This window comes from Fibrobacter sp. UWH4 (assembly GCF_900142475.1).
In the GTDB taxonomy this organism is placed as follows: domain Bacteria; phylum Fibrobacterota; class Fibrobacteria; order Fibrobacterales; family Fibrobacteraceae; genus Fibrobacter.
In genome coordinates, this window is the sequence record NZ_FRAY01000001.1 from 575985 (window position 1) to 633655 (window position 57671).

General features: G+C 49.6%; 48 protein-coding genes (2 of these 48 cut by a window edge). 22 read left to right on the forward strand and 26 right to left on the reverse strand.

All coding sequences use genetic code 11. The features are described from left to right. From BUA93_RS02270 to BUA93_RS02315, 10 genes are all read left to right on the forward strand, one after another. On the forward strand, positions 1-956 hold the 3' portion of the coding sequence (locus BUA93_RS02270) for a sodium:solute symporter (protein ID WP_072977039.1). It extends 532 nt beyond the left edge of the window; 956 of the gene's 1488 nt are visible here — the last part of the coding sequence; the start codon falls outside the window, past its left edge; it ends in the stop codon at positions 954-956. 8 nt (positions 957-964) lie between these two features. Further along, the gene (locus BUA93_RS02275) at positions 965-1729 is read left to right on the forward strand and encodes an SIMPL domain-containing protein (RefSeq protein WP_072977041.1); all 765 of its coding nucleotides are present in this window, start codon (positions 965-967) and stop codon (positions 1727-1729) included. Between the two features lie 378 nt (positions 1730-2107). Then, a complete protein-coding gene (locus tag BUA93_RS02280; protein ID WP_072977042.1) occupies positions 2108-4438 on the forward strand; it encodes an anaerobic ribonucleoside triphosphate reductase in 2331 nt (776 codons plus the stop codon). A 158-nt stretch (positions 4439-4596) separates the two neighbouring features. Continuing rightward, positions 4597-4743, forward strand: a complete 147-nt coding sequence (gene nrdD, locus BUA93_RS15820; RefSeq protein WP_072977044.1) for an anaerobic ribonucleoside-triphosphate reductase — start codon at positions 4597-4599, stop codon at positions 4741-4743. A 1-nt stretch (position 4744) separates the two neighbouring features. Continuing rightward, complete coding sequence (gene nrdG / locus BUA93_RS02290) at positions 4745-5299, forward strand: anaerobic ribonucleoside-triphosphate reductase activating protein (RefSeq protein ID WP_072977046.1); 555 nt, start codon at positions 4745-4747, stop codon at positions 5297-5299. Positions 5300-5320: 21 nt separating this feature from the next. After that, complete coding sequence (locus BUA93_RS02295) at positions 5321-6877, forward strand: hypothetical protein (RefSeq protein ID WP_072977048.1); 1557 nt, start codon at positions 5321-5323, stop codon at positions 6875-6877. A 27-nt stretch (positions 6878-6904) separates the two neighbouring features. Next, the gene (locus BUA93_RS02300; RefSeq protein WP_072977049.1) at positions 6905-7498 is read left to right on the forward strand and encodes a DUF1007 family protein; all 594 of its coding nucleotides are present in this window, start codon (positions 6905-6907) and stop codon (positions 7496-7498) included. 69 nt (positions 7499-7567) lie between these two features. Beyond that, entirely contained in the window at positions 7568-7891 is a 324-nt protein-coding gene (gene trxA / locus BUA93_RS02305) for a thioredoxin (RefSeq protein ID WP_072977057.1), read from the forward strand. A gap of 5 nt (positions 7892-7896) precedes the next feature. Continuing rightward, positions 7897-8673 carry an imidazole glycerol phosphate synthase subunit HisF gene (gene hisF, locus BUA93_RS02310; protein WP_072977059.1) on the forward strand — a complete coding sequence of 259 codons (777 nt, stop codon included), beginning with the start codon at positions 7897-7899 and terminating at the stop codon, positions 8671-8673. 50 nt (positions 8674-8723) lie between these two features. After that, positions 8724-10106 (forward strand): TldD/PmbA family protein, encoded by a 1383-nt coding sequence (locus BUA93_RS02315; protein ID WP_072977061.1) that lies wholly within the window; start codon positions 8724-8726, stop codon positions 10104-10106. Between the two features lie 55 nt (positions 10107-10161). Here the strand turns inward: BUA93_RS02315 and fabV are convergent, their stop codons facing one another. The 9 genes from fabV to BUA93_RS02370 all read right to left on the reverse strand — a co-directional run bounded on the left by fabV (position 10162) and on the right by BUA93_RS02370 (position 19590). Beyond that, entirely contained in the window at positions 10162-11367 is a 1206-nt protein-coding gene (fabV, locus tag BUA93_RS02320) for an enoyl-ACP reductase FabV (RefSeq protein ID WP_072977063.1), read from the reverse strand. Positions 11368-11529: 162 nt separating this feature from the next. Then, positions 11530-12720, reverse strand: a complete 1191-nt coding sequence (locus BUA93_RS02325) for a hypothetical protein (RefSeq protein ID WP_072977065.1) — start codon at positions 12718-12720, stop codon at positions 11530-11532. Between the two features lie 89 nt (positions 12721-12809). After that, positions 12810-13253, reverse strand: a complete 444-nt coding sequence (locus BUA93_RS02330; protein ID WP_139257680.1) for a hypothetical protein — start codon at positions 13251-13253, stop codon at positions 12810-12812. Positions 13254-13276: 23 nt separating this feature from the next. After that, positions 13277-13930, reverse strand: a complete 654-nt coding sequence (locus tag BUA93_RS02335) for a DUF805 domain-containing protein (protein WP_072977069.1) — start codon at positions 13928-13930, stop codon at positions 13277-13279. Positions 13931-13950: 20 nt separating this feature from the next. Beyond that, positions 13951-15204: an SEL1-like repeat protein gene (locus BUA93_RS02340; protein WP_072977070.1), complete on the reverse strand. Its 1254-nt coding sequence runs from the start codon at positions 15202-15204 to the stop codon at positions 13951-13953. A 382-nt stretch (positions 15205-15586) separates the two neighbouring features. Then, positions 15587-16285, reverse strand: coding sequence for a hypothetical protein (locus BUA93_RS02350; protein ID WP_072977074.1), 699 nt, complete (start codon positions 16283-16285; stop codon positions 15587-15589). Positions 16286-16308: 23 nt separating this feature from the next. Further along, positions 16309-17808, reverse strand: a complete 1500-nt coding sequence (locus BUA93_RS02355) for a hypothetical protein (protein ID WP_175547358.1) — start codon at positions 17806-17808, stop codon at positions 16309-16311. Between the two features lie 41 nt (positions 17809-17849). Then, positions 17850-18668, reverse strand: a complete 819-nt coding sequence (locus BUA93_RS02360) for a hypothetical protein (RefSeq protein WP_072977077.1) — start codon at positions 18666-18668, stop codon at positions 17850-17852. A 685-nt stretch (positions 18669-19353) separates the two neighbouring features. Next, positions 19354-19590, reverse strand: a complete 237-nt coding sequence (locus BUA93_RS02370; RefSeq protein ID WP_072977079.1) for a hypothetical protein — start codon at positions 19588-19590, stop codon at positions 19354-19356. Between the two features lie 239 nt (positions 19591-19829). On the opposite strand from BUA93_RS02370, the gene radA reads away from it, so the two are divergent. Continuing rightward, positions 19830-21224, forward strand: a complete 1395-nt coding sequence (gene radA / locus BUA93_RS02375; protein ID WP_072977264.1) for a DNA repair protein RadA — start codon at positions 19830-19832, stop codon at positions 21222-21224. Between the two features lie 326 nt (positions 21225-21550). Here radA and BUA93_RS02380 read toward each other — a convergent pair whose 3' ends face one another. Next, positions 21551-22972 carry a pentapeptide repeat-containing protein gene (locus tag BUA93_RS02380; protein WP_083597098.1) on the reverse strand — a complete coding sequence of 474 codons (1422 nt, stop codon included), beginning with the start codon at positions 22970-22972 and terminating at the stop codon, positions 21551-21553. 120 nt (positions 22973-23092) lie between these two features. On the opposite strand from BUA93_RS02380, the gene BUA93_RS02385 reads away from it, so the two are divergent. Genes BUA93_RS02385 through BUA93_RS02395 form a run of 3 tightly spaced genes read left to right on the forward strand, consistent with a single transcriptional unit; the run spans position 23093 to position 25373 of the window. Continuing rightward, positions 23093-24292, forward strand: coding sequence for an NAD(P)/FAD-dependent oxidoreductase (locus tag BUA93_RS02385; RefSeq protein WP_072977266.1), 1200 nt, complete (start codon positions 23093-23095; stop codon positions 24290-24292). Between the two features lie 22 nt (positions 24293-24314). Further along, positions 24315-24749: a SufE family protein gene (locus BUA93_RS02390; RefSeq protein WP_254793810.1), complete on the forward strand. Its 435-nt coding sequence runs from the start codon at positions 24315-24317 to the stop codon at positions 24747-24749. Between the two features lie 21 nt (positions 24750-24770). Continuing rightward, on the forward strand, positions 24771-25373 hold the full coding sequence (locus BUA93_RS02395; protein ID WP_072977083.1) for a hypothetical protein: 603 nt from the start codon (positions 24771-24773) through the stop codon (positions 25371-25373). 469 nt (positions 25374-25842) lie between these two features. Here the strand turns inward: BUA93_RS02395 and tsaE are convergent, their stop codons facing one another. Together tsaE and nspC are read right to left on the reverse strand one after the other, a co-directional pair. Further along, positions 25843-26250, reverse strand: a complete 408-nt coding sequence (tsaE, locus tag BUA93_RS02400; RefSeq protein ID WP_072977085.1) for a tRNA (adenosine(37)-N6)-threonylcarbamoyltransferase complex ATPase subunit type 1 TsaE — start codon at positions 26248-26250, stop codon at positions 25843-25845. A gap of 98 nt (positions 26251-26348) precedes the next feature. Continuing rightward, the gene (gene nspC, locus BUA93_RS02405) at positions 26349-27488 is read right to left on the reverse strand and encodes a carboxynorspermidine decarboxylase (protein WP_072977087.1); all 1140 of its coding nucleotides are present in this window, start codon (positions 27486-27488) and stop codon (positions 26349-26351) included. Between the two features lie 69 nt (positions 27489-27557). On the opposite strand from nspC, the gene BUA93_RS02410 reads away from it, so the two are divergent. From BUA93_RS02410 to BUA93_RS02420, 3 genes are read left to right on the forward strand one after another with little or no spacing between them, the layout of a single operon-like run. Next, positions 27558-28475 carry a hypothetical protein gene (locus BUA93_RS02410; RefSeq protein ID WP_139257682.1) on the forward strand — a complete coding sequence of 306 codons (918 nt, stop codon included), beginning with the start codon at positions 27558-27560 and terminating at the stop codon, positions 28473-28475. A 52-nt stretch (positions 28476-28527) separates the two neighbouring features. Then, positions 28528-29457 carry a FecCD family ABC transporter permease gene (locus tag BUA93_RS02415; RefSeq protein ID WP_254793811.1) on the forward strand — a complete coding sequence of 310 codons (930 nt, stop codon included), beginning with the start codon at positions 28528-28530 and terminating at the stop codon, positions 29455-29457. Further along, the gene (locus BUA93_RS02420) at positions 29454-30188 is read left to right on the forward strand and encodes an ABC transporter ATP-binding protein (RefSeq protein ID WP_139257684.1); all 735 of its coding nucleotides are present in this window, start codon (positions 29454-29456) and stop codon (positions 30186-30188) included. Before BUA93_RS02415 ends, BUA93_RS02420 begins: the two co-directional genes overlap by 4 nt. 19 nt (positions 30189-30207) lie before the next feature. On the opposite strand, the gene BUA93_RS02425 is transcribed toward BUA93_RS02420, so the two are convergent. The 3 genes from BUA93_RS02425 to rho all read right to left on the reverse strand — a co-directional run bounded on the left by BUA93_RS02425 (position 30208) and on the right by rho (position 34451). Then, entirely contained in the window at positions 30208-31563 is a 1356-nt protein-coding gene (locus BUA93_RS02425; protein WP_072977090.1) for a sigma-54 interaction domain-containing protein, read from the reverse strand. Between the two features lie 74 nt (positions 31564-31637). After that, a complete protein-coding gene (gene proC, locus BUA93_RS02430; protein ID WP_072977092.1) occupies positions 31638-32444 on the reverse strand; it encodes a pyrroline-5-carboxylate reductase in 807 nt (268 codons plus the stop codon). A gap of 15 nt (positions 32445-32459) precedes the next feature. Continuing rightward, positions 32460-34451 (reverse strand): transcription termination factor Rho, encoded by a 1992-nt coding sequence (rho, locus tag BUA93_RS02435; protein WP_254793812.1) that lies wholly within the window; start codon positions 34449-34451, stop codon positions 32460-32462. A gap of 291 nt (positions 34452-34742) precedes the next feature. Here rho and folK point away from each other — a divergent pair, with 291 nt between their 5' ends. Genes folK through panC form a run of 3 tightly spaced genes read left to right on the forward strand, consistent with a single transcriptional unit; the run spans position 34743 to position 36755 of the window. Continuing rightward, on the forward strand, positions 34743-35252 hold the full coding sequence (gene folK, locus BUA93_RS02440; protein WP_072977273.1) for a 2-amino-4-hydroxy-6-hydroxymethyldihydropteridine diphosphokinase: 510 nt from the start codon (positions 34743-34745) through the stop codon (positions 35250-35252). A gap of 1 nt (position 35253) precedes the next feature. Beyond that, positions 35254-35904 (forward strand): deoxynucleoside kinase, encoded by a 651-nt coding sequence (locus BUA93_RS02445; RefSeq protein ID WP_072977093.1) that lies wholly within the window; start codon positions 35254-35256, stop codon positions 35902-35904. Further along, positions 35904-36755: a pantoate--beta-alanine ligase gene (gene panC, locus BUA93_RS02450; RefSeq protein ID WP_072977095.1), complete on the forward strand. Its 852-nt coding sequence runs from the start codon at positions 35904-35906 to the stop codon at positions 36753-36755. Before BUA93_RS02445 ends, panC begins: the two co-directional genes overlap by 1 nt. A 60-nt stretch (positions 36756-36815) precedes the next feature. Here the strand turns inward: panC and BUA93_RS02455 are convergent, their stop codons facing one another. Continuing rightward, positions 36816-39944 carry a CHASE2 domain-containing protein gene (locus BUA93_RS02455; protein ID WP_072977097.1) on the reverse strand — a complete coding sequence of 1043 codons (3129 nt, stop codon included), beginning with the start codon at positions 39942-39944 and terminating at the stop codon, positions 36816-36818. A gap of 426 nt (positions 39945-40370) precedes the next feature. On the opposite strand from BUA93_RS02455, the gene BUA93_RS02460 reads away from it, so the two are divergent. After that, positions 40371-43199, forward strand: a complete 2829-nt coding sequence (locus BUA93_RS02460; protein ID WP_254793813.1) for a DNA translocase FtsK — start codon at positions 40371-40373, stop codon at positions 43197-43199. Between the two features lie 14 nt (positions 43200-43213). Here BUA93_RS02460 and BUA93_RS02465 read toward each other — a convergent pair whose 3' ends face one another. Genes BUA93_RS02465 through BUA93_RS02510 form a run of 10 tightly spaced genes read right to left on the reverse strand, consistent with a single transcriptional unit; the run spans position 43214 to position 56743 of the window. Beyond that, the gene (locus BUA93_RS02465; protein WP_072977100.1) at positions 43214-44674 is read right to left on the reverse strand and encodes a PP2C family protein-serine/threonine phosphatase; all 1461 of its coding nucleotides are present in this window, start codon (positions 44672-44674) and stop codon (positions 43214-43216) included. Between the two features lie 2 nt (positions 44675-44676). Beyond that, entirely contained in the window at positions 44677-46398 is a 1722-nt protein-coding gene (locus BUA93_RS02470; RefSeq protein WP_072977102.1) for an MATE family efflux transporter, read from the reverse strand. 41 nt (positions 46399-46439) lie between these two features. After that, a complete protein-coding gene (locus BUA93_RS02475; protein ID WP_072977103.1) occupies positions 46440-49451 on the reverse strand; it encodes an amino acid adenylation domain-containing protein in 3012 nt (1003 codons plus the stop codon). Beyond that, positions 49451-50584: a PLP-dependent aminotransferase family protein gene (locus BUA93_RS02480; protein ID WP_072977105.1), complete on the reverse strand. Its 1134-nt coding sequence runs from the start codon at positions 50582-50584 to the stop codon at positions 49451-49453. The genes BUA93_RS02475 and BUA93_RS02480 overlap by 1 nt, the downstream gene beginning before the upstream one ends. Then, positions 50585-50884 (reverse strand): STAS domain-containing protein, encoded by a 300-nt coding sequence (locus tag BUA93_RS02485; RefSeq protein WP_072977107.1) that lies wholly within the window; start codon positions 50882-50884, stop codon positions 50585-50587. A gap of 50 nt (positions 50885-50934) precedes the next feature. Further along, positions 50935-51915 carry a hypothetical protein gene (locus BUA93_RS02490; protein WP_072977108.1) on the reverse strand — a complete coding sequence of 327 codons (981 nt, stop codon included), beginning with the start codon at positions 51913-51915 and terminating at the stop codon, positions 50935-50937. Positions 51916-51942: 27 nt separating this feature from the next. Beyond that, positions 51943-53289 (reverse strand): DUF1302 family protein, encoded by a 1347-nt coding sequence (locus BUA93_RS02495; protein WP_072977110.1) that lies wholly within the window; start codon positions 53287-53289, stop codon positions 51943-51945. Further along, the gene (locus BUA93_RS02500; RefSeq protein ID WP_072977112.1) at positions 53286-55685 is read right to left on the reverse strand and encodes an efflux RND transporter permease subunit; all 2400 of its coding nucleotides are present in this window, start codon (positions 55683-55685) and stop codon (positions 53286-53288) included. Before BUA93_RS02500 ends, BUA93_RS02495 begins: the two co-directional genes overlap by 4 nt. Positions 55686-55705: 20 nt before the next feature. Beyond that, entirely contained in the window at positions 55706-56494 is a 789-nt protein-coding gene (locus BUA93_RS02505) for an outer membrane lipoprotein-sorting protein (RefSeq protein WP_072977113.1), read from the reverse strand. Between the two features lie 12 nt (positions 56495-56506). Further along, positions 56507-56743 carry a hypothetical protein gene (locus BUA93_RS02510; protein WP_072977115.1) on the reverse strand — a complete coding sequence of 79 codons (237 nt, stop codon included), beginning with the start codon at positions 56741-56743 and terminating at the stop codon, positions 56507-56509. A 148-nt stretch (positions 56744-56891) separates the two neighbouring features. On the opposite strand from BUA93_RS02510, the gene ispE reads away from it, so the two are divergent. Next, on the forward strand, positions 56892-57671 hold the 5' portion of the coding sequence (gene ispE, locus BUA93_RS02515) for a 4-(cytidine 5'-diphospho)-2-C-methyl-D-erythritol kinase (RefSeq protein WP_072977116.1). Its footprint extends 90 nt past the window's final position; 780 of the gene's 870 nt are visible here — the first part of the coding sequence; it begins with the start codon at positions 56892-56894; the stop codon falls past the right edge of the window.

Genomic DNA, 57671 nt, shown 5'->3' on the forward strand with positions numbered 1-57671 from the left:
ACGTGATGCAGTTCTGCGTTTTCTTTGGTGGCGGCGTGCTGGTGCTCCTGGTAATTGCGAACTCCGTCGGTGGCTTCGGTGAAATGGCGGCTCTCGCTTCCGAGGCGGGCAAGACCAAGTGGTGGGACGCCTCGATGGATATTTCGAATGCCCGTACGCTTGTTTCGGCGGGCTTTGCATACGCCATTCTTGAAATTGCAATCCGCGGCTGTGACCAGCAGTTCGTGCAGCGTTACCTGAGCTGCAAGGATGTCAAGGCGGCAAACCGTTCGAGTATCCTTTCGATGGTGCTGGGCTGTGCGGTCTCGATCCTTTTCTACTGGGTAGGTGCTGCGCTCTACGTTTACTACCAGAAAGCTCATGCTGCTCCGCTTCCAGAAGGTCTGGGACAGAACGACGTTTTTCCATACTTTATCGTCCATGGACTTCCCGCGGGAATCACGGGGCTCATTGTGGCGGCGATCTGTGCGGCGGCCATGAGCAGTCTCTCGAGTGCCATCAATTCGCTCGGCAATACGTCTGAACGAGATTTCCTGGGCTGGGACGAAAACGAAGGAATTGGCGGCCTCAAGCGTGCCAAGATCTGGACGGTCGTGTGGGGCGTTTTAGGAATTTTCTTTGCCCTGTTTGCGGCGACGCAGCAGGGGAGCCTGCTCAAGAACGCCCTGTTCTTTACGGGACTTTTCACGGGACCGCTCTTGGGAATGTTCCTGCTGGCTTTCTTTGCCGACAGGTTGTTTGGAACGGGTGCGAAAAGGCTTCGCGGCTGGGTCGTAATCGTGGCCGTGCTCTGTGGCATGGCAAGCCTTGTCCTGGTGCAGGGAATTCCGGCCTTTGGCGTTTCCGCGGTGCTTGGAGGAATCTTCAGTTGGCCGTGGATGCCCTTTATCAGCATGACGACGACGGTGGCCGTGGCGCTCCTAGTCAATGCCTTTGTTAATTTATTTAAAAAGTAGGAGAAAAAATGTCTAACAAGCTTTTTGTTTTGGTCATAGTCCTTTTGGTTTTTGTCGCCTTCATCGTCGTGTCGGTGGATAAGGACGAAACTCCCGGCGAAAAATTGTCGCAGATGCTGCCTCTTGGCGACAAGACAACGCCTACGGTAGAAGTTTCCGCTTCGGAAAGCCGCAAGTACGAGGCCAACGAATTCGTTACGGTTGCCTGCCTTGAATTGCACGGCAAGGACAAGGAACTTCTTTTCAAGCAGTTGACGAGCCGTCGTGCTTCTATCTTTGAGCAAATGAAGAACATCGACGTGACGGAAAGTGATATTGAACAGAACAGTGTCGAAATGCGCAAGGAATGGTCCTACGACAAGGGAACGCGCAGTCTTACAGGTTACGTGGTCAGCCAGTTCTTTGCGATCAAGTCTTCGAACAGGGCTACGGCTGCGGCGGTGATTGCGGCCCTTTCTGCCGAACTGGATGTGGAAATCAGCCATACGTCGGCAACGCTCAAGAATGAGGCCGAACTCAAGAAGGGGATTATTAAGGCGGCTGGGGAAAAGGCTCTCGAAACGGCGTCCAGCTACGCGGAAAGCGTGGGCGGCAAACTGGGCAAGGTTATCTCGGTGACGGGAAATGGGGAGGGACTCTCTTTTAGAAATCATGTCCTTGGCGCAAGAAAGGCCGCTTTCTATGACGGGGCGACGGCGGATAATCTTTCCGCCGTGGCGGATTCGGTAGAAATTTCGGCGTCTATTCACCTGGTGGCGGAACTGCTCCAATAGCGGCTAGTCAAGACGGCTGTTTTTGTCAAGGTGTAGTTTACAAAAAACTTTTATTTTTCCGTTGATAAAGCTAACTTCTTATAAATAAAGGGGTTAGCTTTTTGCTTTTGTTAGTTTGTTTGTACCCGCGTCGAAACCCCTTAAAAGGTTGTGGATAAAACGTCTTGTTTGAAAATTAAAATTTACACAAAAAGCGAATTTTTTCTGAAAAAAGTCTTCCAACGGCGCCTACATTTATTATATTGTTTTCCATATCTTGTGCTTTTGACTTGAAGGAGAGCACAAGATATAGTAAAAATAGAAAATGAAAGAAAAATGTATGTTCGATACGGAATTTGCCCGTAGGGGGCCGATTCCGCCGGATACAAGGATTGGTAGATGATTGTTTCTGTAAGGAAGCGTGACGGCCGTGAGATGCCGTTCAACATTGAAAAAATCGCCGATGCCATTGTCAAGGCTTTCCGCGCCTCGGGTGAACTTGATGAGCAAATCAAGGCGTCCCAAAGTCAGTTGAATTTGTTGGGTAGCGATGACGTGCTTACGAGCACGGCGCTCAAGGTGTCTGCCGATGTGGTGGGCAGACTCGAAGCCGAGGGCAAGACCGTTCCCGAAATTGAAGAAATCCAGGATGCTGTAGAAAAGTCTCTTACCGAAGGTGGCTACGCCGATACCGCCAAGAGCTACATCTTGTACCGTGCCGAACGTACTCGCGTGCGCGAAGTGAATACTCGCCTCATGCATACGCTCCGCGACATCACTTTCAGTTCTGCCAAGGAATCCGACCTCAAGCGTGAAAACGCGAACATCGATGGCGACACCGCTATGGGCACCATGCTCAAGTACGGTTCCGAATCGGCCAAGCACTTCTACACGATGATGATGCTCAAGCCCGAGCACAGCCGCGCCCACATGGAAGGCGATATCCATATCCACGATTTGGATTTCTATTCCCTTACCATGACTTGCTGCCAGATCGACCTCAAGAAACTCTTCAAGAACGGTTTCAATACCGGTCACGGTCATCTGCGCGAACCGAAAGATATTCGTAGCTATGCCGCCTTGGCCGCTATCGCGATCCAGTCTAACCAGAACGACCAGCACGGTGGCCAGTCCATTCCGAACTTTGACTATGCCATGGCCGACGGCGTGCGTATTACGTACCGCAAGAGCTATTTGGCCAATATGGTCAAGGCCCTCATGCTCTTGACTTCCAAGACCGAAGAAGAAGTCCAGCCGGTCGTCAAGAAGCTCCATACCGAAATGGCGGAAATGGGAATGGTGGCGACGCTCGTGCCGAACGAAAAGTTCCAGGATACCGAAGCTCGCGAACTTTCCAAGACTTATGGCGAAGAAGTGGTGATCAACGCCCAGAAGTTTGCCGAAAAGATGGCTTACGAAGAAACCGACAAGGCGACCTTCCAGGCCATGGAAGCCTTCGTCCATAACTTGAACTCCATGCATAGCCGCGCTGGTGCCCAGACTCCGTTCAGCAGCATCAACTACGGTATGTGCACGGAGCCCGAAGCCCGTATGGTCATGAAGAACTTGCTTCTCACGACCGAAGAAGGCCTCGGCGGTGGCGAAACGGCAATCTTCCCGATTCAGATTTTCCGCGTCAAGGAAGGCATCAACCTGAACCCGGAAGATCCGAACTACGATTTGTTCAAGCTGTCTTGCCGCGTGAGCGCCAAGCGCCTGTTCCCGAACTTCAGTTTCCAGGATGCCCCGTACAACCTGCAGTACTACAAGCCGGGCCACCCTGAAACCGAAATTGCCTATATGGGCTGCCGTACCCGCGTGATCGGTAACCACTACGACCCGAGCCGCGAAATCAGCTTCGGCCGTGGCAACTTGAGTTTCACGTCGATCAACCTTCCGCGTATCGCCATCAAGATGAAGTCCGTGGACCTGTTCTTCAAGGAACTCGACCGCATGCTGCAACTGGTGAGCGACCAGCTCATGGAACGCTTTGCCGTCCAGAGCCGCCGCAAGGTCAAGAACTTCCCGTTCCTCATGGGACAGGGCGTGTGGATCGATTCCGACAAGCTCGGCTGGGAAGATACCGTGGGTGAAGTCATCAAGCACGGTACGCTTTCGATCGGCTTTATCGGACTTGCCGAAACTCTGGTGATGCTGACGGGCAAGCACCACGGCGAATCCGAGGAATCCCAGAAGCTCGGCCTCAAGATTATCGGCCACATGCGCGAATTCTGCGACAAGGAATCCGAACGTCTCGGCCTCAACTTCAGCTTGCTCGCTACGCCTGCCGAAGGCCTTTCCGGTCGTTTCGTGCGTATGGACAAGAAGAAGTTCGGTATTATCCCGGGCGTGACTGACCGCGACTACTACACAAACTCTTTCCATATTCCGGTGTACTACAAGATTTCCGCTTTCAAGAAGATTTCGCTGGAAGCCCCGTACCATGCGCTCACCAACGCAGGCCACATTAGCTATGTGGAACTCGATGGCGACCCGACGCAGAACCTGGAAGCCTTCGAAAAGATCGTGCATCACATGGCGAAGTCCGGTATCGGTTATGGATCCATCAACCACCCGGTCGACCGCGACCCGGTGTGCGGATTCGTGGGTGTCATCGGTGACTGCTGCCCGCGTTGCGGCCGTACCGAAGGTCATGCGATTGCCCCCGAAAAGATCGAGGAACTTCGTAAGCTGTACCCCGGCATGCCCGTATTCAAAGGAATCAGGTAGTAAGAATTTAGAACTTAGAATTTAGAACTTAGAACTTAGAACTTAGAACTTAGAACTTAGAACTTAGAACTTAGAACTTAGAACTTAGAACATTCTCTTTTCTCTAAGCTCTATCAACTAAGTTCTACCAACTATTTATCTAGCAAGGAGAAACAACAATGTCCGAAAAAGAACTGAACAAGTATGGTGAAGGTGTTGGATTCGAACGTATCCGCCGCATCACGGGTTACCTCGTCGGTACCGTCGATCGCTTCAACAACGCCAAGCGTGCCGAAGTGAACGATCGCGTGAAGCACGGCATTTAGTATGGACGAATACCCTCGCTTGCGGATTGCCGGAATCGAACCCGAATCGTTCGTGGACGGTCCCGGAATCCGCATGACAATCTTTACTCAAGGTTGTCACCATAATTGCCCCGGATGCCAGAACCCGCAGACCCACGATTTTAACGGGGGTCATTATATTGAAATTGAAGAAATCCTCGATATGATCGAGGAAAACCCGTTGCTTGACGGCATCACGTTTAGTGGCGGTGATCCGATGGACCAGGCGGCTGCCCTGATCCCTTTGGCGCGTAAAATCAAGGAACGGGGCATGAACCTGGTGATTTTCACCGGCTACACCTACGAACGCCTGATGGAACTGACGCACGAGCGTCCCGAAATGTTCGAACTCCTGACGTTTGCGGACATTTTGATTGACGGCCCGTTCATCTTGGCGAAGCGTTCCTTGGAACTCAAGTTCAGGGGGTCGTCGAACCAGCGCATTATCGATGTGCAGAAGAGCCTTGTAGAGGGCCATGTGGTGCTTCACCAGATTCAACTGGACGAAATGAAGGCGCACCCCGACCTTTTGGGCTAAATTTTTATTTATTTTTAGAACATGTTTAAACGAATTCTGATTTCGTCTTTTTTGGCGTTGGCGGGGGCTGCTTTTGCCCAGACGTCTTCGACCGAGCTTGTTTCTTCATCGGCCGAGGTTGTTTCGTCTTCGGCGGAGGTGGTCGCCTCATCGTCGTCTGCGACGGTGGTTGCCGACTCTTCTGCAGCGGAGGCCCCGAAGGGGCGTGAAGTTCCCGTCCGTTACTGGATTAACGGCGACTCCGTGGAACTGGAGGCTATCTTTGTCAAGATCGAGAACGATACGGTCTACCTGAAGAAGCCGACCGAGGCCGAACAGAAGCACATCGACCAGATTGCCGACGAAGAGGCCCTTGCCCTGCAAGAAAGCAACGGACAGCAGGTTGCGGATTCCCTTGAAGACGAAAATGACGATGTGGACCTGAAGAAGGATTCCTCCGACATTATCATGACCGATGCGGTCAAGGACTCCCTCGCGGCCCGTGCGGATACCTCCACGGCGGCCGAGGCCGCTCCTGTAGATGACGGTGCCGAAGATGACTTGGAAACCGCACTGGCCAAGGAAGACACGCGTCTTAAAAACGAGGAAATCGAAAGGTACGAAAAGGAACTTCGTGAACGCGAAATCCAGGACAGTATCGCAGCGGCGAAGAAGAATCCCTATATCAAGATTTTCAGGTTCGAACTCAAGCGTCTTTACAACATGGAAGACGAAGTGATGATCGACCTTTCGCTTTCGAATTATATCGTGCCCGAAATCAAGGAAGAAATCGAGAAGGATCTTTATCCTCCTGGAAAGGCCAACTTGCTGGTGGTCTCGGAACCGGAAGCCTGTTCGCTGTTCGTGAACGGAATTCCCCTGAAGATTGTCGCTCCCGATACCATCAAGAACATCAAGCCGGGCAAGTATACGATCTCGGTGATGAAGGTCCTGAAGGACGTGGAATGGTGGGGCTCTGCCGTGGTGCGCATCGACGCCGATAGCCTGAACAAGGTGACGATTCCGGTGGTGCGTCCGTCTACCAGGCTGACACTCAATACGAACCCCGAAGCGGTAGAAGTGTATGTGGGGGAGGAACCTTCCGTGAACCGAATGCCCGATTATATGACCGATATCGTGGTGGATAACGTCAAGCCGCGGGTCGGGGCTACGGTGTTCTTCAGGAAGGTCGGCTACCGTGATACTTCCGTGACGATGGAAATCAAGCCCTACATGCCGAACCTGGTCTATGTGGACATGACTCCTGTGCTTGACGACTTGGAATTCATCGAGGAACAGAAGGTCTTTGACAAGGAACGTAGCCAGAGGCGTATCGGTCGTGGACTCCTGTGGAGCTCGATTGTGCCGATTCTTGCGGGCGGTGTTCTATGGTACTTGGCGGAACGCGACTGGAGCGATGCTGCGGACAAGAAGCATGCCTACGAGAAACTCTCTGCCTTCGATAGCGACGATACCCGCAAGATGGTGAAGGACAACCATGAATTGAATGACCGGGGCGATACCAAGTGTGGCGTGGCGATTGGTCTCGGTGCTCTTGGACTGGGTCTCCTGACAGCAGGCATCATCCTTGCTTTCTAGCTTGCAATGCTAGGAAATTAATTTGTTATGAAAATTCTTTTGCGGGTGCTGTGTCTGATTCTCCTGTTTGGCCTGGCGCCCGTTTTTGCGCATCCGCACGTTTTTGCCGATTCGAAGATTAAGGTCATTTTCAACGATAAGGGCTTTGCGGGGATTCATAACCGCTGGGTCTTTGATGAAATCTATAGCACCGCCATGATGTCCTCAGGTGATGTAGACGGCGACGGTGAAATTTCGAATGCCGAAGGTGAATGGTTCCGTAGGGCGATTTTGGACCCCTTGCAGGACAAGAACTACTACAACTACGTTCTGCAGGGAACGTCTTTTGTGAAGGCCCGCAAGCTGAAAAATTTCAGGGCGAGTTTCCAAGGGGGGCGCCTGGTGCTCGATTTCGAGACGGAATTCGAAATGCCTGTGACGGCGGATTATACGATGTTCGTCGTTGTGGTTTCCGATCCGACGAACTATATCCAGATGACGACGGATATGGAAAACGCAGACGTAGATGCTCCCGATGCAATCGATGTGGAATTCTTCGATGACGGCCTGGAAGGACTGACTATGTTCAGGGCTTTTGTGTACGCTCCTCAGGGACTTTTCCTGAGATTCAAGAAAAAATAGCTCTCGCAAATTTGCTATTTTTGCTCCCGAAAATGGCGGCCCCGTGCCGCAGCAAAAGTGGAGAATCTTATGCCTGCAATTCACCTTACTGCAGAAAATTTCGACCAGGCCATTTCTTCGGGTCAGCTGGTCTTTGTGGACTTTTGGGCAACCTGGTGCCGCCCGTGCATGATGATGGGCCCGATTATCGACGAACTTGCCGATGAATACAATGGTCGTGCCGTCATTGCGAAAATTAACGTGGACGATGCCGGCGTGGGCGATATCTGTGGCCGTTTCGGCATCACGAACATTCCCAACATGAAGCTGTTCAAGAACGGTATCGAAGTGGGCAACGTGGTAGGTGCCGTTCCCAAGGCGACCGTGAAGGCTGTCATCGATCGCTACCTGTAATACCCATGCTTACAAAACGTCTTATAGTCTGCCTCGACGTCCGTGACCGCAAGGTAACGAAGGGCGTCAAGTTCAAGGGCAATATCGACATCGGCGACCCTGTGGAAATGGGCGCTCGCTATAGCGACGACGGTGTTGACGAGCTCGTTTTCTACGATATTACGGCCAGTGCCGAAAATCGTCCCTGCGATATGGAAATGATCCGTCAGATTGCGCGCCGCGTGTTTATTCCTTTTGCGGTGGGTGGCGGAATCCGTAACCTCGACGATATGCACGAGGCTCTCCTGGCGGGTGCCGAAAAGGTAAGTGTGAATAGCCTCGCCGTGCTGCATCCCGAAATTATTGCCGAGGGCGCCAAGGCCTTCGGTCGTCAGTGCATTGTGCTTGGCATGGATGCGAAGTTCGTGGGAGTTTCCGAGAAATTTCCCAGCGGTTACGAAGTGTATATCCGCGGCGGTCGTCAGGCGATGGGCCTCGATGCGGTGCAGTGGGCGAAACGCGCCGAGGAACTCGGTGTCGGTGAAATCTGCCTGAACTCGATCGATGCCGACGGCGTCAAGGGTGGCTATGAATTGAATATTACCGACCAGGTGTCGCGTGCGGTGCAGGTGCCGGTAATCGCGAGTGGCGGTGCGGGGACGCCGGACCATATCGTTGACCTTTTTGCTAAGACATCTGCGGATGCGGCCCTGGTGGCGTCGATGGTACATTTCGGCGATTACACGGTACCCGGAATCAAGGATGCCATGCGTCGTGCGGGAGTTCCCGTTCGCGAAAAGTAATCTAGTGAAGCCGAGGGGCGTTTCGGATGTCGCTCGGCGGGAGTGTCTGAATGAATCCTTCTGTCGCGGTAAAAATTTTCGAGGCGGGTAAGAGCGCCGGTGCGGATTTTGTCGAAATTTTTGAAGAAGAAACGCGTAGCTCGACTTTGGGATTGAAGTCCAGCCATATCGAATCGGCGACTGCCGGAACCGAGTACGGTATCGGCATCCGTCTTTTGTATGGAACGGAAGTGCTTTACGGTTTTACGAGCGATGATTCCGAAGAAGCCCTGCTGAAATTGGTTCAGACGCTTGCCTTTGGCCGTATCGCGGGAAAACCGTCGATGCCGTTCGAGTTCGCTCCGCAGAAACGCGTTGCCGATTACAATGTTGCCGCCTTCAAGGATCCGCGGGTACTGGGACAGGCGGTCAAGCAGGATTTTCTGTTCCGAGCAGACAAGGCTGCCCGCGCCATTTCGGATAAAGTAGTCCAGGTCGGCGCTTCCGTCACGGATTCGTGTACGTCGATTATGCTGTTGAATAGCGAAGGTCTGAATTTGGTTTTCGACCGTGCCCGCCTTCGCGTGAACGTGACGGTGACTGCAAGTGACGGAACCGAAAGGCTTACGACGCACGAGGCTCCGGGAGCCCTGGGCGGTTACGAGCTGCTGGGAAATTATTCTCCCGAGGCGTTGGCAACGGAAAGTGCCGAACGTGTGCTCCGGATGCTTTCGGCCGGCTACATTCAGGGCGGACAGATGCCCGTGGTGATGGGTAATGGCTTTGGCGGTGTCATTTTCCACGAGGCGTGCGGACATCCGCTCGAGACGGAATCGGTCCGTCGCGGCGCAAGCCCCTTCTGCGGAAAAATCGGCGAGGCAATCGGGCAACCGTGCCTCACGGCAATCGATGACGGTACCCTGGACGGCGTATGGGGAAGCCTCAAGTGCGATGACGAAGGAACTCCCACGCAACGTACGGTGCTGATCGAGAACGGCATCCTGAAAACTTACATGAGTGACCGCGTAGGCGCTGCCGAGGTGGGTATTGCCCGTACGGGTTCCGCCCGTCGCGAAAGCTACAAGTATGCGCCCGTCAGCCGCATGCGCAACACTTTTATTGCACCGGGTAAAGATTCGTTCGATTCGATGATCGCGAGTGTCGACAACGGCCTGTACGCCGCCCGCATGGCGGGCGGTTCGGTGAACCCGGCGACGGGCGAGTTCAACTTTGCCGTCGACGAAGGTTATGTTATCCGTAACGGAAAAATCTGCGAACCGGTTCGCGGCGCAACTCTTATCGGAAAGGGCCACGAGATTATGCCTCGCATCAGCATGGTCGGTTCCGACTGGGAAGTGGCGGCCGGTGTCTGCGGCGCTTCTTCGGGACATGTCCCCGTGACAGTCGGCCAACCTACCATCAAGGTGGACCAGATTCTCGTCGGTGGCCGATAATCGTAGAATAAAAAATGCCCGACTTAGTCGGGCACTTTTAATACACAGCGAAAGTTTAAATCGTTTCGACGCTCTTGACGTCGGCGCTGTAGTCGACGCCTTCGACATCGAATCCGTTCGTTGCCAAGAAGTCGTGGCGGTATCCTTCGAGGTCGCCCACCTGGGCGAAGTTTTCTTGGGTAATGGTCGCCATACGCTTGTTCACTTCTTCCTGTACCTTCGGGTCCAGTTCCCAGTCGTCAATGCGGATCAGGTGATTTTCGTCGGTCGGTACGGCCTTGCCCGTGTACAGGCGTTCGCTCATTAGGCGCTCCATCTGCTCGATGCAACCTTCATGTGAGCCCTGTTCCTTCATCACCTTGAAGAGTACCGAGAGGTACAGCGGGATAATGGGAATCACGGCACTGGAACGCGTCACCAGTCCCTTGTTCACGGAAACATAGGCTTCACCCTTCAGGTCTTTTTGCAGCGAGGAATTCAGTTCGCGGGCGGTCGCTTCGAGATGCTTCTTGGCTCCGCCAATCGTTCCGTCGCGGTAGATGGCGTGGGAAAGCTTCGGGCCGATGTAGGAGTAGGCTACGGTCTTTACGCCTTCGGCAAGCACGCCTGCGGCCTTCAGCTGGTTTACCCAGAGAGCCCAGTCTTCGCCGCCCATCACTTTCACGGTATTTGCGGCTTCTTCTTCGGTGGCGGGTTCTGCGCTGATGGTGCTGATTTTGCCCGTCATGCAGTCGATGGTGGCTCCCGAGAAGGTTTCCCCGATCGGTTTCAGCACGCTGCGGTAAAGGGTGCCGTTGTCCGGATCTACGCGCACGCTCGAGGCCACGCTGTATACCAGCAGGTCAACCTTGCGGCCCATTTTGTTCAAGGTGTCGATGACGTTCTGGCGCATTTCGTGCGAAAAGGCGTCTCCGTTGAAGGTGACGGATTCAAGGCCTGCTTCTTTTGCAAATTTGTCGAAGGCCATATTGTTGTACCAGCCCGGTGTTCCCGTTTTCTGGCGAGGTTCGTCAGTGCCTTCTTTTTCGAAAGATACGCCGATGGTGGCGGCGCCGTATCCGAAGGCGGCGGTAATGCGGCTGGCAAGCCCGTAGCCGGTGGAGCAACCCAAAACGAGGACCGTTTTCGGAGTGTCCTTGGGTTCGCCGCGCTCGGCCATTTTCTTCTGCACGTAAGCGATCTGGCGCTTTACATCCATAGCGCAGCCCTGCGGGTGGGCGTTGACGCACATATTGCTACGGATCATCGGTTCAATAACCATAAATTCCTTCTTCCTTTATCTTTTCTTTACAAACCGCGCCAAACTTAGAAAATAAGGGGGGTGTTTTGTACCCTTTTGGAGCCTTTTTGTCAAAATCCGTAAGAAAAAAGTAATTTTATAAGATTTTTAACAATTCGGGACGGATATAAAGTTAATTCGTCGTCATCTCTGTTGGGCGGATTCTGTAAAACCGAATTTCTGGCGAGCCCAAGCTTCCATATAGGGCAGAATTTCCTTGTAAGGTACCACAATCATCACGCTACCGTGGGAATGCCAGCCGATTTCGAAAGAGTAGCCATCAAAACCGATACCGTCCTTCAAAAAAGAAGGTTCTAGCTTGAAATCCATGCCGATGGCATTGGGACGTGCATCGTATTTTTCCGCATATTTGCGAAGAAGCGATACAATCTTTTCCTTTTCTTCTGGATTGAATATTGTGGAATCAACCTGCGACCCGTCTTTCTTCGAGAAGGTCCGATGATACTCGTAATTGTATCCTCCGGCAGCACCGGCATTGTACCCGGCGTTCGAAATATAATAAGTCGTCCACAGCTGTGAATTGAACGCGATATCTATACTGTCCTGTCGTTCGTAATGGAGGGTGGCGGCGACTTCCGTATGGGTGCTGTCATAGTACCAGTCATTGGGATAATTCCTGAGTTCGGACTCAATGAGCCTCTTGTATTCTTCCACCTGACGGTAAAGGGCTCTTTTATGAATTTTTTCTAAATGTCTGGCATCAAGGACCGTGTCGGCATCGGTCAAGTCCTCTCCCAACAATCCCTTGATGATTTTCCAGTGGACCCATTTAGGATAAACCTGGAACCTCGGCAACTCCCAGTGCAAGGATACCATGTAAAACCTGCTGCTGTCGCGTTCCGTTCCATAATTGGAGAATTCCATACAGCCTTTCTCTTTTGTGGGGTCGCATTCAATCAATTCGTCGTCATGTAAGGCGATCTCCGCCTTGACCCGCTCCAGATCGCTTTTTCCAATCAGGCTGTATTCAAATTTCATGTCGTCAAGCATGGAATAGACTTTATCCACCTTCTCTTCCAGAACGGACATGTCCTTGCAATCTAAAGCCTGCGATGCAACTGCCGTCTCCTTTTTGGGGGCTGTGGCAGCAAGTGAGCAAACAACTACCGCGACAACTACCGCGGCAAGGTATGCCGCCGACAAAATCGAACTCACGATTTTCTTTGCCCTGGAGCCTGTCGGGCTCGGCCTGTTCATAATAGCGAGCACGAACGCCACCACGGCAAGCGGAAGCAAGAACAGGGACATTCCTCCCCGCGATACAAGGCCAACGAAAAAACCGGCCAAGATAAAAAGTATTTCAAAAATTGCCATATTTTACTCCATAGTAGTGAAGAGAATTGCACCGAAAAAACTAGATGCACCTATTTATATCATCCACAAGAGCAAATTGACACAAGCCGTCAATCATAGCCTTCTTCCCAATCAATGGATTGGGCACGCAATTCTCCTTCCCATAATAAGTATTCTATAGTTATAGCATACATCTTCCGACCAATTTTTTTTCTATAGTGGCAAATACCCCCATCTTGCATACAATCTTCACTCCCAAGACGTGCGTCCAAACACACATCAAAACAAGTTCCTTTATTTGACATACCCAATTTTTTTTCAATGTCACTTTGCTTCATAAGGCAATCTGGCACACACTCTTCGAACGCTTCTGTTTGATTCTTTAAATTTTCCAAATCTTTCAGCGTAAAACTGTCTGCTACAACATCAGGACCATCTGCTACAACATGAGCGTTGCCTGCCGCAACATGAACGACAAGTTCTATAATTAGGGTTATCAACAAAACCACGAAGATGCCGATGGCCACATAAATCCCTTTTTGTTTTTCAGTCATCACTTTTGTCCTTGTCAAAGCCGTTAATTTTTTCTCGCCTTTTGGATTTTCAAATAGGCTTCTTTAATTTTTTTTAGTCTCTCCTTTGCAGCATCAACAATCCATTCAGGAGAATCTTTAGGTAATTTATCCGGGTGGCTCTCTTTCATTTTCGTGAAATATGCACAATCCACTTCATCATCCGAAGCGTCTTGCTCACATCCTAAAATTTCAAACGCCCACTTTAAATCATCGTCAAATTGGAAATTTTTCTCATATTCATCATAATTTCCCGGTTTCTTTTCCGAGTCATCAGAACGAGAGCTTTCGGAATTTACCCGCTCAAATGCTTTGGGGTCAGGGCCATATTTGTTTTCTCTTGACTCAGAATCCGCGAAACAAAGTTTGAAACCAATATAAAAATTTACGAAGGGAACCAGCAAAAGCCACCAATACCAGCCACTTAAACCTATATCATGAGCTCTACGCACTGTAATTGCGATTCCTGGGCAACATATAGCTAGCCCGTAAACATTCGCAAGATATGAAGATATTCCATGGTAAATGAGTAGCATGTCGACTGCTAATAGAATGATTAGAAATAAAGTAGCAAATAAGCTATACATCCAATATTCTTTTCTAGTCGCCCTCCCGTTTCCATTTGCATAATTTGCTAAAGCTTTTAAAAAATAGTCCATAAGATTTTTCCTTTAATTTGTCAATTATCACCTAAATCCAAATCGGCGAACGGGTCTCTCACTCCTGTATCCAAATCGGCGGACCGTTTTTTTGAAAGGCACACTGTATCTTCATCTGTAAATAAATGCTCTAAATCTAAATTGTCCAAGCTGAAGGCTGATGTTACTGTATTTTCAAAGATACGCTCCAGATTTTGTCGTGCAGGCTCAAAACCCTGTGCTGCCGCCTTTTGGTACCATTCAATGGCCTTGTCAGGATCCTGTTTCATATGTTCATAGGCTCTGCCCAATTCATTCTGAGCCTCAGCGAAGCCTTGCTTGGCAGATTTTTCCGTCCATTCAAAAGCCTTTTCTAAATTCTGCTCCACACCCTCACCCCTTAAATACAAACAAGCAAGATAGAACTGGGCCGGTGCATCACCAATATTGGCTGCACTTGAATAATAATGGAACGCCTTGTTGAAATCTTTTCGTATTCCATATTCTTCAACCCCACTATAATACATGGTTCCCAAACGAACCATTGCGTCTACGTCACCTTGATCCGCAGCCTTTCTGTACCAATGTTCCGCTTGTACATAATCCCGAGTTACTCCCAAGCCTTTTGCATACATAGACCCAAGTGCGCTTTGAGCTTCCGCATCATCAGCTCCTGCTGCTCGGGTCAAATAACGAAGAGCATCGTCATAATTCTGCCGAACCCCATCTCCTTCCAGATACATAAGCCCTAACCGTCCCTCAATATTAGCATACCAAGTTTCCCATCCTCGAGGAACGGGACTAATATCAAGCGCCCTTTTCCATAATTTTGCAGCTTCCGAACGATCCTTTGGCACAACATTTCCGTCATAATACATAAATCCCAAAGAAATTAAACCACAGCCATTGAATTGATTTGCAGCCATCCTGTACCAGTGTTCCGCTTTTTCAAGATCCTGGGAAACTCCCAAGCCTTCTGCGTACATATCCCCAAGTAAGCATTGAGCATCTGCAAGCCCCTTTTCGGCGATGGGCACAAAGGCATCATAGGCTTCGCCATATTCCTTCTTTTCCAGCAAGCATAAGCCTTTATTGAATTCAGCAGCCCGGTTTCCCAGCGCAGAGGCAATGCTGCTAACGAGGGAACTGTTGTGCGAATAATTGCATTCATAGTCAAGGCCGACTATTTTATCGGATGTTCTCAAGACAACTGCGGCGGTAACCACTGCGATAAAAAATAGAACCGCCGCCCCCCCCAAGATCAGAGGCACTATAAATCTGTTCCTATTGTTCATTTGTCAAACTCCTTATTGAAATAAAAGGCACCACATCGCGCCAACCACAAGGCCTTAGGGGCAACCGCCGGCATCTACGGAACCAGCCTGATTGGGCAATTGTCAACACCATCGCGGACAGCGTCATATTTATCATTCACTCCATTTTGGCTTACCCAAGGGCAGCATATTCCGTCCCCATCGGGGTCCGGATCTTTGGCGGATGAGTCTTCAGCTTTTTCGTCAGACACATTTGTTTGGAGTTCATTGGGGGCCAAATTTTTAGCAGATGTGTCTTCAGCCTTTTTACCGCACGACATACCAAGAACCGCCCAAACGACCAGTCCCGTCAAGAATAATATCTTTTTTCATCTTTACCTCACAAAAAAATTGGTTTCATTTATTACTTTTCCTCCCAGTAGTTTTCCCAAACTTCTTCAAGCAGCTTCTTGAGCTCTGCTTCACGCTGCCGTTCCTCCTCACTAAGATTACTATCGTTGTATGGCTGATCTATGGTCAACACAATCCGCACAAAAGGATTTTCTGTGTACAGCCATCTCAGCGGGAATTTCATAACATATCCTTCGTGTGTTTTTGCAACCTTTAATCGCCTTGTTTCCCCTGTTGCTCGTTGCAAAGTAGCGTTTCTCACTACTGGAGGTGTTCCTACTTTTGGTATAACTAAACTGTATGTATATTCATCTGATGTCAAGGCTAGTTTAACATCTTCGTCGTATTCCGTACCGAAGTCCAAAGGAATGATCATCTGGTCTCCGTATACTTTGGGAAGAAGTTTTCTTGCTTTGTATGGGCTTGTGTTTGTGATTTTAAAAACACTCCTCATTACATATTCTTTTTTGGTGGAATAATGCTCGAATATAACGGGTTCTCCCATACTTGAACGCAATGTTTTTTCGGCATCGCTCATAAAATCGCCACCATCGTCATGGTTTTTGGCATCCACAATTATTTTTGATATATACCAGTCAAAACCCACATAGTATTCACCATCATTTACTGAAACATAGTGAACTACTCTTATACATGAGCACAAAAGCAGAGATATCATTACAAGGGCTAGATACGTACAGATTTTCTTCATATGGCAGATTCAATGATTATCATTTACCAGAATTTGACTTTTTTCCCGTTTACGAAAAATCCGTTTCCATTCTTTTGTCCGCCATCATCGTACTTCTTGCCTCCGGCATTCCTTTCTGACTGAGTGCAATCGTCATGACACCCGATGGCACCGGGCGGACAGCAGCGTCCTGCCGGCCGGTTCGCCTTTTGTCGCGCAAAACTGTCATCTTGCTGCCTCGGGCAGCCTCGTTCGCCGCCAAATTCCGTGGGGCATTCGTCAAGATAGTCCTGGTTGCAACCGGAGCCCATGGCTCTCCAAAATCCCTTTTCTCCAACCCACTTGTCACAGAATCCATCGTGGTCCGGGTCATATTCGCCATAAGTGCTCCTAACATATTCCCTAAGATTTCGGTCAGCACATCCCATGGTGTTTCCCCTAGTGTCAGGACACGCATCGACATAGCCATTCGAGCAAACCTTTTCCTTCGCTTCGGCAATAGCGGCTTTTGTCTCGGCTTTAGAGAGGAACGGATTAAAATACATGTAATTCTTGAAAGAGACATTTTCTTTTATTCCAGAGGCTGCAGCATACTCGGCACACCCACCCCATTTATCAAACTCCTCCGAACAGAACCCGTCCGCATCGCAGTCAAATAACTGCCGTATTTGCAGTTCTATTGTCTCCTTGGCGTCCTTTTTCATCATTGCGCGGACTTCTTCCGTGCAGCCGTCGGGACTGGTCCCTGAAAGACCTGGACAGAGGTCAAGGCCTTCAAAAAGCTCTGAATGTTTCTGATATATTTCATCATCGTCACAGAAGCCGTCCCGATCGGTATCGTTATCCATTTTGATTTTCTGTTCCAATGTGCAGCCGTCGTACTTGCCGGGTGTTTTGGGGCAAAGATCGTCACCATCGCAAAGATTCCTCATGGTGGGTTGCATCTCGTAATCCCCTGTGCAGAATCCATCACCATCGGGATCGTATTGTTTCAGAAATGCTGCCTTTTTCTGGTTGTATTCCTTTTCTTTTTGGGCTTCTCTTCGCTCCTTTTCTTTTTCCCATTCTTCATGTTCTTTTTTATTCTTTTCACGCAATTTTTGCCATTCTTTGTCTAAAAAATCACGACAGTCTTCATCCCCGGAGCATACTTGTATACCCGAGGATTCAACTTTTGTCATTGAGCAGTTGCTTCCCATGCAACTATAATATTTTGTATACAATCCTTTTTCTATCTTTTCACAGAAGCCGTTACTCTTGCACTTTTTTACATATCCCGAATTTTTTTCATAAACAAGATGTCCATAGTCGTCATATCGTTTCTCCCATCCAGGTCCGGCTTGGAATATAAGTCGATCATTTTTGTATGTCTTTTTGATATTATCAAGAATCCCTCCTGTTCTCCTATATGAAATATATTCTTCATAACGGTACGGGCCTGAGGCGGTAATGGTTTTCACGACTTTTGGTTGTCCGTCTGGAAATCTTTCTATGACCTCTGCATTTGCTATTGTTGATAAGACCAAGACAAGAATGGCCAGCAACAGAAACAAATGGGTTGCCTTTATTCGGTACACAATGATGTCTAGTGGCATATTTCCATTCCCCATTTGTTCTTTTTGCAGTTTCTCGTTGTTCTGTCATTGTCCATTTGAGAATCACTGCCCGTGCACAGTTTTCCCCACCAACCTTCTTTACAATTCTTGTTTTTTTGTTTTTCGTTTTGCTCTTTCCTAGCTGCCCTTTCTTTTTCCCTTTTTTCTCGTTCTGCTTTTCTTTTTTCAGCCTGCTCTTGGTCTAATTTTGCTAGATACTCGCGACAATCATCATTCCCAGAGCAAACTATACGTCCTTCGAATTCTATGCTCTTTATCAAACAGTTGTTTCCATTACAACTAAGGGTGGATGTATAACCACCCCGTTCTTTAATTACTTCACAGTTGCCGTTGCTCTTGCACTTTTTTTTATATCCAGAACTTTTTTCATAGACAAGGTTCCCATTGTCGTCATATCGCTTCTCCCATCCAGGTCCGGTTTTGGATATGATTTTTCCCCGCTCATTGTACTGTGTGGTGACCATATCCTCTTCTATGTTAACAAATGAGCTACCAAAATCCGGCCAATATTTACAATCGCCCCCGGCTTCGGAAATAAAAAAAAGTCGTTCATTTTTGTATGTCTTCTTGACTATATGACAAGGCTGTCCTGTTTTTTCCATATATTGGGTATGGTTTTCATAACGATACTGACCTGAGGCAGTAACGGTTTCCACGATTTTTGGCTTCCCGTCTGGAAATCTTTCGATAACTTCTGCATTTGTTACCGTAGATAAGACCAAGACATGAATGGCCAGCAACAGAAACAAATGGGCAGCCTTTTTATGGGAAATAGTCTTCATCTGCATAATTTCTCGCTTTGTCTATAAATTTCTTGAAATCCACCATAAAAAATGAGCACACGTCAAAAGGGCGATTACCATGATGGAAATCGCCAACAGCGAAGTTGCTTTGTAAACTAAATTTTACGCGGGGGGGGTAACAGATTTGAATGAGTCTTTTTTTAGGCCCAATTCACGCAATTTGACGCAACCCTTCACAATCATACGTTGCAAATATATATTTTTTTTTGCAACGCATACAACAGATCATCCTTTTTTTTTGAATTTAACCGTTTATTGCTAGCCCCCAAAAGAAAGTCCCATCAAAAATGGTTCTAATGTCGTAAATTAGTAACCACACTTAACAAAATCAAGCAAAAATCGTTAAGTCTAGTTGACAATTCTGCACCCCGAAATTATATTTCAGGGTGATCACAAATGGTTTCTGGAAGGTGTTCTCCATAATATAGTCGTGATTTGCGCCTGTTTGGACAGGAACATCGTAATTGATGTTGTCTATGGTATGGTTGTCCGATGGAGATGTCTCTTCTGCCACAGGTCTATGGGACCAACAGCTGTTAGGAGACTCGGGCCGATACGGATCGAAGATGAGCTTGTAACCAACGATAAGCATAATGATAATCATGATTATGCCGAGGAAGATTTTGATTAGGTTGCCAAGACACCCCATGGTGACGCCTCCGTTGTTGGTTTATTTTCCATATTGTTCGTCATAGAGGCGTTGCAAAGCCTCCTTGTATTGAGCATCTCGTTCGGCCTCGATTTTCTGTTTCTGGATTTCTTGCGAGTGGTCCACATAGGGGTTCTTGTTGTGCCTGTTAGTTGCGAGGAAAAGCAGGACGACTGCGAGAACGATGATGATGAGCAAGACCACCTGCGCGAAAAAATTCGTTATGCGTTCTAATATGTTGCTGATGAAATCAAACATAGGTTACCCGTTGGCTGTATTTCCTATATAATTATCGTGGGTAATCCTGCCAATGTAAAGCAAATCAGTGAAAAATTGTAAAAAAGCGAAAAGCCTTGTGCTTTCCGTTCAAGACTTTGAGTGCTAAGAAGGAATGCCCTGCAAAAATCGGGTGCTGAACCTAATGTAAAAAGTGCTTTTTTGTGCATTATTTAAAGAATGTCATAAATTGTCGGTGGTAATTTGTTATATTGGTGCACATGGTAGCACTAAATAAAACGAAAGCGAAAAAAGAAATTGAGTTCCTCTGTACCGAATGTGGCAACACCACACCCAAGTGGGCGGGCAAGTGTCCATTCTGCGGGGCGTGGAGTAGCCTCAAGGAGCATGTCGTAGAAAACATCCTCGATGGGGGGCGAGCCTCCCGTGGTCTCGGCGGTCCAGTCCATAAGGTGGTTCCACTGAAGGAGGTCGCTACAGAAGAGACGAGGCGGCTGAGCACCGCCAATACCGAATTTGACAGGGTGCTAGGGGGCGGGCTTGCACCAGGTTCCCTGGTGCTCATCGGTGGCGATCCTGGAATCGGAAAGTCTACTCTGGTGCTGTCCACGCTCGCCACTATGACAGCCGCCGGAGTAAGGAGCCTCTATGTGAGCGGCGAAGAAAGTGCGGTGCAGGTCAAGCTGCGCAGCGAGCGCCTGAACGTGGCGGGTTCCGACATGCTTCTGCTTTGCGAGACTAGCCTTGAAAAAATTTTGCAGCAGGCGGCAGAGATCAAGCCGCAGGTGCTCGTCATCGATTCAATCCAGACGGTCTATAAGGAAAATTTATCGGGGACTCCGGGCTGCGCCACGCAGCTTCGCGAATGCACGCTCGACCTGATGGTGTTCGCGAAGAATACGGGCTGCATCACAATTCTTATCGGGCATGTCACCAAGGACGGTCAGATCGCGGGGCCTCGCATCTTGGAGCACATGGTCGATACGGTCGTGTATTTCGAGGGCGACCGCAACCATCAGTACCGCCTGATCCGCACCATCAAGAACCGTTTCGGTGCGACGGATGAAATCGGCGTATTCGAGATGACTTCGCACGGACTTTCTCCGGTAGAAAATCCGAGCCGGGTCTTTCTGCAAGAGAATGTTCCTCCGACGCCCGGAAGCGTGGTCTGCTGCACGATGGAAGGGACGCGGGCGATGCTTTTCGAGACGCAGGCGCTCGTAAGCCAGACCACCTTTGCGGTACCGCAGCGGGTGGCCGCAGGGATTGACCCGAAGCGGCTCACCATCATCCTGGCGCTGCTTGAAAAGTTCGGCGGGGTAATCGTTGGGGCCTCCGACGTATTTGTCTCGATTGCCGGCGGGCTGAAGGTCTCCGACACTTCGTCGGATCTCGCCCTCGCGCTCGCTGTCGCGAGCAACCACCTCGCGATTCCGCTCGGCAGGCAGTCCATCGTCATCGGCGAACTCGGACTGTCGGGCGAGGTCCGCTCCGTGAGCCTTTTGGAACAAAGGCTCAAGGAAGCCCGCCGCCTGGGCATGACCGAAGCGGTAGTCCCGGCGGGTGGCCGCCTGCCGGAGAATACCTCGGGCATGAAGGTTGTCCAGGTGCATACCCTCTCCGAAGCTGTGAACTGGCTGATGGATAAGAAGTAAGTGTGAGCAACAAACGCCTCGTATTAACGAGGCGTGGTTGCGAGAGCGAACGCTTCGGGGTCGAACTTTGATGATTAGGCGTGAGCGGTCTTTTGTGAGCAACAAAGCCCCTGTTATTAAACAGGGGCGGTTGACGCCTTTGGCGTCCGCGGCTTCACTCGGTCATAAAATGATGCAAGCATCATTTTGCGACACTCGTTTTGCACTCTTTTGCGAGAGAACTGGCTTCAGAGTAAGGATTCTGTTGAGTTTAGCCAGTTCGGTCGTGTAACTAAAAAAGCCTCGGTTCATCACCGAGGCTCTTCAATTCCGTTTTTGGTTAACGACTATTCGTCGTCATTGTCCATGGACTTTCTTTTCTTGCGCTTCTTCTTCGGCTGGTCTTCTTCGCCGTCACCGGACTTCTTCTTGCCTTCGACCTTGATGTCGGCGGCCTTTTCACCGCGCTTGGTGAAGCCGTACTGACGCGGGTCAAAGCCTGACGGGAACTGGGTCTTGTTGTCGTAGATTACCTTCTTGGCGGTGAACTTTTCGATCTTGGCGCCTTCGAGGTTTGCACCGGAGAAGTCCACGTCTTCCATCTTGGTATCGGCGTCAATCTTGATGCCCTGCATGTTGGCGTTGGTGAAGTTCACCTTTTCGAGCTTGGCACCGGCAAAGCTTACACCGGCGAGCTGGGCGAGAATGAAGTCGGAACGTTCAATGGTGGAGTTCGCGAAGTTGGCCTTGGTGAGGTCAGCTTTGTCGAAGATGTTCTTGCGGACGTAGGCGCCGTCGAACACGGCCTTCAGGAGTTCTGCGTTCTGGAAGGAGTTCTTGCTCACTTCGGTGTCGTAGAAGGATGCCTTGGAGAGCTTGGTCTTCACGAAGGAGCTCTTGGAAACGGAGCCCTTGTCGAACACCACGCCCGTGAGGTCCTGGTTGTCGAAGTTCATGTTCTTCAGGGTGGACTGGGCGAACTTGGCCTTCTGGAGCTGGGTCTTGGAAAGGTCCACGTCATTGAAGGTGGTCAGGGAAAGGTCTGCTTCCCTGAGGTTCACGTTCTTGAATTCGGCACCGCTGAAGTTGGCCTGGGAAAGACCTGCCTTGGCGAAGTTCACTTCGATGAGGTCCACGCCCTTGAAGTTGGCGGCGATCAGGTTACAGGCGGTGAAGTCCGTCTTCACGAGGGTCGTCTTGCGGAGGTCGCTGTTTGCCATCAGGGAACGCGAGAAGTTCGCGTTGGTGAGGTTTGCCTTGTTGAAGTCGGCGGCAGTCAGGTCCACGTCCATCACGGATGCCTGGGTGAGGTCAGCCTTGCTGAAGTCGGTCTGGTCGGACACCTTCATGGCGTCGAGGCGGGCGTTCTTCAGGTTTGCCTTGGGGAACTGGCTATCGAGGAGCGTTGCACGGTAAAGGTTCGCTTCCTGCATGTTGGCGCCTTCGAAGGAGGAGCCACGGATGTCGGCACCGCTAATGGTTGCCTTGACGAGGCTTGCATTTTCAAAGCTTGCGTTGCTGATCACCGCATTCTGGAAGGAAACTTCGTTGAGGTTTGCACCCGTGAAATCCGGGTTTTCACCAGTTGCACGGCGGAAGTCGGTCGTATGGGCGACAGCCTTCGCATTCTTGAAGTTGAAATTGTCGATACGCTTGTTACTGAAGGACACGTTCAGGTCCTTGCCGGCCCAGTTGTCCTGAGCAAAAACGTTGAGGGCTAGTGCGCTGACTAGGCACAAACCAAACTTTGATACTCTCTTCATATTCATATACATTCCCTTTTAAGGATAAAACCAAATAACGGATAGCCCTAAAATAACTAAAAAAATTGGCAAATAACAATAAAAAAGAAAAAAACTTTATAAATAAATGCTAATTTGTTCCCCGAAATGGCAAATTTTGCATCAAATCGGTATGATGTGGTGGTTTGCGGGGCCGGTCCAGCCGGTCTCATGGCTGCCTGCACCCTCGGTCGACTGACTGGCGGTGCTAGACGTATTTTACTTTTGGACAAGAAAGAACCGTGGAAGGAGCCGATTTTTTGCGCCGAGGCCGTCTCTAATGACAGGCTGAACGCCTTGTGGCCGGTGGATCCCTCTTTTGTCCGCGGAACACTTTCCGGCATTTACTTTACTTCCCCCAAGCGTTACCGTGCTGAATTCTACAGCAAGGACTGTGGCCTGATCCTGGATCGCAGGCTTTTCCACCATAATCTGGCGGATGGATGTAGCGCGGCGGGCGTAGAATGCCGCTACGACGCCTTGATCAAGAAACTTGAAAAGACCGCCGAAGGCTGGAATGTTTCGGTGTCCGTGGCTGGTGGCGAGGTCGAGACGCTTTCGGCCGCTGCCGTGGTTGACGCTTCGGGCCCGAGCTGCAAACTGACCCGCGGCATCGAGTGCCTGCAGGGAATTGAGTCGGGGGATGCCGACTTGGAACCGGCAATTTTTGCGGTAGCCGAAGGTATAGAGCATAGCAAGGAACATATCGAGCTTTTCTTCGGCTCCGAATTCGAATCGGGCTATGGCTGGATTTTCCCGCGCGACGGCAAGGAAGTGAATATCGGCTTTGTGCTAGGCAAGGATGTCAAGCATAAGGTTCCTCTGCGCCAGAAGTTGCTGGACTTTATCGCCCGCGACTATCCCGAGGCAAAGGTCAAGGCCGTGTACGGCGGCGCAATCGCCTGTACCGGGACCGAAATTCGCCCCTTCGCGAAGTGCGGCCTCTTTAAGGCGGGCGATGCGGCAAGCTGCGTGAATCCCATCAGTCGTTCGGGAATCGTGGAATCGCTCCTGTGCGGAAAGGTGGTCGCGGAGTCCGTGAAGGAATGGCTTGACGATTCCGGTGCAAACCGTGAGGCGATCGAGGCCAAGACGCTTGACCGCTGGATGGCCGTTCTGGGCAAGAAACACCTGCAGGTGGCGCGCGCCAAGGCGGGCTTCAACAAAATTAGCGATGCCCAGTTTGACCGTGCCGCCAAGAAGCTATCGAAGCTTCCGCGCGAAAAGCAGACGTTGTTCAGAATTTTCTTTAATGTGCTGTGGGCCGCACCTTCGCTCATCTGGAAGATGCGTTCCTTCTTGCGTTGATGGTGATTTTATGAGTGATGTGATGGATTCTCGTTTGAACGAAGTGCGTGAGACGTTTGCAAACTTTGCAGACGAAGACGGCAAGTGGAAGTACCTGCTTGACTTGGCCCGAGCCCACAAGGGGATGGACGCCGCGCTCAAGGACGAAAAATTCATTATCCAGGGGTGCGCCTCGACCATGTATCTGGTGCCTAAGTTCGACGGCGAAAAGATTCACTTCGAAATGGATGTCGAAGGCGGTACCACGAATCCGCTCATTAGCCGCGGCCTCGGCGCGCTTGCGCTCAAGGTCTATAACGACATGGCTCCGGCGGACATTCTCGCGGTCGATCCGAAGTTCTTCCAGGATATCGGCCTGAATGTAGGCCTTTCGCCGACGCGTTCGAACGGTTTTGCGAGCCTGGTCAAGCAAATTTATTTGTATGCACGGGTCTTTGCGGCCCTTGCCAAAAAGTAAGTGTAAAAAAGTAGGTAGAAAATGTTCAGTTTCTTGAATGGAAAGAGTCCCTTTGACGAAGCCGAAGAACGCCTGGAAGCAGGCGACACCGTCAACGGAAAACCGAGACTTCCCAGCGGCCCGATCATGGGCTGGCAGGATGGCGTGTTCCTCCTGGTCATTGTCGGCCTGATTGTGGGCGGTTATCAGTATTACCAGCATGTGAAACGCAGCTGCGCCGAAACGTTCGCCCAGTGCGATTCTCTGTATGTCGCCGCGACCGCAGATGCGACGAAGTTTGCCGAAGTGGAAGCCTGCTACGAGTCCACCTGGGACCTGGCTTTCGTTAGCGATACTCTGGAAGTGCTCCGCCAGAACCGCCTCGGCGAAATCGAGGATATGCGCAACGTTCAGAAGGACTTGCTCGCAAATGCAAATGATGCTCTCGACAAGGGCGATACCGCTGCTGCCGCCAAGATCGTGACGGAATACAAGGGTGCTATGCTCCTGTATACCGGCGACAAGAGCGAATGGGACGAAATCGTGAAAATCTCGGAAATCCAGGCCGCGAAGGATGCCGCTAAGGCCTCTGCGGTCGCTGCTGAACCGGCTAATTCCGCTGCCGACTCTAGCGCGGCAAAGTAGTTCTCAGAAACTTTAAAACGCAAATTTTATTGCAAATGAAGACGCAAAGCCGTTCCCTAAAGGAACGGCTTTTGTGTATAGCTCCGTTTTTGGGACGAAGACGTGCTTGTGCCTAGATTTTGTTCCGTTTTGGGGCTGTTTTTGAGTGTTTTTTGGCGAAGTGTACCTATAAAAGTGTTGCTTAGGACAATTTATAGGTAGGAAACGGCTTGCAAATTGCGCCTGTTTTGAATATATACCTATAAACAGGGGTTATTTGTTTGTTTTATAGGTGCTTAATTGTTTAATTTGTATGCAAGTACAGCGAAAGTTGAAAAAATATACCTATAAAGAGTCCGTTTTCGATTTGTTTATAGGTACGATTGCAAAGAGCGCTTTTTTTGTTACCTATAAACAAGGTGCTTTATGCCGGCTTATAGGTACACGCCGGCCTTGCTGCAGATACTTGCAGCCCCAATGGCATGGAATTTTAAAGTGTAGTGACTTCGATTTCCCTCTCGGTTTCCGAGAGGATTTTTATTTCAACCTTATGCGTGAGGCCGGGGTCGTTGTCTTCGAGGCGTTCGGGCCATTCGATCAGGCTGATCCCCTTTTCGAGGTAGTCGGGGTCGAGGCCGACCTCGTTCAGGTCGGCGCCGCCGTCTAGGCGGTAAAGGTCGAAGTGAAAAATCGGCGGGTTGTTCGGGTATTCGTGCAGGATGGTATAGGTGGGGGAGCAGACGGATCCCGTGAAACCGAGACCTTTGCAGACCCCGCGACTGATGACCGTCTTGCCTGCGCCCAGGTTCCCGTAAAGAGCCACCTTGTCGCCCGGCTTCAGGCTACGCCCGAATTCAACCGCCCAGTTATAAGTTTCTTTTTCCGACTTAAAAATCATAATGCAATTAAAAATTCATTGATCATTATTCTCGAAATCTGAATTTTCTTAGTTCTAAGCTCTAAGATTTGAATTCCGAATTCTGAAATCCGAATTAATTACAGCTTCTCCTTGAACTGCTCGTAGGTGAACTTGTGGAGCAAATGGAATTTGCCCTGTTCGTCGAACTTGCCGATGCTCGGGTGGCGTACACCGTTAAAGAATGTGGTCTTGACCATTGTATAATGGATCATGTCTTTGAAGATAATCTTGTCGCCTACCTTGAGTGGCTCGTCGAAGGAAAAGTCTCCGAGCTGGTCGCCTGCGAGGCAAGAATTGCCTGCGAGTTTGTATGTAAATTTCTTTTCTCCAGGCATTCCCGCGCCAATCACTTCTGGGCGGTATGGCATTTCCAAGCAGTCCGGCATGTGCGCGCTGATCGACACGTTCAGGATGGCAATGTCCATTTCGTTGTGAACAATGTCTCCGACTGAGGAAACCAGTTCGCCTGTCTGCCAGCCGACAGCTTCGCCCGGTTCCATGATGACGGTCAGGTGCGGGTAGCGGCTATGGAATTCTGTTAGGATGCGCACGAGCTCTTCGCGATGGTAATCCTTGCGGGTGATGTGGTGACCGCCGCCGAAGTTCACCCATTTCATTTGGGGCAGGTACTTGCCGAAATGTTGTTCGAAAGCTTTGAGCACGCCCTCCAGTGCGTCGGCGTCCTGTTCGCAGAGGGCGTGGAAGTGCAGCCCTTCGATGCCGTCCAAGAGTTCCGGTTTGAACTCTGCTTCGGTGACTCCGAGTCTCGAAAACTTGCCGCACGGGTTGTACAGGTCGGTTTCTACGGTCGAGAACTGCGGGTTCACGCGGATTCCTGCGCTTACTCCTGCGGCGAGAGTCTTGTCTTTGAATCGCTGCCACTGGCTAAAGCTGTTGAAGGTGATATGTCCCGCGCAAGACAGGATCTGGTCGATTTCGTCGTCTTCGTAGACGGGGGCGAATACGTGGACTTCCTTGCCCATTTCTTCCTTGGCGAGCCTCGCCTCGTTCAGGCTGGAGGCTGTTGCGCCAGCAAGGTATTCGCGGATGAGCGGGAAGGATCGCCAAAAGCTGTAACCTTTTAACGCACAAATTATTTTTACATTCCCTCGCTTTTGGATATCGTCCAAAATTTCCATATTACGGCGGAGTCTTGCCTCGTCCAGGACAAAACAGGGGGAGGGAACTTGGGTATAATCGAGCTTTTTTTCGAACATAGCCCAAAGATAGCCTTTTTTTATCCTTTTTCCTACTTTTTTTAATATGCTTTAACTACATTTAAGTCGATGAGAGATTTCATGTACAAGCATATCCTTATTTCGTTTTTGTCCCTGGCGTTCGTAGGAATGCCTTTCGCTCAGACTGCAGCATCTGCTGCTAAGCCTGCTCCCGCTGCTCAGACCGCGCCTGCCGCTCCGGCCAAGACCGTAGCCCCGACGCAACCGTCTGCTACTGCAGCGACTGTCTCTTCTTCGACGTCCCAGGCTCCAGCCAATGCCGCCGCGCGGCCCGCAAACCTTGCGAAGGTGGAATCTCAGGTGGTTGCCGCTCCCCGCGGTGCGACTGCAACGCTCGACGAAATGATCCAGGCGAAGCTCGATTCCATGAACAGGGTTGCCGCTCCGACGGGCCCCCGCAATAGCGACAGTGTCGCCAAGGTTCAGGCCGATAGCGTCCGCAAGCAGATCCAGAGCGGCAAGTACGTCCAGCGTGTGCGTTACGACAAGAGCAACTTCGACCACTGGAATATCGATACGGTCCTCCAGAAGAGGATGAAGGAACAGGTCTTCGGCGTGTGGCGCACTCCGATTATCGCCCACGGCCACGCCTTCCGCGATGCAGAACTTCGTTTCGGCGCAAACGACACCCTCGTGGGTATTACCCGCACCTATTCCGATTCAGGCCGCTACCAGATGACCGGTGAATACACCTTCAAGGCCCGTTACCGTTTCGATAGCGATCAGACTCTCGTGAGCCGCGAAGTGTTCAAGGACCGTCAGGTGGTTCGCTGGGACTATATCACGTTCGAAATCAGCAAGGACTCCCTGCTCTACAACTTGAACAAGCTGGAATTCCGCGACTTGAACGATAACTGGCTCAACGCCCTGCAGGGCTTTGACAATATTCCTGCCGAAATCTACCTGCGCGACCCGAAGGGCTCCGCCGAAATGAAGCAGGAAGCTGAAAAGAACAAGAAGAAATAAGGCGCTCGTGATCGGGGGACGAAATACGTTTCGAATCCTCACGGGATTTGCCTTGTTGCTTCTGCTTTCGGCAACACTCTCTTATTTGACATTGTTTTCAGGGACGGTCGGACTGTCGTGGTCCGACGTTTTTTATGGGGACGGTTCTGTCCTGAACCGTATCTTTTGGGATTTGCGCGTGCCCCGACTGGTGGCGGCGGTCCTAGCCGGTATTTCGCTTGCGGTGTCGGGACTTTCGTTGCAGACCTTATTCAGGAACCCGCTTGCGGGGCCGTTCGTGCTAGGCATCAGTAGCGGCGCAAGTCTGGGGGTCGCCCTTTCGCTGTTGGCCGGATTTAGCTTCGGACATTTCGGGGTGCTTACTTCGGCGGCGGCGGGTGCTTTTGCGGTGACGTTCCTGGTGATGCTGGTGTCGAACCGCTTCCGGAGCTCGACTGTGCTTTTGATCGTGGGACTTCTGGTCGGTTATTTTATTGACGCCCTGGTGAATCTGCTGATTGTCGGGAGCGATGCGGAAGCGCTCAAGGTATTTGTGTCTTGGGGCATGGGTAGTTTTTGCCGGTTGACCTTTGACGGCATCTGGATTTTTGCGATAGCGGTCACCGTAGGGTGCGTGCTGATTGGTGTCTCGATCCGCTACTTGAACGCGATCCGTATGGGTGAAGATTTTGCGAAGGGCTTGGGCGTGAATGTGCGTCTTTACAAGAACCTGGTCTTGTTCGGGGCCTCGCTCCTGGCAGCTTCGTCGACCGCTTTTTGTGGACCGGTTGCCTTTGTGGGAATTGCCGTTCCGCACTTGGCGTTTATGTTGTTCAAAACGGGAAACCACCGCTTGCTTTTGCCGGGTTCTGCCTTGTGCGGCGCTGTTCTTTGCCTTGCGGCTGGGCTCTTCACGATGGTTCCCTTGAATGCCATATTGAGCTTGGTCGGTGTACCTGTGGTGCTGCTGGTCATTACTCGCGGTAGAGGGGCGCGCGGATGAGCCTGCTTGCTTGTGAAAATCTGGTGTTCGGCTATGCCTCCCGATCTGAAAAGAAATCTGGGCTTGTCGACGCATTTGACTTCAACTTGGAAGCCGGTGAGGTGGTTGCCCTGATGGGGGCGAACGGATCGGGCAAAAGTACGTTCCTCAAGACGTTATCCGGGTTTATTCCGCCCCTTGCCGGTAAGGTAAGCCTGTGCGAGAAAACTCAATGGACGTCCCGCGAGCGGGCGCGATTAGTGGCGCTTGTCCGTATGGGACGCATGAACGGTGCTTTTTTTGACCGCATGACGGTGCGGGAGTTTGTTGGGCTTGGCCGCACGCCCTATGCGGGAGTCTTTGATGGGCATAGTGCCGAAGACGAACGCGTCGTTGACGAGTCCCTGGAACTACTGGACCTGAAGGATTTTGCAAACCGCTGGATGTCCGAGTTGAGCGACGGCGAATGTAGTCGCGTTTACCTGGCGATGGCGGTGGCGCAGCAGGTAAAGGTGCTGTTGCTCGATGAACCGAATGCGTTTTTGGATATTCCCCGAAGTCGAAAACTTTTTGTAATGCTGCGGACCTTGGCTAGGGAGCGCGGCATGGGAATTCTTGTGTCAACCCATTCCGTGGAGTATGCCGAACGGTATTGCGACCGGATTATGGTCATTGAAAATGGCCTCGCGCGTTGCGAGGCGGCCGGTGAGGCCCGCGTGAAGGGACTTCTGGACTGGACGGAAAAGTTTTGATTCTCCGATTCCAGGCGACTTAGTATCTGGTAATTTCTTTAATGTCCACGCCTAGGTGATTAAGGCGGTTATAGAGGGCGGTGCGGAAGAGTCCCAGCTTTTGTGCTGCCTCGCGGACAGATCCGTTACATTCGCGGATTTTCTGGATGAGAAATTTCCGTTCCTGCTCCAGTTGCATTTGGCGGAAATTTTCGTAATCGGAAAGCTCCTTGCCCGTCGAGGATTGCTCGGTGGCAGCGGATGTGGCTTGCTTGCTGGATGCTTTTGCCGTGGAATCGCCAATCTGGATGTCTTCGGGGCGGAGAGTGCCTGCGCTGGTGAAGCAGAGTGCGCGCTGGATGACATTTTCCAGTTCGCGGATATTTCCCGGCCAGTCGTATTCCTGTAGCTTGATTAGGGCTTCGGATGAAAGCGAATAATTTTCGCCTGCCGTCTGGTAAGTACGGATAAAGTAATTGGCCAGGTCTTCAATGTCTTCTTTGCGTTCGCGGAGCGGCGAAATCTGCACGGGAATCACGTTGAGGCGGTAGTACAGGTCTTCGCGGAAACGTTTTTCGGCAATTTCCTGTTGCAGGTCCCTGTTGGTTGCCGCGATGATGCGGACGTCAATATGCTTTGTCTTGTTCGCACCGAGGGGACGGATTTCCTTGCTCTGCAAAACGCGCAAGAGTTTGACCTGGGCGTGTAGCGGCATATCCCCGATTTCGTCGAGGAAGATGGCGCCGCCGTCGGCAGCCTCGAATAGGCCGATGCGCTCGTTTTGCGCTCCGGTAAAGGCTCCGCGGGTATGCCCGAAGAGCTCGCTTTCGAAAAGGTTATCCGGAATGGCGCTGCAGTTGACCGTGACGAATTTGTCGTAGACGCAGGCGACCGCCTGCGCAATCAGTTCCTTGCCGACACCCGTTTCACCTTGGATAAGTACGGGACCCGTATGTACGATTGCCCGCTCGACAGTCTTGCGGAGATTCTGCATGGCGGGACTTTTTCCGACTAGGTGACTCATGCGTTCGCGGAAAATCTTTCGGGCGTTATGAATTTCCTTGAGCTTCGCGATTCGCGACATCAGGTGGAGCTTCAGGGATTCCACCGAAAGGACGCTGTCGTAAAGCTTGTTTGAAATTTCGCTGAACCGTTCAGGGTTCTCGGCATAAACGAGAATCAGCGTGTCCGGAGACTTTTCGCGGAAGGTGGTCAGGGTTTCCAGGTTGGATTCTGGAAAGGAATCCAGATCCCAGATGATTAGAGCGACTTGCGGAATGGCGTTCGCTGCGGGAGCATCGTGGAAAAAGTCCAACTGATAGTCTACCGAAGAAAAGACGTCCTGGATGAACGAGGACGTTGCATTTTCTTTTGCGTATAGACTGATGGTCGCCATATATTCAATTCAGAATTCGGAATTATGAATTCGGAGTTGAATCAAATTCTGAATTCCGAAATCCGAATTCTGAACTATTTTCCCAGTTCCTTGCTGCGGTCGGTTCCTGCGACAACAGCCTTGATGAGCGTGCTGCGGAAGGCTCCTTCTTCGAGGGCATTGATGCCTGCAATGGTGGTACCTGCGGGGGAGCAGACCATGGCGCAGAGGTCGCTGGGGCTCTTGCCGGACTGCTTCACGAGTTCAACGCTACCTTCGATGGTGCCAAGCGCAAGCTTGAGTGCCACATCGCGGGTGAGGCCAGCCTTCACGCCACCGCGGGTGAGGCCTTCGATGAATTCGAAAACGTAAGCGGGTGCACTGCCCGAAAGACCGGTGACGGCATCCATCAGGGATTCTGCAACGCGGCAGGTCACGCCGATGTTGCCGAAAATCTTTTCGGCGATGGCGAGCGTTTCTTCGGTCACGCCGTCGGTAGCGAGGCCCACGGAACCCTTGCCGACGGTAAGCGGCAAGTTCGGCATCACGCGGAGAATCTGATTCTTTTCGCCGAGGACTTCGATGAGGGCCTTGCGGGTGACGCCGGCCATGATGCTCACGAAGGTCTTCGACGCTTTTTCGGCTGCTGCAGCGGCCTTCCATTCGGCGGAAACCAGCTTGAAAATCTGCGGCTTCACACAAAGGAAGGTGACATCGGCCTTGTTGATGCCTTCGGCAAAACTTGCCACACGCACGCAACCGAGGGCGGTGACTTCGGCGGCTGCCTTATCGGAGGGGTCAAAGAAGAAAATGGTAGAAGGATTGGTGCCGGCCTTCAAAAGTCCGCGGAGAATTGCTCCGCCCATGTTGCCGGTGCCTGCGAAAAAGATTTTTTCTGACATAGAATGTTCCTTTTGTTAACGGAGGCTGTCCTTGGCCTTCTTTAAAAATTCGAGCAATTCGGCATTGGTCTTGTTTTGCTTCATCATCTTGATGAGTTTGTCCATAATGCCGTTTTCAGTATCGTTCTGGGCGCCCTGACGGAATTTCCAAATAATATCCTGCTCGTAAAGGGAGAGCAAACGGTCTTCTTTACGGGTGCCGGACTTGAAAATATCAATGGCGGGCCAGGTGCGCTTTTCGGCCAGGCGGCGGTCAAGCACCAGTTCCATGTTACCCGTGCCCTTGAATTCTTCGAAAATCACTTCGTCCATGCGGCTGCCCGTTTCAATCAGGGCGGTGCCGATAATGGTGAGGGAACCGTTCTTCTGGATGATTTCGCGGACCGGTTCGCCAGTAATGGTGTGAACGACCTGTCCGTTAGAATCCTTTTGGAAGTCTCCGAGTTTGTCGGCAATCTTACGGGCTGCACCGAAGAATTTTTTCGGGAACTGCATGGCGTTCGCGTCCACACCGCCCGAAAGGATCTTGCCGGAGTGCGGAATCACCACGTTGTTTGCGCGGGCAAAACGGGTAATGGAATCGAGCAAGACAACCACGTCCTTCTGCTGCTCCACGAGGCGCTTGGCTTTTTCGAGCACCATGGTGGCTACGCGGGCGTGATGGTCAGGCGGTTCATCGAAGGTGGATGCCACCACTTCGGCGCGCAGGTTCGGGTTTGCTTCGACCAGTTTGCCGATGATTTCACGCATTTCGGTCACTTCTTCAGGACGTTCGTCAATCAGAAGTACGATGATGATGATTTCGGGGTGGTTCTTGGCAATCGCGCGAGTCATGTTCTGCAACAGGATCGTCTTACCGGTACGCGGAGGTGCGAGAATAATACTGCGCTGACCCTTACCGATGGGGGAGAACAAGTCCATGACGCGGGTGCTTAATTCTTCGGGATCCCATTCCAGCTGAATCTTTTCGTTCGGGTGAATCGGGGTTAAGTATTCAAAAGCAACGCGACGCTTGATTTTTTCGGGATCTTCAAAATTTACTTTGTCTACACGGCGGAGTGCGTAGTACTTGTCGTTCTGGTCGCGCGGCGGACGGGCGAGACCGGCAACGGTATCGCCGATTTTGAGTCCGAGCTTGCGGATCAGGTTCTGGCTTACGTAAACGTCGTCCGGTCCCTGCTGGTAGTTGAATTCGGTGTTGCGCAGGAATCCGTGGCCTTGCGGGGTGACTTCCAGGAGGCCTTCGGCGTAAACGATGTTGTTCTCGTTTTCGAGGCTCTGCAACAAGAGACCCAGGGACTGCTTGCGGTAACGCCTAAAGTCAAGATTTTCCTTTTGCGCGGCGAGTTCCTGCAAGTCGCTCATGGTCATCTTGCGGTACTTGCTCCAGCATTCACGAGCCTTGTTCCAGGCTTCGGAGTCCGGTTCGGGGAGCGGAGTCGTGTCTTCTTCTTCGGGCTGGAATCTCTGATTCTGTCGGTTGTTCTTGTCGAAACGGCGGTTGTTCTTGTTGTTGAACTTGTTGAACTGGCGGTTCTGCTGGTTCTGGAACTTCTGCTGGCCGTTCCCCTGGTCGCCCTGGCTTGCATCGGCCGCGATGCCCTGATTTTCGGTGGCTCCGTTGTTCTGGTCTTCGCCCTGGTTTTCGGCGGGCATGCTGGCTTGATTTTCGACGGGCGCGTTCTGGATGTTTGCTTCGGAGGGAGCGGTTTCGTTGGTGTTTTTAATTTCTGTCGTGACGGGTTCTACAGGGGCGTTGTCCGTAATAATCATTTCTTCGCCTGTAGCGACTGCTTCTTGCTCAGGAATCTTCTTGATTTTCTTCGGTTTCTTTTCGTCGTTGCCTTCTGCCTTGGCGGTCTTGGTCGAGGGCCTGCCGCGCTTGGGCTTTGCGACTTCGGCGGGAGCTAGTTCGATGTTACCCTGCACTTCTGCCGGAACATCGATGCCGGTGGATTCTTGATCTGCAAGATGAGTTTCTTTAAGATTCTTTTTTGTTGGAGCCACGATAGTGTCCTATAGGTTTAATACAATAATGAATGATTTTGTATGGATAATATTTATAATGAAATTGTGCCCAAAGTCGAGTTGCTAGAAATGACTAATAGGGGCTAGTGTTGTTCTACTTTGCGTAGCAGGATACAAGATAATTAAAAAAAAGTATTTTGTCATAAGAAACCTCATTTTTTTCATAAAAATTTTTTTCATGAGATTTTTGGGGGCTCTTTTCGTGTTTTTAACAGTTGAAAAGCTCTTTTTTGACAGAAAAGTGAAAATTTGAATATCTATATTTGCGACGTGGATTCCTTAGAAAGAGTTTTCATAGCCCTGGGCAGCAATCTCCCTGACCGATACAAGCATCTTGGCGAAGGCCGCGAAATGCTTCGCCGGATTTCGGCGGGTGGCTGGATGGAAAGCCCGATTTACGAAACACCTCCGGTAGGACCGGCAGGCCAGGGACCCTATTTTAACCAGGTCGTCAGTTTCTGGTATTCGGGAAATTCCACCAAGTTGCTCCATTACCTGAAAGGTTCAGAATTTATTTTGGGGCGCAAGCCGCGTGGCCATTGGAATTCTCGTGAAATTGATCTGGACTTGCTTTATTTTGGTAAGGAAGTTCGGCAAGGGCGTCCAAATCTGCCCCACCCCCAGATAGTGAGCCGTCAGTTCGTGCTTGTTCCGTTGAACGACATTGCTCCCGACTGGGAAGATCCGCAAACGGGACTTAAGGTCAAGGATCTGCTATCTGGCCTGTTGCAAAAAGAAGAAAAGATTCCGTTCCGCGTCGTAACCTCGGAGGAACCCTGATATGCTGAGAGAAAAGGGCGTTCATTTTTTGGCCATCGAAGGCGCTATCGGCGTGGGGAAGACTTCCCTTGCCAAGATTATTGCCGAGCGCTGGAATGCGATGTTCATCGAGGAAAATTTCGAGGAAAACCCGTTCCTTGAAAAGTTCTACCAGAACAAGCAGGCCTACGCTTTCCAGACGCAGCTCTTTTTCTTGCTCGACCGCCTCAAGCAGTTGCAGCACTCCGCCTTGCAGAGCGACCTTTTCCATGACCTCTTGGTGAGTGATTTTACTTACGACAAGGACCAGATTTTTGCGGCCCAGAATTTGTCCGAAAGTGAATACGCCATGTACGACCAGGTGGCGAAGGCCTTGAACCACGATATTCCGAGACCGGATCTGGTAGTTTACTTGCAGGCGTCTGTCCCGACGTTGCTGAAGCGAATTCACGGACGTGGACGAACCATGGAAAAGACTATTGAAGGGTCTTACCTGAGTGGCCTTATGGATCGTTTTGACCGCCATTTTTGGAATTATCCTTATGCGCCGGTGTTGATCATCAATACCGACAATATTGATTTTGTACACAACGAAAACCACCTGCAACTGGTGCTGGATGCGATTGCGTCCTGTCCCAAGCAGACGACCTACTTTGTTCCAGAAGGTAAATAATGCAAATCGTAACGACTGTTGATTCCCTGCGTCAAATCCTCAAACCGCTTTCTAAGGAAGGCAAGGTTATCGGGCTTGTTCCCACGATGGGTGCCCTGCACGATGGCCATGGGGCCCTTATCAAGGAATCCGTCAAGGACTGCGATATCACGGTGGTGAGCGTGTTCTTGAATCCGATCCAGTTCGGCAAGAACGAGGATTTGGACAAGTACCCGAAGCGCCTGGAAGCGGATGCCAAGTTCGCCGGTTCTCTCGGAGCCGACTATGTGTTCGCCCCGAGCGTGCAGGAGATGTATCCTGATGGTGACCCGCTGACGCTTGTTCGCGATGAGACCTTGGAGAGCCTGTATTGTGGCGCATACCGTCCGGGCCATTTCCGCGGCGTGCTCACGGTGGTGTCCAAGCTGTTCCTGATTTCGGGCTGTAACCACGCCTACTTTGGCGAAAAGGATTATCAGCAGGTATTCCTGATTGAACGTATGGTGAAGGACCTGAATTTTGACTTGCAGATTCACCGCGTGAAGTTGGTGCGCGAAGATTCCGGTCTTGCCCTTTCTAGCCGCAACGAATACTTGAGCGAAGACGAACGTAACCGCGCCCTGGGCATTTATGGTGGCTTGAAGCAGGCGAAGGCCGCCTACGAGGCGGGCGAACGCAGCGTTTCCAAGATTCGTGATATCGTGCTGAAGTCTATCCTTGCCGCTCGCGGCATCGTGCAGTTCGTGGAAGTCGTCAACCAGAAGGACTTGCAGAAGTTCTCCGGGATGCTCGCTCCCGAAGACAAGGTAGTTATCTTGGTGGCCGCCTTCTTCGGAAAGACTCGCCTGATCGACAATATCGAGTTGAACTAGAACTTAGTCCGCTACGCTCTTAGAACATAGATCTAAGAGCTAAGTTCTAAGCACTATCAACTATTTCTCTGTAGCGGTGAATACACCGTCCCATACCTCGCCTTCTGCAACAGGCGGGGTTATTTTGTATGCCTCGCAGCGCTTGATATAGATGTGCGACGGGGTTGTCTTGCTGCCCGGATCGCGGTCGGGGTGGTGCGGCTCGATTTCGAGGCATTGCTTGAAAAGTTCGATGGCATCATCCCATTGCATGTTCAGGTAACAGGCGCGGGCCTTTTCCCAAATGCCGACCAGTTCGGTCAGGCTGGCTTCGTTTTCGCAACCGGTCTTGTTCAGAAGTTCAAATGTCTTTACCGGCTGGCTCTTGCCTATCACGCGGATGGTATCGAGAGAACGGTAGATGAACCGTCCCGGTTCCAGGTGCTTTTGCGTATCTTCGCTAATCTGGATGTAGGCGCCGTACTGCTTTGCCGCACTTTCGAGACGTGCGGCGAGGTTCACTGCATCGCCCATCATGGTGTAGTTCTTGCGCATGGTGGAGCCCATGTTTCCGGTCACGATGTCGCCCGAGTTGATACCGATGCGCATGTGCATATCGTGAACGACTTTCGGCCATTTGTTGCCTTCGCTAGCCCATTTTTTTCGGAGGTCCAGCAGCTTGTTCTGCATGTCCACGGCGGAGTCGCAGGCGCTCTGGGCGTGGTTAGGTAATGGCATCGGTGCACCGAAGAACGCGATGATGGCGTCACCTTCGTACTTGTCGAGCGTTCCCTTGTTTGCAAGCAGGGTGTCGGTCATGGCGGTTAAATATTCGTTCAACAGTTCAACCAACTTACTCGGGTCGCCGATTTTTTCGGAGAAAGTCGAGAAACTGGCGATGTCGGTAAAGTAGGCGGTAATGTTCGATTTTTCGCCACCCAGGGTGGGCATAATTTCGTTATCCACCATGGCGTCGATCAGTTCAGGAGAAATGTATTGCTTGAAGGCGTTGTTGATGAAGCTCTTTTCTTTGTTTTCGAAATAGAACTGTACCACCAGAGCTGTGATGTTGGTCAGCAGCATGGCGAGAACCTGCTTGGATACGCCGATATAGAGGCCGTTCTGGAAATATTTGTAGGCGACCATCACGTAGGCAGCCATCAGGATGACCGATATGGCGACCGAAAAGTAGCTTCGGAAATAGAGCCCGAGGAAAAGGCTAATCAGGGCGAGCAGGATGACGATAATCCGCTGGTAGTTTTCAGCCAAAGTGACGATGTAGTCGTCTTCAAGGATGTTCTTGATGATGGTGGCGTGGATCAGCACGGCAGGGTAGTTTTCTTCGCTGGGAACGGGCACAAAGTCGAAGAGGGCCGCCGCGGCGGAACCGAGAATAAAGATTTTTCCTTGCTCGGTCCTGGATTCGCCCGAGGCGACGTCTTTGTAGGATAGGTGCTGGAAAGTGCGGCGGGAATCGGCGACATTGTATCGGCCCTTGAAATTAACCTGATAGCGTCCGAATTGATCAATCGGAATTCTTTTGGCGGGGCCGAAACGGAGTTCTTCGCCGGGCTTGAGGTTCGTGATTTTTTCTTCGTCTGTAGCCTGAATGTCGCGGATGACGGCGTCGGAGAGGATGACCTGGTTTGATTTCCAGCGCCTTAACTGCTTGTCATAGTTGATGTCCATGTCGAGTGACAGGTAGACGGACTTGCCGTTAGGAATTCTTTTGATGGAATCGGCAAAAAGCTGGAGCGTGCTGACGGTGTAGCGGCTGATGTTGATGAGGTCGTAGTCTTCTTCTTCTTCCTCGTCCTCTTCACCTTCGTCGTCACTTACGCTATCCGGGTCGCGGATTGAAATGACGAAATAATCCTTGTCGTCTTCGTCCTCGTCGAATTCCAGTTTGGCGAGCTTGTTGAGAATGACGGGCTTATCCTCTTCGACGGAATCCAGGGTGGCTTCCGTAATGTTCATAATCAGTCTGGACTGCTCGATGTCGAGGGGACGCGGATTGTTGCCGATTTTCAGGGTGATCTGTCCCAGGGAATCTTTTTGAACGATAATGCGGAATGAAACGTCGATGAATGTCTTGCTTGCTGTTTTTTCAATTTTCTTTTCGGAAAGTTTTTTCTTGAGTGCAGTGAACATGGGGTAGCTAAAATTCGGGTAAGTCGTGTGGAAGGTTCCCGCGGAGTCCCTGTAGATACCGAAAGGCTTGCCGACATCTATATATTGCCCCATCTTGATTTTAACGTTCTCGGGTTTCTGGTGGAATAGGTGCAAGATGGTCATCAGGGACATGGTCGTATAGATGTGACTGGAATCGATATGCCCGACTTCAAGCAGGGTTGTGTCCTTGGTAGGGGGGATGTCTGTATTCGGGAAACGGTAGAACATGGACACCTTGCGCACGATACCGTCGTTGTCCGGGTAGGCGTTCACGGAACCGAGACCGGCACCTGCCTGGGCGAGTTCCGGGAAGATGTTATCGAGAAGGTCCTTGGGCTCGATATTTTCGGGCTTGTCGACTTGGCTGCTATTGAAGGTGGATCCGAGGCCGATTTCCTGGGCGCGCATTTCGCCGCTCAGCTTGCGCCATTGCGATTCGTGCTTGTATCCCTTCGCGTCGCCGAACACATCGCAGACGATGGTGTGGCCGCTTTCCTTGATAGCGGAGACGAGCATGGAGTCGTAGTTGTAGTTGGCGAGAATTTCGGGGTAGGTGGAATCCCACGGGGTGTCCGGGGCGATATTTCCGAGAACCTGCAGCACCTGGTCCGCTTTTTTCTTGCCGAAGTCGGCGGTCTTGAAAACGATATCAAAACTGATTGCAGCCGCGTTGCTCTTGCTCAGGTTCTTGATGACGTTGGCGTGGACGTCGCGGTCCCATTCGTTAAAGGGGCCTAGAGTTTCTAGGGAGGGCTCGTCGATGTCAACAATGAAAATGTTGGGGTCGTTCTTGTTCGATGCGTTTTTTTCGACAATGGTAATCTTTTCGTTCAGGGCCACATCGCTGTCGTCAACATAGGTGGCACCCTTGAAAAACAAGTCGTAAAAGAGGTTCTCAAGGGCTTCGCTACTGTTTCTGGAGTTCCCGACGATATCGTTTTGAGTACTTCCGAAAATAAGGATGGCAACGACTATGATAGTCGAAGCGGTAAAACCGGCAATGACCTTCTTTAGCTTCTTGGAAATCTTCGCTTGCATAAGAAAAAGATAATAATATGTTGTTATACAAAATTTTGAGGCAAAACGATAAATAAATAGATAGGGACAATGGAAAAATAAGGCATAGTGGCATAACTCGTTGACAGTCAATGTGTTACGGTATATTTTGCGATGCCGGTGAGCCAAATATTTTTAGAAGAACTATATTTAAAAGGTAATTGCGGAGGCATTTTGGCTACACAAAAGAAATCGACGTCGAAAAAAGCGGGAAAGTCTTCTAAATCGAAAAAGGTTTTAACTCCGAATTCGGATACTCAGGGCTTTGGTTCCATTATCGGGGGCTGGGCGCTTGTCGCGTTTGGCTTGTTTTTGGCATTGGGGTGTTTCTGTTCCGTGTATAGTGGTGAATCAGGAGGTTTTCTGGGGCCATATCTCGGAAAAATGTTTCCCAATGGGCTTGCTTATATGCTTGGCCGTGTAGCGTCCGTCGTTGCGGCGGGTGCCATGGTGCTTTGGGGCTTGTCCCTTATTTCGTCTAGTCGACGCTTTACATTCATCCGCTATGCCGTTGGCCTCTCGCTGTTGACGGTCAATTTCTCGTTTCTTTTTGCCATCCGCAACTATGGCCAGGTGAAGGTGCCCAGGGCCGAACTGATGCAGAACGGGGGCGTGGTGGGGCAGTTCCTGAACCAGTTCGTGGCGGCTCCCGTGTTCGGAAAGGAATCGTTCCTGATGCCGCTAGGCATTTCTCTCTTTTTGGTGGTGCTGGTGTTGGTGCTTGCTTTTGGATTGCGTCCGAGGCATTTTAAGTTTATCGTGCAGGCAACGGCTTGGCTGAAGTCGGTGTTCAAGAAAAGGGAGCCTATCGAGGGTGAAATTGTAGAACCTGTCGAAAGTACGCGTTCCGGTCGATATGCCCAGGTGCGGACGAATATGGACTTGCCGGGAGCAGGGCTCCCCCGAGGCGTTTACATGGACGACAATACGGTGAATATCAAACCGGATGGTTTCAATATTCGTCGAAAGAACAAAGTGTCTCCGTTTAGTGGACGCAACAGCTGGATGGATGACGAATTCAGCTTGAACGGCTCGATGAATGAAATTCCCAATGTTCCGGATGAAGTGCTGCAGACCATGACGCCGCACCAGGTGAAAGAGGTGGTTCAGCCGCAGCCAGAACCTACGAACAACGTGGCGGGCGAGTACAACTTGGACGAAGACCCTGAAATCCGCAGGCTCGAAGATTATCTGCGCCAGAACGGCGGCAAGATGAACGCTCTTGAAATCGTGGAAGTCAAGGAAAAAATTGCGGCCCTCAAGCGCGCCCGTGACTTGATTGCTTGGGAAAAGGATCACCTCGGCCGTATGCAGGTAAAGGGCGATGTGCGTCGCGATGGTTCTCCGGTGACGGGTTCTATGGCGACGCGCACGGTGGCTGCAGGTGCGATGCCGACCGGAACGATGCCTGCTGCAAAGGGTGTAACGCAAAGATCCATGACACAGGTCCCGGCAGATGACCGCACGGTGATGGCGGGCGAGCCGACTCGCGGAAATGTGAATGCCGAGGATTTGCTGGGTGGCGACGGCGCCAAAACAATCGGTGCGGCAGCCTCTGATGACGAAACGTTTGTGCCCGAAGTTTACGGTGCCGATGACGTGGGCGAGGTCCCTGAAATGTTGGACGATCAGTTCCCTGAGCTTGCCGAAGGGGGTGATGGATCGATTGGGAATGTGCCGAGCGGTACATCAACAGCGGGAATGAAGGCCTCTCCGATTCCGCAGCGTGACCCGACCACGGTTTACGACGAATACAAGGTGCCTGCCATTAGTGACATTTTGGAAGAACATGAGCCGCAGACCGCCGATTATAGTGAAGAGGAATTGAATGCTATCGGCAAGATGCTTGAAGAAAAACTCGAAAACTTCAAGGTGAAGGGCCGCGTGATCGGTTGCGAAACGGGCCCGATGATTACTCGTTTCGAGGTGGAACCGGGCCCGGGCATGAAGGTGAGCCGGTTCTCTGCCTTGCAAGAAGACTTGGCGCTTCCACTCAAGGTTTCTTCGGTGCGTATTCTAGCCCCGATTCCGGGGAAGGCCGCCGTCGGTATCGAAATCCCGAACCGCAAATTCCAGACGGTGTACAGCCTCGATGTATTCCAGAGCGAAAAGTTCAAGCCCTCGCCCGAAAAGATTCTGGTGGCGCTCGGTAAGGACATTACCGGCGAAGCGTTCACGATGGACTTGGCCAAGGCCCCGCACTTGCTGATTGCAGGTCAGACGGGTTCCGGTAAGTCTGTGTGCATTAACGCCCTCATGGCCTCGATGCTTTTCAGTAAGACTCCTGACGAACTTCGCATGATTCTGGTGGACCCGAAGGCGGTGGAACTCAAGATGTACGAAAACATCCCGCACCTCTTGGCGCCTGTCATTACCAAGCCCGAAATTGCAATTCAGGCGTTGCAGTGGCTGTGCTATGAAATGGACCGCCGTACTGAAGTTTTGGCATCGGCGAAGGTGCGTAACATTGGCGGCTTTAACGCGAAGTTCGAAGCGGGCGAGTTGCCTGATGAAGTGCCCGAAGAAGACCGTAGTCACCGCATGGCGTTCATCGTGGTAATTATCGATGAAATGGCGGACCTCATGATGGTTGCCGGCAAGGAAATCGAAAAGAACGTGGCGCGCCTTGCCGCAAAGGCTCGTGCCGTGGGCATTCACCTGGTGCTTGCCACGCAGCGCCCTTCCGTCAAGGTGATTACGGGTATTATCAAGGCGAACTTGCCGACTCGTATCAGCTTCAAAGTGGCATCGCAGATTGACGCCCGCACGGTCATGGACCATGCCGGCGCCGAAAAGTTGCTTGGCCGCGGCGACATGCTTTACAAGGCTGTGAACGATCCGGAACCGGTTCGTGTTCACGGTGCATTCTTGAGTGACGAAGAAGCCGAAAAGCTTGCCGATGCCTGCTCCGACCAGAACGTATTCTACCCGCAGGTAGAATCGTTCGACGTCTCTGACGGCGAAGGCGACGAAGACGGCGAGGGCGGAGGCAAGGACTTGGGCAAACTCGACAAACTGCTCTATGAAGTAGCCGTTTGGGCGGTGGAATGCCGTGGGCTTTCGACCTCGGCGGTGCAACGCCACTTTAGCGTGGGATTCAGCCGAGCCGGTAAAATTGTGGACCAACTTTACAGCCTCGGCGTGTGTGGCCCTGCTAAGGGTAACTCGAAACCCCGCGCCATGCTGCTCGGAATCGAAGAAATCCAGAACATGGAACGCTCCGGAAAATTCGGGTAAGTTTGCGGCTTTGTCTACCTGAGAGAAATTGACAACATGGTAATGTCGTCGAATTGTTCGGCATCACCCACAAAAGCTTGCAGGTCTTCCTTGATCTGAGTCAAGAATGCTTTGCCGCCACGGACATCGGCCGAATTGAGTTTTTTCAGCAGTCTCTCTTCGCCGTAAAGTTCTCCTGAGTCGTTGTGTGCTTCGGTTAATCCGTCGGTATAGATTAAAAGGCTGTCGCCATCCTGTAATTGAATCTCGGATTCCTTGTACTGAGTGTCGTCCATGCCTGCAAGGAATAACCCATGCTTGTTCTTCAAAAATTCAAATTTTTTGCCCTTTCTTGCAAAACAGGGGGCGTTGTGGCCAGCATTGGTGAATTTTAAAATGCGTGTCTTGGTGTCTAGAATGCCAATCCATGCTGTGGCAAACATTTCTTCGGGGTTGTTTTCACACAGGATCCGGTTGACATCGGTAAAAATCTGCGCAGTCGATAGCTTCATCGAAGCATGGTCTTTGATCATCGTCTTCACGGTCATCGAGAAGAGGGCCGCGGGAACACCTTTGCCCGAAATATCGGCGATGACAAATGCAATATGCGTGCCGTCGATTTCAAAGAAATCGTAAAAGTCTCCGCCAACCTCCTTGGCGGTATCTATGGCCGCGTAGATGTTTACGTCGGGATGGTTGACAAAAGCTTTCTCTACGGAAGGAAGAGAACCTGTTTGAATGTTTGCTGCGAGGTTCAGGTCGGTTTCGACGGCCACTATTTTCTCACGATTCTTGACGAACCTATTTGTGTTCACGTTTGTTGTAAAGAAGGCGAGTGCGATGGCGGATGAAAGACCGGTTTCTAGATAATTTTCATCAAGTTCCAAGACGAATAGCTGAATAAACTCAATTCCTGCAATCAATAAGGAGGTTATCAAAATACACCGGCCGTAGAATTTCTTTTCTGCATTTGATTTTCTGCGTCGGATTAAGTAATAGAAGGACTGCAACAATGGTGAACCCGCGTACACGAAAGCAATCGGTACCAAGCAATAATCAAAGATTATGCCATATTGAATGTCCCCATGTTCGTCGATGGAGTATACTAGGCCGGTCCAAGGTGTCGTTAGACATAAAATAACGGTAAGAACGGTGGGTGCGACAAATAGTGCGTAGTGCAATTTTTTTGAACTCATCTTGATTTCAAATTGGTTCAACGAAAATCGCGTAAACATCGATGTTCCGAGCATCATTGCAATTGCAAAAACATAGGCACAAGCGTAGTTAAGAATCTTGTATGTAAGATTTCCATCTACAAAATGCCAGATTCCGTCAAAAGCGGATAAGACCGTTGCCGATACAAGCATGATGGAAAGTTTGTCCTTGAAACTCATCTTGTACAGCACGATGTTGTTGTACAACATGAATGCGGTTAGCAAGGTCGTGAAAACGGATATTTCGACAAATAGGGTTTCTGCAATTTCTTCATAGGTCATATTTAGGCCTCGAATTTTACCTTGAATGTGTTGCGGTTGTAACTCATGGTTGTGAGGTACATTTTGTTATTTTTCATTTTTTCCATATACCCCGAAACCATGAACTCGGTTATGGAACCAGCGATTACATCGTCGCTTGATAAGTCGAATAAAATGCCATCGTCCTTGGTGATAATCTGTATTCCATCTTCGCGAATAAAGACGGAACATTCCGCATAGGTAGTCGTGTTCCCGTTTTTCTCGTAAACAAGCATAAAAAGTTCTTCAATGAGCAATTTGACTTTGGCTATGATTTTTTTGTTGATACCGTTTTCCAGAAGGTATCGCTCTATCTGCTTTTGAACATCAATAATCAATTCCGGTTCCAGCTTGAGTTCGTAAAAACGGTAGTTTAGCCGTTTTTCTTTATCAGCAAGTAGTAAGGGGTAATTTTCTTTGCCGTATTTGATGCGGATAAATAGTGTCGAGACGATGTAGGCGAAAATACTCGAAAGGGCTATCCCGACAAAGAAACCGTAAATTCCAAACTTTTCGCCGAGAATGAATAGGAAGGGGGCGGCGACAATCACGTCGCGTAATCCGCAGAGAAAAGCTCCGAGAAAAATCTTGTCGATGAGCAGATAATACGAAGAGAGCAAGTAGAGAAGACTGGTTCCGGTGAGCCCAAGAGCAATAATGCGTGCCCCGTTGATGGCCTCCTCGGCGATTTCTGGATTCTCGATGCCATAAATTTTTACGATGAGCGGAGCCGCTGCCGCTATGATGACGGTCATTAAAACCCCTTCGACAACAGCCGCTTTCTGCGCGAGCCTGTAGCAATTTTTAATGCCGCGGTAGGATTCTTCGCCTAGATAGATGTTGATGAGGGGTGTAATGGCTTCGCCGATGCCGTCAAAAATAATCTGAAACTCTTTTGCAAAGAATATAACGGAGGCGATAATCAGCATTTCAGAACCGAATGCGAATGTGATGTATTTTTCGACAATCACTGCAAAGCAGGCGAAAAATAGATAGGTACTCGCATCAATCGTACTGTATTTCGCTATGTGAAAAATTTTTGCAATTGAAAAGTGAAATCCGATTTTTAGCGAGTTTCCTTTTTTGAATAAGTGGAGACTAGTCACTAAAAGTGCAAGTGCGGTACCGATAAACGAACCCAGGGCGATACCTTCGATACCTATGGATTTTGCCAAGACTGTGGAAAGGGCAATGTTGACAACTAGCTGTATGATGCCTGCGATTGTGCTAATCGTGTCGTCTCCATCTGAAAATACGGCTTCGCACATCAGTAGGAATAAAGGCAAAATCAGAATGGTTAGCTTGTACCAAAAGAAATACTGCTTGGCCTGTTCAAAAACAGCGGGGGTCGCTTCGAAAAAATGGAGATAGGTATCGCCCAACAGCGTAAAGGCTAAGAACAAGAGTACGCCTATGCTAACAGCAGCGGTCAATCCGACCCTGAAATACTGGGTTGCTTTCGCTTGATCAAATTCTCCCATGGCGCGGTTGTACAAGATAGGAACGCCAATCGAAAGGATTCCGCCAAAAAAGGCGGCTAGGGAATATGCGGGGGTTACAAGGCTGATGCCGGCGACGCTCGTTTCTCCTAAGACAAGGCCTGAAATCACGGAATCCGACAGCAACAGGATTGGAACGACAATCATGTAGACTGTTCCCGAAACCAGTAGCGAAAGAAACTTTTTAGACAGAAATGTCTTGCTCATTCATTTAAATATAATAATAGGTTGAAAAAATGGTAATTTGATTAGGTACTCATCAAAAGGGTCAAATTCTTTTTTAACAGTTCCGCATACTGTAACGCCTGTTTTGGAGTGTATAGATTTTCCGCATACTCGATAAACAGGGATAGTCCCGAAGGACTTTCGCGAACCTCTATTTCGAAAGGCATTGCTGCATTGCGGTTCAATCCCACTTCTTCGATTTGAACCTCCGACGGAATTAGGCTCAACAAGGCGTCTTCATGGCCATGTTTTTGGTAGATGATTTCCAAGGTGTATGTGTCCAGTTCGTCATTGTAGAAAATATCACCTAGGCATTCCGAATAGAAAATACCCTTTAGGATTTGTTCTGAAATCTCGGAAAGAATTTTTGAGGGAGAATCCGTTTTTTTAAGATCGATAAAGATGGGTAGATTTTCTTCGAAGCTGCCAATGGTTTCGAGGTACTTGCCTTCTTTTCGGTTGTCGTAAGTCCAGGTGTAGCAGATTTTCTTTTTTCTTGTCATCTCGGAGAGGGCTAGTATTGCCGCCGCAATAGAAAGTTCATTCCTGGATGTAGAACGTCTTTTTTCGGCTTGGTTCATTTGATCGAGGGAGATTCCTAAATCGTAATCCAAATAAGCGCTTCTCCCGAAAGATTTTGTATGGTCATATTCAAGTACGCTGCACCACTTGGAATCGCCCTTTAGGGATTCGTAATATCTTTTTGCCTCAGCATATTTTGTGGACTTCTTGGTGTTTTCTAGGTCTTGTAAGTACGAATAATAAAAGTCATCTCCTGATTTTTCTTGGTAATACTCGTTGAAGGTCTGTACGGCGAATATAAAACACGAGTAATAGTCTCCTAGAGAATGATGGACTTCCACAAAGAGGTACTTGTTTTTCTCTGTTACAATGACTTTGGTTCTATACAGATGTTCTCCGAATAAATTGAATGGACGCTCCGGCTTTTCTTTAAACTTGTTGAATTCTTTTTCGGAGGTGTGCCATAATTCTGTTTTTTTTATCAATTCAGGACGGTATGAGACGGAGTATTTTCCCGATTCATCTTTCGAAAAAACAGACATCATCATCGGATGCTTTTGAACCATCGTATCAACGGCTTCGCATATTTTTTTCTCGTCGTATTGATTTCCAAGTGTGACAACGTAAGAGAAGTTGTAAACGTAATTACTGCCGGATTTTTGTTCTTCTTCAGAGAGGAAAAATTCTTGCTCTGCCTTTATGTTGAATGTTTTTTTTCGGCATTGCTCTTCATATTTTTCGTTGTTGTCTAAGTTCTTGTTTAATTGTATTTTTTTTGCAATCCGTTCGATTGTCTTTCCGTAGTAAATGTCTGAAACGGTCAGCGTTAAATGATACTTTTCAATTTCGATGATTAGCTCAACGGCTGATATAGAGGATCCGCCTAGCTCAAAGAAATTATCCTCTTTAGTGGGGCCTTTTTTTAGATCAAGAACTTTTTTGACCGCTGAACATAGGATGTTCTCGATGCTAATTTCTGAAGAAATTTCGTTTAGATGCTTAAATGAAATTTCCATCATTTTTAGGCTTTGCTTATCGATTTTCCCGTGTTTATTTAAGGGCATCTTGTCAAGCATGACATAAACCGAGGGAATCATGTAAGGCGGAAGAAATTTTGATAGCTCACCCTTGATAGCCTTTGTAGATATGTCAGTGTTTGCAACAATGAATGCGACAAGGAAATTCTCTTTTTCGCTGGTCTTTAAAATAACGGAAGCTTGTTTAATGGCTTCGATTTTTAAGATGGATTGTTCTATTTCCTGGAGCTCAATTCGCTGTCCGTTTAACTTTACCATATCGTCGGTTCGACCGCAGATCACGATTTCTCCGCTATCGGTCCTATAGGCAAGATCTCCAGATTTGTATGTCCTTTCGCCTCTGTATTCTATAAAGCTCTTTGCCGTATCATCGGGGCGATTCAAGTATCCGCAAGAAAGCGTCTTGCCCTGTATTAAAAGTTCTCCTTTCTGGTTTGGTCCAAGTTCGTTTCCTTCTTCATCTACGATGAAGACTTTTGTCTGGTATGGAATTCCATTTGTGAAGGAACTTGTTGTATTTTGCAATACCTTGCACACGGCCATGGAGCAAGTTTCTGTCGTACCGTACCCATTGATGATTTTTACGGTAGGGAGTTTGCTGAAGATTTTCGTGGCATGCTCCGGAGAGAGCGGCTCTCCGCCCATGTAAAGGCCTATAATGCTTTCAAAATTTTCTTTGTCTGCCGCAGAAAGTAGAATTTCTATGAATGAAGGTATTCCAATTACGGAATCCAGTTGATACTTCTTGATCTGTTCCGAAAATTTTGTTAAATCTTTAAGCTCGTTTTCTTTGTTAAGATAAAATAGAGCACCTGCATAAATGCAATAAAAGAATCCTGTATAAAAAAGGATGAACGTGAATGGGGATATGTCGGCCAATCGATGAATTTGATATTGGGCAATGGCGATCCATTGTTCTGGAAAGAATTCTTCGTAAATGGCCCTGTGGTTAAGCGTGACCCCTTTGGGATTTCCTGTAGAACCTGAGGTGTAAATGCACATTGCCATGTCATCGGGGCTTACATGAACAACTTGTTTTTTTAAATGTTCTTTTTTCGCTTTGGCAAGGAGTTCTTCTGGTGTGAAAATCTTGCAAGAGCATTTGCCTATTTCTAGAAGTTCCGCCTTGATTTTTTCGGTTGTAATGATGGCTTTCGATTTGGAATCGCTAATGCTGTATGCAATTCTTTCTAGAGGCGTGTCAGGCGTAAGCGGGATAAAGGCCGCACCCGTTTTTAAAACGCCCATGATGGCGATATGAACAGAGAAGGATCTGTCCAATACAAGAGTGATGAAATCCCCTTGTCTGATTTCTGGGACCAGGGCGAAAAGCGATGCCGCCAAATAATCTGATTCCTGGTCAAGTTCCTTGTACGAAAGTTCCTTGTCTGCGCAGATAACGGCAATGGCGTCGGGCGTTTTTTGTGCGTGTTCGGTAAGTTTGTCTTGTACAGAGATAAATTTTTCTTTAGCCATTATGCATTCTCGATGAATTTGCCCATGTCGTCAAGAACTGAAATAAGTCCTTTTTCCAAATCCGTCTTGTTCAGGAGCAGGTTGATTCTAAAACAGAACTGTTTGCTTATGTCAAAACCGTGCATAATCCCCGGGAAAATCAAATATCCCTTTTCCTTGATTATTTTTTTTATGGCGAAAATAAAATTTTCGGTTCCTATACACCCGTCAAGAAAGATCATGGCGTAATGACCGGATATATCAGGTGACACATGAGCGAAATGGTAATTTGCTAGAATCTGATGAACTCGTTTGTAATTATCGCTCCAAAATTGATTGTAAAAACGAAGGCATTCGTCGTAATTTTGGGAGATGAAGTGGCGTGCTCCCAATTCACTTAGATAATTTAGGGAGCCTCCGTAACAATCTTTGAGCCTATCAATTTCGTCAGTGAACTTTTTATGTGTGACAATGACAGAAAATTTAATCCCCTGAATTCCTAGAGCCTTATGTGGGCTATAGATATAAATTAATTTTTTTTGAATTCCTAGTGTTCTTGAAAGTTCCTTCCCGTTTACGCATAAGGCCTCGTCTAATATAACCCATTTTCCTGCATCTAGAAGTTCTTGAATGCCGTTTATGACATTTTGATTGAAATAAACGCTTGTCGAGTTGATGGGGGAGGTGAACCAGAATGCTTCGCAGTCCGAATTTATAAGGGGGCCGATATCAAAATTTTGATTGAAGTCGGGAATGAATTCGTTAAAAACGTGGTAGGCGACTCTTAAATCGTCTAGGCAGGTCTGTGCCGTAAAGTATGCTGGCGCAATGATTCCTGTTTTTAAATTTCTTTGTGAAAGGAATACTGCGATTGTTACAATCGAATGGGTGCTTTGCGAAAAGGCAAAACTTTGGGATTCATAGAAATCTTCGCTAGAAAAGCCTAATTTGTTTGCGATGCTTTTCTTGATGGATTCAGGAAGATAATATCGATAGTCAAAAATATCCTGTCCGGATTCGTATTTGAGGATATCTTTGAGTTTTGCCTTGTATTCGAAGCCGGAATTCCAGTAAGATAGATTTACAGACTGCGTTTCTTTTGACAGGGCTTTTGATGCCTTGTCAAGTTCCATTTCTATTTCGTAGTTGGTCATTTAAATTAAACCGAATACGGCGTCGAGTCCAGTTGCGTCTAGGACTTCCTTGAAGTTTTCGCCGATATTGATGAGCTGCATGTTTCCCTGTTTCTTTTTTAAGGTCTTGAATGTTGAAAGTAAGACTCGGATTCCTGCCGAGGATACATAATCGCATTCTTTAAAATCCATAATTAGCGAATTTATCCGTTCGATGTGCGCTGCAATTTCGGCTGCAAGTTTGGGCGAGGTGAGTGTGTTCAGCTCGCCAGAAAGAGCGATTGTCATTTCTGTATCATTCAAAGCAGTTCTAAGTTCCATTCTAGGCTCCGTATTGCATTTTTATATTTAGTAAAAAGACTGAAGGAAAATTAAAACAGGTGCTTCCACTGGAAACCTAATGTGTAGAAAATCCATTCCCTACCGCTGTAGGTCATTTGGGGCTCGTATTCTACGTCTTTGTATTTTTCGTGGAAACTGCGGCGCGACTGGAAATCAAAAAGCACAAAAAGCTTGTCTTTCTTGCTAAAAGTGATTTCGGCCATGGGCCAAATGTCGATGGTCATAAAGTCTCCCTTGTAGCGAGACGAATAGTCGCCGAAATCGCTGGACTTATAATGGCCCGAAAGCGTGGTACCGACGCCGATCATCGAAAGTTTCAAAGGCATTTGGTAGCCTACAAAATATTCCTGCTCGTACACCCAGCCGCTCGCCAAGCCTTCGGAGGCCTGCCATAGCCAAACATCGCTGTCGGTGCCAGTCAATTTCTGGTAGCCGGCTTTGTAGGTTGCCGTAGCGACAACGTGGTGCCAGTCGCCTTCCCAGAGGGCGGCGAGGTCGAACATAAAGCAGCCGCTGACCCAGCCGTACAAGTACCAGTGCGCAAAGGGAGTCATGTCCTTGTATTCAGGCTCTGCTGCATTGTATGCAGCCATGCCTTGGAATAAATCGAACGCGTTCCAGCCGGTTCCTGCCGTGCCGCCGATCGCTAGTTCCAAAAAGGCAATGGGCGATACGGTAATCGATGCGACGGGTGCGACCGTAATGGGTGAAATTTCTAGACCCATATTGAAGGTTACATGGTTGTCGGCGGTGAATTCGTCGTCGCCACGCAAGAAGGGGAGCGTATAGGCCGCGTCAAATTCAGCAACGGCCTCGATTCCGTCGTAAGGACCGCTGATTCCTGAGACATGGCTTGAACCGCGGTGGTGTTCCACCTCGGGGTAGTAGGCGGCAGATACCGTAGACGAAATTTCCCAGGGGGATTTTTCTTGTGCAGTATCGGCCGCTTCTTCTGTAAAAAGGAGACTGCAACTAAATAGTGTCGCAATATGTAAAGCTAGTTTATTCATACTAATTCTCCTTTTTTTACCTCGTTCTTAGAAACTCATTTTCCCTTTAAACGTGACGCTACTATAATCGCGGTAGCCGCCGTACATTCCGTATTTATACCCTCTAAAGTACAGGTCCCCGATCAGACTCAGCGTGATGGCGTCGGTCAGCTTGTAGTCGATTTCAAGTTCGCTTGCGCTGGAGAAATACCGCAGGTCTAGTGCCCCCGATGCCATGAGTGTCAGTGTCTCATTCAAGACGGACTTTTCGATACTTAATGTTGCCTGATGTTCGTAATCTCTTCTGTCAAGGTTGTCGTTGTAATTGAAAATTTTATCCATCACGTACTGTGCGGTAATGGTCCAGCCACCGCTCGGTGTCCAGTCAAGGCCCGCGAGGCCTACTGCTTGATTCTTTCGCTCGCTTGTAGGAATCTTGTTTTCGTTAACGAATTTTTCTAATTGGTAATAGGCGGTTGTTTGGATATGCCGTTTTGGGAAAAAAGCGCCTTCGAATCGGAATACAAGGTCTCCGTAAGGAATTGCGGCGTCGGCACCGACCATGTACATCCTCTTGTATTCACCGGAAACAAGAAGGGTGTCTAAATCGTTTTCCTCATAGAATTCGTTTATGTAGGGAGAATACCTAATCAACGGAAGGTCATCCCACCCGTAAAATCCATATAGAGACAGGTCCGCGAACGACGTGTAGGCGCTTGCCCGCAAGGCTAGTTCGCTCTTAGAAAGTTTCTTTTCTGGAAGTTCGAAGTCGTTGTACTTTTCTGGAACACCAACTCTCGATCCATCAAATTTTCTTGGGAAAACTTGACTGTTGAGCGGGTTTCCACTCGCGAGTGGGAGAATACTTGGCGTGAAAAATGGAATCCAGTACGCATCGATTTGAGTCTTTTCGGTCAAGAGTGAAAGACGTACGGCGTCGATTCCGAGTTTAGACTCGTTGTAGTCGCTTGCGACAAAGCTTGATTCGTCTCTCGGGTTGAGTACATCGGTAATCTGGATGTCGTCAGCCTTTCCCCACGATACAATTTGGCGACCGATTCGGAGGGCAAGCATTTCGCCTTTCCAGTCGATGTAGGCTTCGCGGAGCTTTAGGGCGTAGGTGCCGTCGTCAGCAACGAATGCAGAAGAGCCGTTTGTCGATTGACTTCCCAAGGCGTCGTGGACAATCTGGCCGTTCACGTAAACCATTGCTTCGTCCAGGTACGATTTGATTGAGCCGTCAAAGATCGTCTGGCCGAGTAGAAAATCACCCTTGTTGTGGTGCGTGTTCGGGAGTCCAACTCCCGCCTGTGCGGTGAGGCTACCCAAGAAGACTGTTTCTTGGCTACAAACGGTTGCGGCAAGAGCTAAGCCGAGGGCGGTGAATCGTTTCATACATTCTCCTTTTCTTTGCCGAAGGGGTTGGCCACATGCAAGAGCGCCGGTGTAATGGTGTAGTCGGCAAGCAATGCACTCGAAAGGCCTATGATGATTAGAATACCTAGCACCATCAAGAAACGCATCGGGCTGAACAGGTAGACACTGAACATGGTGCATAGGATAATTGTCGTCAGGAACATGGTCGAACCAATTTCGCGGAAGGTCGCTTCCATCGCCTTGACGCAGGAACCGCTTTGTTCGTAGCGCATTTTAAGGTGCGTCGTAAGGTGGATGGTGTCGTCGACGGCGATGCCTAAAACTAGCGGCATTACCGTGATGGTGCTGAAATCAAGCGCAAAGTTGAAGTAGCCCATGACACCGCCTACCAAAATAACTGGAGCCACGTTCGGAATCATGCCGATGAGCCCAAGCTTTAGGCTAGAGAATGCGAGAATCAGCATGATGGCGATAATCAGAAGCGAAAATCCGAAAGATTTCAGGCCTCCAAAAATAATACGGTTGCTCATTTCGGAATACCGGATCATGTCACCTAGAAGGGTGCATTTAGCGCCCGGGAACAGTTCAGCAAGTTTTGCCTTCAACGACTCCATATTAGCGAGCGCTTCTTCTGTGGCGAATTGTGTCATGTCCACATTGACAACGGTCGTCTTGAAGTCTTCGTCCATCGCGTCGCTGAAATCCTCACGCATTTCGATAGATGAAAGTTCCATCAGCTGAGCAAGCACATATTCGTCTTCGGGAACGGTGTAGAAAGAATCTTTTCCTTCGTTCAGGGCGCGATTCATTTCTTTCAAGATGCTTGTCGCTGACTCCACACGAGCCTTGCCGCCCGACCACTTGGTAAGCGAAAGTGTCCCCAGGTAATCTTCTAGCTGTAATAGAGCCTTCATGTTTTCCGGTTTCTTGAAGGCACCTTCTTCGTCATAGGAAATCATAATTTCGTAACTGTACTGGTTGCCGAGCTTTGTCTTGAGCATTTCCTTTGTTTCTCGGATGTACGACATCTTGTCGCCTGTTATAGTAAGGTAGTCCAGTTGCGCTGTCATTTTAAACATCCCGGGGATAAATGCGACGATAATCAGTGCCGTAACAACGATAAAGGCCCTCTTCTTTTTATAGACGAATTTCGACCAATCAGAGAATTTTGTGTCTAACTTGGTGGCGCCTTCTTCGAGATTCGCCTTGGGGGCGCGGTCTTTACCGAAAGAAAGTAAAATCGGAATTAATGTGGTTACATAGAGATAGATGGCAAGTACGACCAGGGCCGATGTTTTGCCCATCCATTCCAGGGGTTTCATGTCGACAAACAGGAAACTCACGAAAGATGCCATGGTCGTAAGAACGGTAAACAGCACCGGCCATCCGCATTCCTCGACACACTTGATTGCCGATTCTTTGCGCTTGCCTGTGCGTCTAAAGAACAGCTTGAACATCTTGATATAATGCACCGAATAACCCACCGCAAGGGCCATGCCGAGAACGACCGGCAGTGTCACGAGGGCGGAATCGGCTTTTGCTCCAAAATAAGACATTGCGCCAAAGACCGATGCAATGGCGCTGAGGGTTGCAACGGCAGGCACAACGACGCCAAAAACGTTGCGCAGGCACAAGGCCAAAAACAAAAGCATCACGCCGATGCTACAGAGAACCCTGATGCCGTATTCGGGGACTTCGTAGCGGTCTTCGTTGGCATTGTCAAACGGCATGCCACCACCGTAAAGCTTGAAACCCTTATTTTGGAATTCGTCACTTTCGATGATTTCCATCAGCTTGTATCCGATGGCAACCGAGACTTCTTCTGGCACGCCGTTGAATTTTTCGTCGAGTTCCTTTCCTTTAAACGGGTGTAGCGATAGGGAAATCCAAGTTTCTCGGCCGTCGTCACTCACGAGGGCGTTTACGAGTGCATTCGTCTTCTCGCTTCCGCGCATCACGAGTGCGCGCGCGTGAGCCAGCTCCGCAGAATCCGAGGGAATGCCGTTCTCGTAAGGTTTCTTGATTTCGAAACCTTCTTCATTGCCAACAGGAATGTCGACATCGATAATCGAGGTGAGCCGGTCTGCAAAAGGAATTTCGTCCTTCATCCGGGTCCCGATTTTGTCGATGACCTTCAGTATGTCTTCGCTAAAGACGTCTCCGTCCCCTTGCTTTACGAGCAAAACGCCAACGCCGTTCAGGTTTCCAAAGATTTCTTCGTATTTCTTTGTGTTTAGCGTTATGTCGTCGGAATCACCGAACCAGCCGTCTTCGCCAATGTCGAGTGCAAACTGACTTAAGCCGGAACTGCAGATGACGGTAACGATGATCAGGGCAATAAGAACTTTCCAGCGATGGCGTAGCTGGGTACGTCCAATCTTGCCGAAAAATTGACTGAGCTTTTCGACGTTCATATTCAACTCACCTGATGAATCTACTTGACCAGTTCGCGTTCCAAGGCACTCACCGTAAAGTAACTTTCGTTTACCTTTTCGTCGTATTTCAGGTTGTTGATTTCGTAGACGGTCTTATGGTTGGTCTGCACATTGGTCATGGTCATTTTCAACGTGGTCCAGTAACCCTTGACCTGCTGAATGTTTTCGCAGGAGAGTGTCTTTTGTAGCCGATTCTGCTTGTCGTAGTATTCGCCCTTGCGGACCACGTAGGTCTTTTTATCAACCCAGGTGATACGGCGGCTGACTTTCGCCTTTGCGTCTTTTGCCTTGGCTTCCAGAATCCAGCAGTCAACACCGTTTACCTTCTCTTCGCCGAGAAGGGCGAAGTTGTCCTTGGAAAGGCTGCGGGTGCCCAGGTCGTCGTAAGTAAAGTCCGTTCCCTGGAAGTCGTCGTCCTTGCTGGAACCAGAAACCCGGCGCACCTTTTTCATGGCCGGCAGGTAAATCCAGCTGTCGCTATCGACGGTGGAACCGTCGGCTTTGTCGGGGTAGTCGTAGGTGAGGTAGCTGATTCCCGCCACGTCTCTGGGTGTCTTGAATACAAGGACCGTCTTGTCGGTGGAGCCATCCTTCATGGTGTAAGAGGCGATTTCTCGGTTGCGGGTCTTTCCGTTTTTGTCGATCAGGGTAACCGAAATGGTTGCGGACGATGTTTTTCCGGAAGGTAAGTCGTGGACTTTCTTGGCAATTTCGGTTGCCGACTGGGCAAAGGTAGTTGCCGCATACAATAAGCTAGTGCCGAGCACTTTTAAAAACAGATTCTTCATATTTTCTCCTTGTTACATCTTGATGATGATTGTGCCGATGAGCTTTTGGTCGGCAGGGTCGTCGGAATCCAGAATTTCGGTGAGTTTGCCGTAATACAGCCCGTTGCTGCTTTTATAGATGAGTACGGTGGCGTAAGGCTTGTCGGTATCGGGGTCGATGGCGGTCCATGGTCCTAGAATTTTGTCGACCTGGGCTTCCGCCGCCAATATGGCAAGGCAAAAGAAAATGGTGAAAACGATTTTCTTCATAATTTTCTCTTCTTTTGGTTTTTACAAGCCTTGGGCTTATTTAATAGTTAGAAACTATCATCCCCTAATATATATTGTTTTTTTTTACGGTAATGAAAAGTTTGTCCTAGGTATTCCAAATTGGAATATTTTTACTAAGTTTAACGCCATGAAAGAGTACGCTCCTGCTAAGATTAATTTATTCTTAGATGTCATCCGCAAGCGTGAAGACGGATATCATGACTTGGGCACGTTGTTCCAGACTGTTGACGCGGGCGATACCGTAAGTGCCGAACCTCGACACGATGGTCGCATTACGCTTTGCTACAATGAACCGCAAAATTATCCGCTGGAATCGGACTTGGTTTACAAAGCTGCCAAGCTCCTGCAGCAGGAGTCGGGCACGACCCTTGGAGCCGACATTTATTTGAACAAGGTAATGCCTTTAGGAGCAGGCCTTGGTGGTGGTTCTGCAGACGCTGCAGCAACGCTTCGTTTGTTGAACCAGCTGTGGAAGCTCAAATTCAAGTTTGAAAAGCTCGAAGAAATCGGTGCCCGTCTCGGGGCCGATGTGCCGTTCTTGGTGCGAGGCGGCACAGCTTTCGCCGAAGGAATTGGCGAAAAGCTCACATTTGTAAAGCCGTTGCAACTGACGGGTGAACAATATTTGCTCGTGGCGACTCCACTTGATTCCGTGCCAACTAAGGATGCCTATGCTGGTGTGCCCAAGTCCGGCCCGGACCGCTGGGAAACTTACAGGGCAAAGTGTATGCGCGCGGGCGGCAAGACCGCGTCGATCGACTTTGCGCTTGCCAATTCCTTCAACGCTTTCGAAGAGTCGGTGTTCCCCAAGCATCCGCTTGTCGAAGAGATGAAAAACGAGTTCAAGCGCCTCGGGGCGAAATCCGTCCTGATGTCGGGGTCGGGGGCGTCGGTTTTTGGCGTCTTT

Excerpts from the sequence above, each read along its gene's own strand:
- BUA93_RS02275 (WP_072977041.1), top strand. The coding sequence starts at position 965 with ATGTCTAACAAGCTTTTTGTTTTGGTCATAGTCCTTTTGGTTTTTGTC.
- BUA93_RS02280 (WP_072977042.1), top strand. The coding sequence starts at position 2,108 with ATGATTGTTTCTGTAAGGAAGCGTGACGGCCGTGAGATGCCGTTCAAC.
- nrdD (WP_072977044.1), top strand. The coding sequence starts at position 4,597 with ATGTCCGAAAAAGAACTGAACAAGTATGGTGAAGGTGTTGGATTCGAA.
- nrdG (WP_072977046.1), top strand. The coding sequence starts at position 4,745 with ATGGACGAATACCCTCGCTTGCGGATTGCCGGAATCGAACCCGAATCG.
- BUA93_RS02295 (WP_072977048.1), top strand. The coding sequence starts at position 5,321 with ATGTTTAAACGAATTCTGATTTCGTCTTTTTTGGCGTTGGCGGGGGCT.
- BUA93_RS02300 (WP_072977049.1), top strand. The coding sequence starts at position 6,905 with ATGAAAATTCTTTTGCGGGTGCTGTGTCTGATTCTCCTGTTTGGCCTG.
- trxA (WP_072977057.1), top strand. The coding sequence starts at position 7,568 with ATGCCTGCAATTCACCTTACTGCAGAAAATTTCGACCAGGCCATTTCT.
- hisF (WP_072977059.1), top strand. The coding sequence starts at position 7,897 with ATGCTTACAAAACGTCTTATAGTCTGCCTCGACGTCCGTGACCGCAAG.
- BUA93_RS02315 (WP_072977061.1), top strand. The coding sequence starts at position 8,724 with ATGAATCCTTCTGTCGCGGTAAAAATTTTCGAGGCGGGTAAGAGCGCC.
- fabV (WP_072977063.1), bottom strand. The coding sequence starts at position 11,367 with ATGGTTATTGAACCGATGATCCGTAGCAATATGTGCGTCAACGCCCAC.
- BUA93_RS02325 (WP_072977065.1), bottom strand. The coding sequence starts at position 12,720 with ATGGCAATTTTTGAAATACTTTTTATCTTGGCCGGTTTTTTCGTTGGC.
- BUA93_RS02330 (WP_139257680.1), bottom strand. The coding sequence starts at position 13,253 with ATGACTGAAAAACAAAAAGGGATTTATGTGGCCATCGGCATCTTCGTG.
- BUA93_RS02335 (WP_072977069.1), bottom strand. The coding sequence starts at position 13,930 with ATGGACTATTTTTTAAAAGCTTTAGCAAATTATGCAAATGGAAACGGG.
- BUA93_RS02340 (WP_072977070.1), bottom strand. The coding sequence starts at position 15,204 with ATGAACAATAGGAACAGATTTATAGTGCCTCTGATCTTGGGGGGGGCG.
- BUA93_RS02350 (WP_072977074.1), bottom strand. The coding sequence starts at position 16,285 with ATGAAGAAAATCTGTACGTATCTAGCCCTTGTAATGATATCTCTGCTT.
- BUA93_RS02360 (WP_072977077.1), bottom strand. The coding sequence starts at position 18,668 with ATGCAGATGAAGACTATTTCCCATAAAAAGGCTGCCCATTTGTTTCTG.
- BUA93_RS02370 (WP_072977079.1), bottom strand. The coding sequence starts at position 19,590 with ATGTTTGATTTCATCAGCAACATATTAGAACGCATAACGAATTTTTTC.
- radA (WP_072977264.1), top strand. The coding sequence starts at position 19,830 with ATGGTAGCACTAAATAAAACGAAAGCGAAAAAAGAAATTGAGTTCCTC.
- BUA93_RS02380 (WP_083597098.1), bottom strand. The coding sequence starts at position 22,972 with ATGAATATGAAGAGAGTATCAAAGTTTGGTTTGTGCCTAGTCAGCGCA.
- BUA93_RS02385 (WP_072977266.1), top strand. The coding sequence starts at position 23,093 with ATGGCAAATTTTGCATCAAATCGGTATGATGTGGTGGTTTGCGGGGCC.
- BUA93_RS02390 (WP_254793810.1), top strand. The coding sequence starts at position 24,315 with ATGGATTCTCGTTTGAACGAAGTGCGTGAGACGTTTGCAAACTTTGCA.
- BUA93_RS02395 (WP_072977083.1), top strand. The coding sequence starts at position 24,771 with ATGTTCAGTTTCTTGAATGGAAAGAGTCCCTTTGACGAAGCCGAAGAA.
- tsaE (WP_072977085.1), bottom strand. The coding sequence starts at position 26,250 with ATGATTTTTAAGTCGGAAAAAGAAACTTATAACTGGGCGGTTGAATTC.
- nspC (WP_072977087.1), bottom strand. The coding sequence starts at position 27,488 with ATGTTCGAAAAAAAGCTCGATTATACCCAAGTTCCCTCCCCCTGTTTT.
- BUA93_RS02410 (WP_139257682.1), top strand. The coding sequence starts at position 27,558 with ATGAGAGATTTCATGTACAAGCATATCCTTATTTCGTTTTTGTCCCTG.
- BUA93_RS02420 (WP_139257684.1), top strand. The coding sequence starts at position 29,454 with ATGAGCCTGCTTGCTTGTGAAAATCTGGTGTTCGGCTATGCCTCCCGA.
- BUA93_RS02425 (WP_072977090.1), bottom strand. The coding sequence starts at position 31,563 with ATGGCGACCATCAGTCTATACGCAAAAGAAAATGCAACGTCCTCGTTC.
- proC (WP_072977092.1), bottom strand. The coding sequence starts at position 32,444 with ATGTCAGAAAAAATCTTTTTCGCAGGCACCGGCAACATGGGCGGAGCA.
- BUA93_RS02445 (WP_072977093.1), top strand. The coding sequence starts at position 35,254 with ATGCTGAGAGAAAAGGGCGTTCATTTTTTGGCCATCGAAGGCGCTATC.
- panC (WP_072977095.1), top strand. The coding sequence starts at position 35,904 with ATGCAAATCGTAACGACTGTTGATTCCCTGCGTCAAATCCTCAAACCG.
- BUA93_RS02455 (WP_072977097.1), bottom strand. The coding sequence starts at position 39,944 with ATGCAAGCGAAGATTTCCAAGAAGCTAAAGAAGGTCATTGCCGGTTTT.
- BUA93_RS02460 (WP_254793813.1), top strand. The coding sequence starts at position 40,371 with ATGCTTGGCCGTGTAGCGTCCGTCGTTGCGGCGGGTGCCATGGTGCTT.
- BUA93_RS02465 (WP_072977100.1), bottom strand. The coding sequence starts at position 44,674 with ATGACCTATGAAGAAATTGCAGAAACCCTATTTGTCGAAATATCCGTT.
- BUA93_RS02470 (WP_072977102.1), bottom strand. The coding sequence starts at position 46,398 with ATGAGCAAGACATTTCTGTCTAAAAAGTTTCTTTCGCTACTGGTTTCG.
- BUA93_RS02475 (WP_072977103.1), bottom strand. The coding sequence starts at position 49,451 with ATGGCTAAAGAAAAATTTATCTCTGTACAAGACAAACTTACCGAACAC.
- BUA93_RS02480 (WP_072977105.1), bottom strand. The coding sequence starts at position 50,584 with ATGACCAACTACGAAATAGAAATGGAACTTGACAAGGCATCAAAAGCC.
- BUA93_RS02485 (WP_072977107.1), bottom strand. The coding sequence starts at position 50,884 with ATGGAACTTAGAACTGCTTTGAATGATACAGAAATGACAATCGCTCTT.
- BUA93_RS02490 (WP_072977108.1), bottom strand. The coding sequence starts at position 51,915 with ATGAATAAACTAGCTTTACATATTGCGACACTATTTAGTTGCAGTCTC.
- BUA93_RS02495 (WP_072977110.1), bottom strand. The coding sequence starts at position 53,289 with ATGAAACGATTCACCGCCCTCGGCTTAGCTCTTGCCGCAACCGTTTGT.
- BUA93_RS02500 (WP_072977112.1), bottom strand. The coding sequence starts at position 55,685 with ATGAACGTCGAAAAGCTCAGTCAATTTTTCGGCAAGATTGGACGTACC.
- BUA93_RS02505 (WP_072977113.1), bottom strand. The coding sequence starts at position 56,494 with ATGAAGAATCTGTTTTTAAAAGTGCTCGGCACTAGCTTATTGTATGCG.
- BUA93_RS02510 (WP_072977115.1), bottom strand. The coding sequence starts at position 56,743 with ATGAAGAAAATCGTTTTCACCATTTTCTTTTGCCTTGCCATATTGGCG.